We start from the raw sequence: 43,575 nt of genomic DNA on the forward strand, positions 1-43,575 counted from the left end.
TGATAAATGGCTTGAGTATTCAAATTACTCTCGTAGGCACTATTGTAAAGTTCCAGCACTTGACTGGGATAAGCCATATTTCCAATTTCTTGAATTTGCGCCCTGCGGAAATCTTCTTTAAAATAAGCGCCCTCAATTTTTTTCTCGCGGGGTTTAGAGATATTAATTCCCTTTTCGTCAAAAAATTCGATTAACATTGAATCTGCCCGCTCTGGATGCAAGCGCACATGAATTCCACCGGCCACTGATAAGGTAGGAATAATCGCTCTGGCAAGGGGAATGGCGGTAGCTTCTAAGTTTTGAATATGCACTCCCACCGACATCAAACCGGCTATCAAAGAACGCGACACCATCCGCGAAATGCTGCGCTGATCGCGGGACACCGTAACCGAGGAACCGGGCTTGAGCGTAGAACCATAGGCGGCGCCCAGTTTGACAGCAAATTCTGGGGTGATATCAATATTGGCAAGTCCCGATACTCCCCGTTGTCCGAAGAGGTTTCGCTGGGCCGACTGTCCCCAAATCAAGTTGATATTGAGGGTGGCACCGGCCTCGATTTTTTTGCTCGGCCAGACACGCACATTCGGGCTGACTTGAGCTTCTTCGCCTACACTTGATAGGGGCCCCACCACTGCGCCTTCCAAAACGTGCGCTCTGCGGTCTACTCGCACGCCTCTAGCAGCTACGCAGGCTCGTAAATGTGCTTCTTCGCCGATGATCGCACCATTCCATATCACCGGCCTTTTAATATCTGCATCGGCTGCAATGGTGACGTTATCTCCGATCACACTACCGCCGTCTATTTGAACTCTTGGCCCTATGCGGCAGTTATTGCCAATTAAAACCGGCGTTTCGATGTTTGCTGTCGGGTCTATATAAGTGTTTTGACCTATCCATAAACCGGGCGAACGTTCTTCATAGGCAAATTCTAGTTTGACTTTTTTGTGCAAACCGTCGTATTGAGCATCTCTATAGGCGTCTAAATGACCGACATCACACCAGTATCCCTCGGCGATAAAACCATACATCGGTTCGTCTTTTTCCAGCAGTAAAGGAAATAAGTCTTTAGAAAAATCGCTTTCTTCGTTTTCCCGCAGGTAGTCTAAAACTTCCGGTTCGAGGATGTAGGTGCCGGTGTTGACAGTATCAGAAAAAATTTCTCCGCTTGAGGGTTTTTCGAGAAACCGGCGAATACGGCCATCTTTATCAGTAATCACAACCCCAAATTCCATAGGATCGGGAACGTGGGTTAATATTAATGTGGCTTTTGATTGCTTTTGTTTGTGATATTTTATCGCTTCAGTGAGGTTAAAATCTGTGATGCTATCACCGCTGATTACAAGGAAAGTTGAGTCGAGCAGTTCGGCAATATTTTTAACACAGCCTGATGTGCCAAGGGGTTGATCTTCTTCGACTGCATAGGTCATTTGAACACCAAATTCGCTACCGTCTTGGAAGTAATCTCGCATCACGTCTGGTAAGTAGTGTAGGGTGGCGATTATTTCGGTGATGTTATGGCGTTTTAATAAGTTAATAATGTGTTCGGCGATGGGCCGATTTAATACCGGCACCATTGGTTTTGGCAAATCGCAGGTTAGCGGTCTCAGCCGCGTTCCTGAGCCTCCAGCCATCAACACTGCTCTCATAAGTCCTCCGTAAATGTATCCTTATTTATGATTTTTCTTAACAATTTGCTGGCTTTTCCGTCTTTACTGCTGCTTCTTATTATCCTAGATTTTATGGCCTGTGTTTTGGTCGGATTGTTGTTGGCCGCTTTTGAGGGTTTACTGTGGTGGCGGGACTGAGTTTATCTCGCCATTGCCGGTTAGGATGTCCCAAAAATAACCCAGTATTTTTTGTGGCTGAAACTCTGGGTCGAGCGTCAATTTTTTTGGTTAATTTTTGTTAAAGACTAACTCGGCTTTGACCAGGGAGATTGGGGACGAAAACCAAGGGCAAAAATTGGCAAGTGGAAGATACCGGCTTGCCTGGGGTAATCTTCCTATCTTAAAGGATAAACCCTATTGGCTAAAATTTACGGCATCCGTCTCTGAAGTTCTACCAACGGACAGGGAAACCAGATAAACTAGAGAATGATCGTACATAGTCTTAAGCTTTGGGATTGGTTATGCCTAAATTGATTGTGTTTGTTTTACTGGTTGGTTATGGTTATGGGGCGTGGAAGTTCTGGAAGGGCTATAACCAAACGAATTTTGAGAAGTCTTTTGCCAGCCGGCTTAAGTTGTCGTTGTTGTGGCCGGTGTTGGTGGTGGCAAACCAAAGTTATCGCAAGAATTTTACAAAGGCTCTGAAGGGTCGATAGGTAGGAATGTCAAAAAAACAAGAGTCTTCCTCGCCAAAAGGCAGCACACCGGCATCAACCGCACACTCTGCCTTTTCGGCTGATGCGGTTCAGCCTTTGTTAAATGCGGTGGCGTTGCGTTTTAACCGGCAATATTTGGGACAAGCCTTTGAGTTACCGCCCGAAGTAGAAGCAATGCAGGTTTTCCATGATTGGGCTGCCGGTTCTTTGGAGGCTAAAATTGCTTCTCGTTTTTGGGAAATTGCCCAACCACAAAAAAATCAGCGTTGTTTGGATCTCGGTTGTGGGGTGAGTTTTTTGGTCTATCCTTGGCGAGATTGGGGGGCTTTTTTTTACGGTCAAGATATTAGCACGGTGGCTGTTGAAGCTTTAAATACTCGTGGCCCACAAATGAATTCTAAGCTCTTTAAAAAAGTGAATTTAGGTGGTGCTCACGAGTTAAATTATGATAGCGGTCAGTTTGATTTGGTGTTTGCTACCGGCTGGAGTTGTTATTATCCCCTGGAATACTGGCAAGGTGTCATGGCACAAGTAAAGCGGGTGCTTAAACCAGGCGGTTCTTTTGTTTTTGATGTTTTAGATATCAATGCGCCTTTAGCGGAAAATTGGTCAATTTTAGAGACTTATTTAGGGGCGGAGGTGTTTTTAGAAGAGTTGGATGTTTGGGAAAAGTTGCTGAAAGATTCTCAGGTAAAAATTGAGAAAAAACAGGCCGGTGAATTGTTTCAGCTTTATAAAGTTAAATTTTAATCGGTCATTGTTCAGGGCAGGCACAGGGGCACTGCCCGTACATAAGACATCTTTTCAAAAAGCCTGAATCCACTCTTTTATTTCATACTTTGTCCAGATTCCATTTTGCCAATAAGGATCAGCCTCAATAGCTTTTCTTACTGTTTCCTCATCTTCGGCTTGATAAATTCCAAACACTTTTGTTAAATCTTTTGTGGGGCCAATTGTCATAACAACACCGGCCTCTTTTAATTTGGCAATTCCCTCTAAATGTGCCTCACGGTAAGGAACCCGTTTTTCCAAAACATCAGCACAATAACTTCCCCACATTATGTATTTGTTCATATTTTGTCAATGGTCAATGGTCATTAGTCATTAAGTAGAGGCACTTAATTAATTGTAGGATGGGTAGAGCGTAAGCAAAACCCATCAAAGTGTCACCCATCAAAGCGTCGAGAGTGTTGGGTTTCGTTCCTCTACCCATCCTACAATTAAGTTGACTTAGTTAGTCATTGGTCATTGGTCACTTGGAAAAATTTGTCATAAGGTGTTTTATCCTTTGAAAAAGGGTTTTAGGGCCAAGGAAAACACAAATGACAAATGACAAATGACAATTGATTAACTTCTCAAAGTCACGCTGAAATTTTTAATCAGTGCATCGCGGACTTTTTGCTGCACCGGCTCAACATCCGTATCCGTCAGCGTTCGGTCATTTACCCGATAGACTAAACGAAAAGCTAAACTCCGTTGACCTTCCGGCACATTCACACCACGATACTCATCAAACAATTCTACCGACTCCAATAAACCACCGGCAGCCTTGCAAATACTGCGTTCAATATCACCCACCGGCACACTCACCGGCGCGAAAAATGCAATATCTCGATCTGCTGCGGGATAAGTAGAATAGGCACTAAACCGGCGCACACCGGCCCCTTGAGATAACGCATTTACTATCAACCCTAAATCAAATTGAAACAAATAAATTGCTTCTGGCAAGCCTTTTTCCCGCCGTAATTGTGGATGAATTTGTCCAAAAATTCCTAACAGTTTTCCACGCAACCATACAGCAGCAGTGCGTCCTGGGTGTAAGCGATTTTCGCTTTTATCTGCCTTATATTCCACTGTCAAATTCAAGCGCTCAAATACACTTTCTAAGACGCCTTTTGCTTCAAACCAGCTTAAAGCTTGTTCCTTGCCACTGCGTACCCACCGGCCGGTTGATGGATCTCCACCAATAATACCGGCAATCATTTCTTTTTCCTTCAGACTTTCGCCTTCTTTCCAGAAAATTTTGCCAGTTTCAAAACCATTTACCGCCCCATTTCCTTGTTCCAAATTATACTGGAAGGCATCAAGAAGAGCGGTTAACATTTCTGTTCGTAGTGCCGAATATTCCACAAACAAAGGATTTGCTAAAACGACTTGATTTTCTCCAGAAGTCGGAACCAAGGAATAGTGCATTAATTCCGTTAAACCCGCACCCCGAAAAGCTGATCGCACTTCTCTTGTTGCTTTTTGCTCGGTGGGTAAATATCCCGCTTCAGTTTTTGAGGGCAACGTTTCGCAGAAGTTATCGTATCCGTAAAGACGAGCAATTTCTTCGATTAAATCAATTTCTCGCTCTAAATCTCGATAGCGATAAGCCGGCACTGTTACATCCCAAATTCCCTCTTTTTCACCTTTGTTAATTGTGCAACCTAATGCAACCAAAATCCTCTCCATATCGGCGGGTTGCAGTTGGCCGGTACCGTCTTTTATTTTGCCTAAAATTTGATCAACTCGTTCAAGGCGCAAGGTAACAGAACGGGTATAGGTTTCGGGGCCGGTGGTTGAGGTTTGCTGGCTGATGGCATTTCCCCCAGCCAATTCTGCAATTAACTGTACAGCACGCCGGCAGGCTATCGTTAATTCGGCTTGGTTAACTCCCCTTTCATAGCGCGTTGAGGCTTCGGTGCGGATACCTTGGGCTCTGGCTGACCGGCGGATGGGGGCTTGTTCAAAAATCGCAGCTTCTAAGACTAAATTTTGCGTCCCCTCGTAAACTTCGCTGTCTTCTCCACCCATCACCCCTGCTAAAGCTACCGGTTTGTCATTGGCGGTAATTAAAAGGTTTTGCGGTTGCAGGTTGCGTTCTTGACCGTCGAGGGTTTTCAGCGTTTCATTTTCCTTAGCATATCTCACGCCAATTGTCAAGCTTTGAGAACCGGCAATATTTTGTAAGCGTTCGCGGTCGAAGGCGTGGAGCGGTTGACCCCATTCCAGCAAAATATAATTGGTGACATCTACAACATTGCTGATCGGGCGGATACCGGCGGCTTGTAGGCGTTGTTGCAACCAAGCCGGAGAAGGGGCAATTTTGATGTTTTCAATTTCGGTGGCGATGTAGATAGGGCAAGCTTGCAGGGATTTTTCAACTTGCACGCCACTGCCAAGCGCTTGCTTTTGTTCGGCAACTTCTGGCAGACGGACGGTGGCGCCGGTGAGGGCGGCAATTTCGCGGGCAATGCCTACCATACTGAGGGCGTCGGCGCGGTTTGCGGTGGCGGTGACATCTAAAATTACGTCATCCAAACCTAAGAGGGGGCGAATGTCGCTGCCCAAAACAGGATTTTCTAATTCAAAAATATGAATGCCGGCGGATTCTTTGCTGAGGCCGAGTTCTGCGAGCGAGCAGATCATGCCGTTGGAGGGAACGCCGCGCAGTTTGGCCGGTTTGATTTTTAAGTCGATTTGGGGGAGATAGGTTCCGACAACGGCTACCGCTACATGAATATCAGCGCGAGCATTGGGCGCCCCGCAGACGATGTTTAAGGTTTCGCCGGCACCAACATCGACCGTGCAAACGCTGAGTTTATCGGCGTTGGGGTGGGGTTGCCGGTCGAGGATTTTACCCATAACGACCCCATCCGCCCAACTGCGGCGATTTTCGATATCTTCGACTTCAAAACCTGCCATTGTTAGCAGGTGGGCTAGTTCTTCTGGGCTCAGCGAGATGTCTACTAATTCTCGCAACCAGTTTAGGGAGATACGCATTGCTAATTTTCCGTTTCCGTTGTCAGGTGGGCTTAAAGGGTGCGATGGCGTTTTTTAATCTTTGAACCTTTCGCCTGTTTATTTTACTGCTGTGGGTTCTGGGGTGGTTAGTGGTTGCGAATGATGCCTGTTTTTATTGACAAAAAGGATAGTTTATGATACCCAAACTTTGTATCATTGATAACTTAGTTGGTTATGGTCGGTTGTAAGATGCTTGTGTGGTTTTTTTCAAGGAAGGGTTTAATTTAGGGTATGAGTTTTTCTGGGGGAAAGACAGGGGGATGCGAGCCAGCTTCACAAAAAGAACAAAATATGTAAAAATCAGGCAAAGAAGTATTTTTTGCTGTTCATACGCTAAGATTTTGAGGCAACTTAAAGTATAGGGGTAAAACGAGAGAAGCCATCTCTGGGCATCCCGCCCTTGTGGATCAGTCTCGAAACTATCGTTGAAAAAATATAGTTCTTTGAACAGTAATTTGCAGGCGCTTGCCTCACGCTCACCCCTGAAACCCCGAAGAATATAAGGAAGGGCTATAACTGAGCGGCGCTCATGTAAACTATCTGAGTCGAACTGAAACAATATAAGCATCTACTTGTCAAGCAAGCCAGATAGCTATCAAACAGCAACACACGCAGTCGGGTAAAGTAGAGAATGAAGCTCTGTGTAAATCCAGCCTGTCCCAATCCAGAGAACCCAGACCACGCTCACCGATGTCAAGCTTGTGGTAGTAAGCTTTTGCTGCGCGACCGCTATCAGGTAAATCAAGCGTTAGGTCAAGGAGGTTTCGGCGCAACGTTTGTGGCAAGTGATATCTCGTTACCAGGAACTCCAACTTGTGTGATTAAACAGTTGCGTCCGGTGGCGACTTCTGAGCGAGTGTTGGAGATGTCGAGGGAGTTGTTTAAGCGGGAAGCAAAAACGCTGGGAAAAATTGGTAATCACCCGCAAGTTCCTCGGCTGTTAGATTATTTTGAAATTGAAGATGATTTTTATTTGGTTCAGGAATATGTGAATGGATCAACCCTGAAGCAGGAAGTAAAGCGAACAGGGCCGTTTACTGAGTTGGGGGTGCGGCAGTTTTTAACGGAAATTTTGCCGGTGGTGCAATACCTTCACGATCACCGGGTGATTCACCGCGATATTAAACCGGCTAATATTATCCGTCGCACGATTGACCATAAGTTAGTGTTGATCGATTTTGGTGCGGTTAAGGATCATGTCAGTCAAACGATGGCTTTAAATTCTTCGGAACAAACAGCGTTAACGTCGTTTGCAATTGGGACACCGGGGTTTGCGCCTCCAGAACAAATGGCGCTGAGGCCGGTTTATGCTAGTGATATTTATGCGCTGGGAGTGACGAGTATTTACTTGTTAACCGGCAAATCTCCAAGTCATTTAGGCTATGATGCCACGACTGGCGAAATTTGCTGGCGCCAGAATATTCAGGTTAGTTCAAAATTGATGGGTGTTCTGGAAAGAATGCTTGAGGTGTCGGTACGCCGGCGTTATCAATCAGCAAATGATGTGCTGAGGGCGCTTAATGCTGAGTTTAACAGCGAGGGTTTTGCTCAGGGTATGGCGACGATGGCAAAATCTACTCTGCTTCAACCAGAGGAACCTACGGATATTGAAGCAGAAGGCGGGGGCAGAACGGAAATGTCGCGTTTGGCAGAGGCGATTCGAGCCCGAAAAAGCAAGTTAAGTTCTAGCCGTTTACCTAGCTCTGGTACGCGCAATCGAAGTATGATGACTAAAAGCCCGACGACGGCGATGGAGGGGAAAGGTGCTTCGGCTGCAAAGGTTAATTCGTCGGCAAAATGGGATGCGAATAGTGTTAAAACGGCTTATGTGAAAGGCCGGCGTGATTTTGCTGGTTTAGACCTCAGTCTTTTAGATTTGGCCGGTGCTGATTTGAGGGAAGCGATTTTACATCAAGCTAAATTGGTTAAAACTAATTTTACTAATGCTGATTTGTCGAATGCGAATTTAGGCCGAGCAAGTTTAAATCAAGCTTCTTTGCGGGATGCGGATTTAACGAAGGCTTATATGAGTTATGCTAATCTCGAAGGTGCGGATATGCGCGGGGCTAATTTAACTGAGGCTTATTTGTCTCATGCAAATCTCAGAGGGGCAAATCTTTGTGGGGCAAATCTTACGGGCGCCCGTGTCAGTGATGAGCAGTTGGCGCTGGCAAAAACTAATTGGTTAACGGTTAAGCCAAATGGCAAACGTGGATTATTTTAAGGTTTGAGTTTTTTGGCTAAATTGTTAATTAAATCTTTTCCTCTAGGCTGTAGTATCGGATCGGATGCCCGTAGTGGGGGGGTTTTTTGAACCGCTGCCTTTAGGCAGGCAGGATGCCTGCCCCACTACAGATAAATGCAGATGTTGGTAGAGACGTTCGCAGCAGTTCGTCTGTACGGGCAGAACGTCTGTACGGACTACATTTTTAAACCGAATTGGTGGTATAAAATGTTGATTTTTAAGGTTTTTAAAAACTTGATTTCTTAGAAAAACGGGCTTTTTGTTCACTATAATTTTACTTAATTACTAATTACCTACTTATCCATTTCCAATCTGCATAACTTGCACTTCTGCACCGGCAGGAATGAGTTTTTCTCCCACCGGCACCACTGCTAAACTGTTGGTAAGTGCTAAATTAATTAAATTGGCTGAGGCGTGAGTACCACCGGCCAGTTCAAATTCAAATCCTTGTTTGACTGGGATTAATTTTCCCCACAAATAGCTTTCTCTTTTGCCATCAGATCGCAAATCTTGGCGTGTTATGGCTGGCAAAAAAATCGGTTCAAAGTTATTCGATAATCCGGCTATTTTTTTGATGGCCGGTTGCACAAATCGCCAAAATGTGACTAAGGTAGAAACTGGATTTCCTGGTAAACCAAAATATAAAACTTGTTGAGCAGTTTCAGGTTTAGAAAATGTGGCAACGGTTAAAGGTTTGCCTGGTTTCACCGCTACTGAGCTAATATGAATTCTACCGCGAAGGCGGGATAAAATTTCTTCTACATAATCGTAATCTCCCACAGAAACGCCGCCGGTGGATAAGACTATATCGGCTGTTTCTAAGGCTTGAGAAATGGCTAGTTTTAAGGCTTCGGGATCATCTTTGACAATTCCTAACGGCACCGGCACTCCACCGGCATTTTTCACCGCTGCTACTAAAGCATATTGGTTTGAATCGAAAATTTGACCGCTACTCAATGTTTTCTCTGGGGTGACAAGTTCGTTGCCGGTGGATAATATAGCAACTTTTGGCTGCCGGTAAACTGGTATTTGATGACATCCAACTGCTGCTAAAACGGCGATTTCTGGGGCATTCAAAACCACTCCAGCGTCTAACAAAGGCTCGCCGGCTTTGTAATATTGTCCCCCATATCGCACAAATTCCCCTTGCGAAGTTGGGGCTTTTAAAATAACAACTTGATTATTTTCAATTTTAGTCACTTCTTGGATGATCACCGTATCTGCGCCTTCTGGCATCATGGCGCCGGTGAGAATGCGAGCGGCTTGACCTGCTTTAATAGAAACGTGGGGTTGAGTACCGGCGCCAATTTCTGCTACAAGTTGCAGTAGAGCCGGTTGGTGTTCCTCAGCACCGCTCACATCTTCATAACGCACCGCATAACCATCCATAGCCGAATTATCCCAATGAGGAAAATTGAGATCGCTTGTCACCGCCGTTGCTAAAATACGTCCAGCCGCTTCAGGCAAACTCACACTTTCCACATCAGACAACCCCGAAGCCTGATCTGCCAAATTTAAAATAATTAACTCAGCTTCTTTTACCGGCAGCATCGAGACTTGAGGATGAGGCAAAAAAGAATTCATAGAAACTTTAAATGTTAGATGCGTAAGTTTTGATTGTAACAGGCGAAGGCGGTACTGAGTGACCGCTTGCCTTTATTTGTTGCTTAATTTAAGTTAATTTAAAGGAGAACTTGGGATAAAAGTTTTATTCTTGCTGGCTTCCGCCAGGGGTATCCGGGGTAGACTCACCAATTCCCAGTTCTTTTTTAGAGCGTTTTAGCTGATGCCAAAGCTTTCTAATTTCATCGTAAGCTTGTTCTGGGGTGAGTTTACCGCCGGTTTCCAAAGCACAAATTAAGGTGACTCTTTGGGCAAATTCTTGTAAATTTGCATCAAAAGCCAAGTTTTCTGGTGTCCACTTACCGTAGTAGCGACTGCGAGGTGAGAAAAAATCGGAAGAATCAGGCATGGCTGGGTGTAAGGTTTGTAAACATCTTTATTAACTTAGCCTTAATCTCAGCTTAACCGGCAAAATACCGAATTTCAAATGAGGATAAAGGTTTATGGAAGAAAATAATGATTTGAGCTTAGATCAAGAATTAAAGGACACAAAAACAAAGAGCGAAGAAGCCTACCGGCAGAAGATGCAGCGGCGCAAGGAAGTACAAGAACAAAGACTGGCGGAGCGGAGAGCGGACAAAGGGTTAATTATTGTCCACACCGGCACCGGCAAAGGCAAAACAACGGCGGCGTTGGGGATGGTGTTGCGTTCTCTGGGACATGGCTTTCAAGTAGCTATAGTGCAGTTTATCAAAGGAGCATGGGAACCCGCAGAAAAGGAAATTTTGAGCCGGTTTGAACCGCAGCTAGAGTTTTATGCGATGGGGGAGGGGTTTACTTGGGATACGCAAGATCGGCAGAGAGATACAGAAAAAGCGCAGGAAGCATGGTTAAAAGGCTTAAGTTTAATTCGCAACCCAGCGATTAAAGTGGTGTTGCTGGATGAAATTAATGTGGCCTTAAAGTTAGGATATCTCAACGTAGAGGAAGTTGTGGCCGGTTTAGAAGAAAAGCCTGAAGATAATCATGTGATTTTAACCGGCAGGGGCGCACCGGCAGCGCTAATTGAGCGAGCGGATTTAGTTACAGAAATGACTTTGATTAAACATCCGTTCCGAGAACAAAATATTAAAGCTCAGCCGGGGATTGAGTTTTAAAAATCAGTCTGAGGGGAGAAGGAAAAAAAGCTAAGACAACTTACCCGCCTGTTTAAAACCCGCCAATACCTTTTTTTTCTAAGTCTTACTCCCTAGTAATTGGATAAGGAAAAACTTTTGCTATGCGCTCTAAACTCACTTGTTGTAAGTAAGTCAACTTAATTAAACTCTGGGGGTAATGTAGGTTGGGTAGAGGAACGAAACCCAACACTATCGAGGCTTTGATGGGTATCGCTTACGCTCTACCCATCCTACAAATAATTAAGTGCTTCTACTTAATTGCAGCAAATTAATTAAAATTTCTAGCATTACAAATGGAACACGGCGCTGGCGGATCTTCTCAGCTTCGTTAATTTTGGGCTAGTTAGGTTGGGGGGAGGTTTTGGATGATAAATTGCCAGGTTTGGCCTTGGGAACTGCCAAATTTAATTTGCATACCCGATTGCAAGAGGATTTCTTGGTGGTGGATTTTTTGCCAGCCTTGGGTGGAGGAAACAAGGGTACCGTAACGGGAAAAGTCGCGTAAAAAATAGGCCGGTTCGGTGGTGTTGGAGGTGTCGCGGTAGAAGATTTCGGCGTGTTTTTGGGATACCCAGCGCTCTTCTATTTTGAGGTCATTTTCTGGCACTCTACCCACGCGCATGAAGCCGCCGCGCACCGGCCAAATTTTGGCGGGTTCTATTTCTGAACGCAGATAGGCGGCGGTGATGCGTTTTCCTACCCAGGTAGGGGAGTTTTGGGGCAGTTCGGTGCTTACTTCTTCATTGGTTTGAATGAGTTCTCCGTTATACTCTGGGTGCATATATAAGACTGGGAGTGTCCAAGCGGGTTGGTTGAACTTATACAATGTAAGAAGCTGTTGGCGGGCGATGCAGGCGGCGCGATCCACCGGCACACGACTGGCGAGGGCGCGGGTGAAGGCTTGGACGAAGCTGAGGGCTTCTGTGTCGGCGATGCTGTCGCGCATGGCGAGGACGGCGGGGACTCCGTGATGAATCAGGACTTCGGCAAGGCTGCTGCGGGGAACGGGGAGGCTGTTGTAGCTATCACTTTGTGCGCCCCAGCAGGAATTAAAGAGAGCGAGGCTCACTTTGTTAGAAACAAGTGCGCCGGCGAGTTCGGTGCCGCTGAGGGAGGTGTTGGGGCGCAGAAGCAGTTGTCCGCCATTGGGGGCGCTGATGCCATGACCGGCATAAAAAAAGACGTTGTAGAGGCCGGTTTCTAGGCGGGCGATGAGTTCGGCGGGGCTTGGTTGAATGAGGGTGTGGACGGTGCAGGGGACGGTTTGGGGGGTGGGGGTGGTTTCGCTGATTTGGAGGATTTCGGCTATTTGTGCGGCTTCTTGTTGCAGTTGCAAGGTGTTGGCACTACCGCCAATGGGGCTGAGTTTGTCTTCTCCTAAGACGAGGAGGATATTTAATGCTTGGGCGGGGGAGGTTTGTCTGAGGGGATCGACGTCGCTGGTGGTGCGGCTAAATAAGATTTGGGGGTTGAGGGAGATGGCGGGTTGACCGGCGCCTTGCTGCATAATTTCCCAAGGTAAAACGATCAGGTTGGGGTCTCGAATTTCTAGGCGCAGGCGCAGGGGTTTGTCTTGCCCTAGGGCGATTCCGCGACTTTGGGCAAAGCTGTTTTGGACGGTGCCGTCACTGAGCCATTTCCAGAGGTTTAAGCCGAGTTGCTGCATCAGCCGGCTGCTGAGGGAGCCTTCGCCGGTGGGGGGTTCGGTGGTGGGGGGTTCGGTGGTGGGGAATAGTTGCAGGGGCCGGTGGTTGCAAAATAATTTTTGCCAAGCGTACCATGTCTGGCTTAAGTCCTGGGGCCAAATGCTATCGTGGTGGACGTATCCGCCCGGATAGGGGGCTTTCACCACCCAGATCGCAAAGTGTTGGGAAGCGGTGGTGGCTTTGAGGGGTTCTACGCAGATGCTCAGGCAAGGATTGTCTGACCGAGACATTTAAAATTTGGGGAATATGGGGTTTTTTTTCAGTCTAGCCCGTTGTTTGCGGGTTTTTGTGAGTTGAGGGCTGCCGAGGGCTTGGGAAATTCTTTAAATTAAGAAGTGTATTTTAGCGGCTTTTTTTGAAAGATGAATTTTGTTACTCAATTATTGCATCTGGTGGGTTCCGGTGCGGTGGCTTATATTTCGGCCCGCAATATTCGGGATTCGCGGACTCGTCCAAATACTTTGGCGGCTTTTCAGTTGGCTGAGTCTGGTTCGGTTCCTTTTTTAACTTCGTTGAGTGAGCGGGCGGCGGCTGAGGGTGATAGTTGGTTGGCCCAAATGTTGGCTTTGCACGCTGCGGATGAACGCCGGCATGGGAATATTTTTGCTCAGGCTTTGAAGCAATGGGATAAGGAGGTGATTGATTTTAAGAGTTTGCCAAAGCCGGCGGAAAATAAGGGGGAAAAGCCAAAACGTAGTCCGTTTTTTGCGGCTTATTTTGATGGGTATGATGCGGAGTTTTTCAAGCCGGATAAGATAGAGTGGCCGGTGTTTATGGCGAGTACCTATATTTTGGAGTTGGATGCGAGTACGGATTTTGCTCGGATGGCAAATGTGTTGCCTGATGATGATTTACGTTGTCGCAATCTTAAGAAGGGGATGTTGAGTATTGCAAGTGATGAAACTCGTCATGCGGCTTATCTTTATGAGGCTATGGAGCGCCGGTTTTCTGCTAGGGAGGTTGAGAATTTGGTGGATGAGTGGCGCACTCGTAAGGTGAATGCGCTTTTGGCAATGGTGGGTAATTTTGTTAAGGGGGGTGGTAATCCGAATTTGGTAAAAGATGGGGTGCCGGTTGATGTTTCTGGGGAAAATTCCTCTGAGTTAAAGGCGGCTTAATTTTTGTTTGTAGTAACTCGTTAAGGAGTTACTACAAACGAGGGGAGTTTTTTTTTAGGCTTGTTTTGTTTCGTTTTCTTCGGCTAACCGGCGGCGTAAAAATTCTTCTGCTTGCTCATATTTTTCTCCCCATTGATGGATAGATTCTAAAACCGGCTTCAGTGATTCTCCCAGCGGTGTTAAAGAGTATTCAACTTTGGGGGGAACTTGTAAATAAACGTGGCGAAAAACGATGCCGTCTTGTTCTAATTCTCGCAATTGTTGGGTAAGCATTTTTTGAGTGATGCCGGTGAGGGATTTTTGCAGTTGTCCAAATCTTTTAATACCTTCAAATAATTCTCGCAAAATTAATACTTTCCAACGTCCGCCAAGGACTTTGAGGGCGATTTCTACGGGACAGGTGGGTTTTGGGGTTTCCATAGTTTCTTTTTGGGTACTATCTTACTTTTTAGTACGTTCTTTACATTTAGACTGTACCTATTTTAAAGTCTATATAGAAGCGAGTGGAGGTAAATATGATTATTTTACGCAAGTCAGAAGAACGGGGTCATGCTAATCATGGTTGGCTGGATTCTTATCATACGTTTTCCTTTGCCAATTATTATGATCCTGATTATATGGGGTTTAAAAGTTTGCGGGTAATTAATGAGGATAGGGTGGAACCGGCACGAGGTTTTGGGACGCATCCCCACCGGGATATGGAGATTATTACTTATGTTTTGGAGGGGGCTTTGGAACATAAGGATAGTATTGGTAATGGCTCAATTATTCGTCCGGGGGATGTGCAGAAAATGAGTGCGGGGACGGGGATTTTGCACAGTGAATATAATCCTTCTGAAAGTGAGTCGGTGCATTTGTTGCAAATTTGGATTGTGCCAAATCAACGCAATTTGCCAGCTAGTTATGAACAAAAAAATTTCTCGGAGGCTGAGAAACGTAATCATTTGCGGTTAATTGCTTCAACCGATGGGAGAGAAAATTCTGTGACGGTTTATCAAGATGTCAATCTCTACGCTACGGTGTTGGATGCAGGTAAAAATGTTACCCACCAACTTAAAGAGGGGCGGGAAGTTTGGCTGCAAGTTGTGCGGGGCGATGTGCAACTAAATGATATAATGTTGAGGGCCGGAGATGGAGCAGCAATTGTGGACGAAACCTATCTAAAGATAGAAGCAAAAACAGCTTCAGAATTGTTACTTTTTGACCTTGGCTAAAGGATTTTTCCGATAAAAATGGCCCACAAGTTATCTTTTACCAATCACGAATAAGGAATCATCAATTACCATGACTTACACACCAAAAATTTTAGCCTTTGCTGGCAGCACTCGCACAAATTCTTTCCATAAAAAGCTGGTAAAAATTGCCGCCCAAGGAGCAAAAAATGCTGGGGCTGAGGTGACTTTTATCGATTTGCGCGATTATCCAATGCCGCTTTATGATGAAGATTTGGAAGCGACAGAAGGAATGCCGGCAAATGTCAGAAAATTAAAGGAGGTTTTTTGGCAACATCAGGGGCTTTTAATTGCTTCTCCTGAGTATAACAGTTCTTATTCTGGGGTGTTAAAAAATACAATTGATTGGCTGAGTCGCCCTGCGTCTTCTGATGAACCTGGTTTATCTTGTTTTGTGGGCAAGGTAGCGGCGATTATGAGTACATCTCCTGGTGCTTTGGGGGGGCTGCGGGGTTTAGCTACTTTGCGGCAATTGTTAGAGAATATTCAGGTGATTGTTTTGCCGTCGCAACAGGCAATTCCCAAAGCTTTTGAAGCGTTTAATGCTGAGGGTATGCTAGGTGATGCCAAGCAACAAGCCTCGATTGAAAAGTTGGGTGAAAATTTGGCGGGGATGCTGAGCAAGTTAAACGGATAATTGGTTTTTTTTAGGTACTCGCATTGGCTAGGGTGTGCTGTTGCAAGGCGCACCCTAATATTTTTTGGGGGATTTCCGCCTAAAGGAAGATGCAATTTTAAAGCAATGGCGGTATAATAATTTATATCAAACCCGGCTGTAAAAAATAACCTATCTGCGTTAATCAGCGTTCATCTGCGGTTAAAAATAACCCATCTCCAAAAACATACTATCCGGCATAGAATCGGGTATAAACTACCATTTCAAATTCTGCCTAGCTGTACCATTTCCGAAAACCTTTAAAAGTTTTTTGTTAGCAGGAGCAAAGCCAAAATGTCTGTTTTTAAAAGTTTAGAAAAAATCTCGGATACGATTTGGGAAATACCGGCAAGTTATAAGGAAGGGATGCGTGTACCGGCCCGCATTTATGGCACTGAAAAATTAATTCAAGAAATGGATGAGGGGGTGTACGAACAAATTACCAATGTTGCGACTTTACCAGGCATTACAAAGTATGCTCTGTGTATGCCAGATGGGCATTTTGGCTATGGTTTTCCTATTGGTGGAGTGGCGGCGATGGATATTGCCGAAGGTGGGGTAATTTCGCCGGGGGGAATTGGTTTTGATATTAATTGTGGGATGCGTTTGGTGGTAACAAATTTAACTTACCACGAGGTAAAACCTCATCTTAAAAAAATTGTAGACCGGCTTTATGAAAGAGTGCCGGCGGGGGTAGGAAGCACCGGCTTTGTGAAGCTTTCTCGCTCAGAATTTCGCAAAGTGGTAGAACAAGGTGCAAAATGGTGTGTGGAACATGATTATGGATGGGAACAAGATTTAGAATTGATCGAAGAAAACGGCTGCATTCAAGGTGCAGATGCTTCTAAAATTAGTGATAAAGCAATTGATCGGGGAGTCAATCAAATTGGCACTTTGGGTTCAGGAAATCATTATTTAGAAATTCAAGTTGCCCACAAACAACATATTTTAGATCCCGAAATTGCTAAAATTTATGGCATCACCCAACCCGATCAAGTTGTGATTATGTTTCACTGCGGAAGTCGGGGTTTTGGGCATCAAGTGGCAACTGATTATTTGCAAACTTTCCTAAAAGTAATGGAAAGCAAATATGGGATTAAAATTTTAGATCGGGAATTGGCTTGTGCGCCGTTTAATTCTCCCGAAGGACAGGCTTATTTTTCGGCGATGAAGTGCGGGTTAAATATGTCTTTTGTTAACCGGCAAGTAATTTTACACCGCATTCGAGAAGTTTTTTCGGAAATTTTTGGCCGGTCTGCCGAAGATTTAGGAATGGAAATGGTGTATGATGTGGCACACAATACGGCAAAATTAGAACAGCATATTATTGATGGGAAAAACCGCACTCTTTTGGTACATAGAAAAGGGTCTACCCGTGCTTTTGGCCCGAATATGCCTGATCTTCCAGAACGCTATAAAAATGTCGGACAGCCGGTAATTATTGGCGGAAGTATGGAAACCGGCTCTTATTTATTGGCGGGTGTTTCTAGTGGTGCCCAAAGCTTTTTTAGCACTGCACATGGTAGCGGTAGAACAATGAGTCGTACCAAAGCTCGCAAAATGTATCGCGGTGAAACATTGCAAAAAGATATGGAAAAGCGGGGAATTTATGTTCGTAGCACTTCTTGGGCGGGTTTAGCTGAGGAAGCTGGGGACGCTTATAAAAATATTGATGATGTGATTCAAGCAACAGAATTAGCCGGTCTTTGTAAGCCGGTTGTTCGCTTTACTCCCATTGGCAATATTAAAGGATAATTTGAGGATAATTTATGCTGCCAATAAGAACGCCGTTAACAGTAATCACCGGCCCTCTGGGAAGTGGAAAAACCACACTTTTACGCCATATTCTTGATAATTTTCCTAAAAAAATCGCAATTTTAATGAATGAATTTGGGGAAATTGCCATTGATAGTAAAATTATTGCGGGTAAAAATGTAGAAATGGCAGACCTTGGTGGGGGTTGTGTTTGCTGTTCACTTTTGGGGGAGTTTGAAGCGGCGGTTAATGAAATTATCGACACAATTTCTCCTGATAATATTGTTGTGGAAACCACTGGCGTTGCAGAACCGGATGCGCTGGTTTTTGATATTCAAGAAAGTTTGCCGGTGGTGCGTTTGGATGGTGTAATTACTGTTGTTGATGCGGATGGTTTTGTTAAATATCCCCACATTGGGCACACCACGCGAATACAAATTGACGCGGCGGATACTTTGCTTTTAAATAAAGTTGATTTAGTCTCGGAGGATGAGTTAAAAAGTTTGCAAGAAAAGCTGCACTCTTTAAATGAAATTGCTTCTATTGTGCCGGCGGTACGCTGTCAAGTGGATGTGGATTTATTATTTGGAATTGGGCGAGAGCGTGTACAACCGGCACCGCATCACGTTCATCAGTTAGAGTATGAATCTTTTAGCTATAAAACATCAGCTATTTTTAACCAAGAAGCATTTGAAGAATTCGCTGCTACTCTGGCTCCAGATGTTTACCGAGCTAAAGGTTTTATTAAGTTTGAATCGGGGATTTATTTGTTTAATTTTGTGGCGGGGCGCTGGGATTTAGAAGTTTTTGAACAAGAAGCAACCGAGCTAGTTTTTATTGGCAAACAAATCAGCCAGAAAAAACAAACAATTTTAAATCAACTGCAAAAATGCGAGTTATAAGATATGATCTTTTTGAACCGCAGATAAACGCAGATGGACGCAGATAAATGGCACGCAGGATGCCGGCCCCACAGATAGGTTAATTTTTCAACCGGATAGGGTATTATAGGTATTATAAAGTTATGGGATACCAATTTTTAGAAGATATTGCCATTGCCGATATTGCCTTTGAAGCTTGGGGAAAAGATTTAGAGGAGCTTTTCATTGCGGCGGGTGATGCAACGGTGAATACAATGGTGGATAATTTAGAGGCGATTGAAGCCACAGAAACCCGCAGTTTTGAGTTAGAAGATGATGCGCTGGATATGCTGCTGTTTAACTTTTTGCAAGAGTTTATTTATTATAAAGATAGTGAGTTGCTGCTTTTGCGAGCAAAGCAAGTTAAAATTTCTCAGGAAAATGGAATTTTTGAATTAAACGCGATAGCAAAAGGTGAAAAATTAGATATCAGCCGGCATCATCAGCGCGTTGATGTCAAAGCGGTTACTTTACATCGTTTTAAGTTAGAAAAAACTGATGCCGGTTGGCAAGCATTGGTGATTTTAGATATCTGATTTTTCCCAATCAAGCTATTACGCACCCATACCAGAATAATGTTTTAAACCTTTTTTCCATAACCAACGATTCAAGACAAAAAACACTGCACTCCAAGCCAACATTACCAATAAACCGCGCCCAACATTCACCGGCAATCCTACCAACAACGCGGCTGGAAAATAGACTAAATAAGGAAACGGAGTCCACTCTACCACCGTTCGCACTGCATCAGGAAACACATCTAAAGGTGCAATCATTCCAGAAAGAAAGAGGTAAATCAAAAACCAAAATTGCTCAATAGCGCTTGCTCTTTCTATCCAAAAGGCAAACATTGCAAACGTATATTGAATCAAAAACCGCAAGCAAAAAGCAACAATAACGATGAGCAAAAACAACAAAATATTGCCCACAGATGGCACCCAAAACGAAGCCGGATAAAGGGCAAAAAATAACAAAATCAGCCCCAAAATAAAAGGAAACCGAGCAAATCTTTCCGAAATATGAGAAATTAAATGATGCCAAACGGGATCAATAGGCTGCAATAAACGAGGTGAAAGCTTACCTTGAACAACTTCTTTTTCAAACTCCCAAATTACCCATACCACATTCATTTGCCGCACAATAAACGCGGCTAAAAAATAGCGAGCAAACTGCACCGGCTCTAAACCATATCCCGCCCCTTGACCGGCTGCTTTAATCCAAATTCCCATCAAAATAAAAGGCAAAGAACCTGAGATAGCCCACAAAAACAACTCAGCCCGATACTCCAACATATAAGCATAATAAGTAACCAATAAAGTCTTAACTATGTTAATTATCTTATTCATTAATCCATCCTTTTTATCTGCGTTAATCTGCGTTAATCTGCGGTTTCAAACAACTCCACTACGAAAAACTCGCCCTATCACCTCCTCAATGGGTGGATCGGTGATGGTTAAATCTAGCACCTCCAAATCAGCCAAAATCTTAGCAACAGTCCCCGTTAACTCATCTCGACGCACCAACAAACGCACTGATTGCCCTTCTATTTCTTCAACCTCTCCATAAATGTCTAAAGAAACGCCTTTTTTTGCTTCTAAATCTGAGAGAGGATGCGCTAACTCTAATTTAACTTCCCGATAGGGTGCAAATCTTTCCAACAAACCATCTAAACTGCCATCATAAATTAATTGCCCTTGGTGAATTAAAATCACACGCTTACATAAAGCCGTAATATCTGCCATGTAATGACTTGTTAATAAGACGGTTGCTTGATATTTTTGATTATATTCTCGCAAAAATTCTCGCACTCCGACTTGTGCATTTACATCAAGCCCCAAAGTAGGCTCATCTAAAAATAATACTTCAGGCCGGTGTAATAAGGCTGCCATTAATTCGGCTTTCATGCGTTCGCCTAAAGACAGTTTCCGCACGGGCTGATTTAATTTTCCTTGCAATGATAACATTTCTGTTAATTCTCCCACCCGCAAGCGATATTCACTATCAGAAATGCCATAAACAGCGCTGTTAATTTTCAGTGAATCAAGAGCCGGTAAATCCCAGATTAACTGTTGTTTTTGCCCCATAACAAGGGTGATTTTTTGCAGAAAAGATGCGTGGCGTTCAAAGGGAATTTGCCCCGCGACGCGCAGTTTTCCGGCTGAGGGATAAATTAGGCCGGTGAGCATTTTTAAAGTAGTGGTTTTCCCGGCACCATTTGCGCCTAAAAAACCCACAACTTCTCCTGGTTGAATTTCAAAGGAAACTTTTTTTACGGCTTCTACTTGCCGGTAGGTGCGGCGGAAAAAGTGTTTTACGGTGCCGGCGAATCCCGGTTCTTTGACCGCCACCGGATAGACTTTTGTTAAATCTTCAGCGATAATAATTGACATATATTAACCCTTTTCCCATTTGAGTAGGTTGGGTTAAACGAAGTGCAACCCAACCAAAATATTATATCCAAAAATAAGCTAAAACTCATGTTAGCACAGTTAGAGGCAATCCAAAACGCAAATGTTCTAAAAATAATAGGCGATAACCTTGTTGACTGACAAGCTCTGCTACAATTAAATTAGCAAACGAACCCAATACAGTTAAATTGCCGGTGGTGAGGCTGCTAGTAATAACCAAAAATAAGTGATTGCTTTTGTGATAAATATGCCCCCTTAATTCTACGTTATTTGGCGAATTTGTTTGCCGACATTGGCCGGCTTTTCCAGGCAGTGCTACAATTAAATTATCTTGCTAATATTGAAATGTAAAAATAACTTAGAAGCCATGACAGAAAATCAAGCCTTGATTTCACAACCACAGTCCGAGAATCAAGAAGATTTATCGATTAGTCTGAAAGAAAAAGTTTTTGCTCAAATTAAAGCTGGAGAATTCGTAGAGGCTTTAGAAACCGCCCAAAAAATTGAAATGGAATCTCACCGGGTAGAAGCGCTTAAAATTCTTTCTGATGCTGCTTATCCTGATGGGGGAGAACAAGTGGTTGCTCTCAAGGCTTTGTTGCTGTTGCCAATGGCAGAGCGCAATGCCATATTAGCAAAGCAAGTAGAATCAGTAAAAGACTGTTTTCTGCCTGGATCGGAGGAAATGGAATGGGTAGAGGAGTATGTAGAAAATGACAACTGGGACGAGCAGTTTTGAACCGAAAAGAGGAGAAATTTGGCGGGTAGAATTTGACCCCACAATAGGGGATGAAATTCAAAAAACCCGCCCTGCTATTGTCATTAGTGCTGATGGTTTGGAAGGATTAGAACTGCGTCTCGTGGTTCCGATTACTGGTTGGAAAGCTTCAATGGTTAGGTTTTCTTGGCTTGTAAAAGTACACCCTTCGCCGCAAAACGGTTTAACAAAACTTTCGGCGGCGAATCCTTTGCAAACTCGTTCGGTTTCTTTAGAACGCTTTTCAAGAAAATTGGGGGTAATTGAAGACACCCAGTTACAATTAGTTTTGTTAGGCTTGAGTGTTGTAATTAAATACCCTTAAATTTGTCGGGTGCCGGTGTGGTTTTTTATAACTCACCGGCAGATTGATTTTCTCCCAATTATCCAACAACCTGATATTCTTAGTTAAATGTTACCTTCTCTCTCACCGAAAATTTCCCCGCGTCCATTTTTGAAATGGGCTGGCGGGAAAACGCAATTGCTTGAACAATATCAACCCTATTTTCCGGCTTCTTTAGAAACTTACTATGAGCCGTTTTTAGGCGGCGGTGCTGTATTTTTTAATTGGCAACCAAAGCAGGCTTTTTTATCCGATATTAATGGGGAATTAATTAATACTTATTGTTGTGTTAGAGATGAAGTTGAAGCATTAATTATGCTTTTGCAAGAGCATCAATTGAAACACAATAAAGATTATTATTATGAAATGCGGGCCGGTGGCTGTGGCTCCAACTTGGAAAGAGCAGCACGTTTTATTTATTTGAATAAAACTTGTTTTAATGGTCTTTACCGCGAGAATTCTAAAGGACAATTTAATGTGCCGGTGGGTAGATATAAAAACCCCTCAATTTGCAACCCTGATTTATTGCGCTCAGCTTCAGCCGCCTTAAAATTTGCCCAAATAGAAGTCAAAAGCTTTGACGCAGTTTTAGAACTCGCAAGAGATAGCAGAGATTTTGTTTATTTTGACCCTCCCTATCATCCCATCAGCAACACCAGTAATTTTACAAGTTATAGTCGTTTTTCCTTTAGCGAAAATGACCAAATTCGCCTCAAAGATACATTTGCTATTTTGGCAAACCGGGGGGTAAAAGTGATGCTTTCTAATTCAGATTGTTTCTTGATCAGAGAACTGTACCAAGACTTTAAAATTCATGTCATTTCGGCTTCGAGATCCATTAACTCCAACACAAAAAAACGCGGAAAAATCACGGAATTATTAATCACTTCTTATTGAAGTAAAAACCGTATTTAAAAATGCTTAAACTTTCCCCATCAACACAACTCCCTGATCAAAAATTTGATTTTGGGTATCAATTGCACTTAGCACAATATGGCCGGCATAAACATCATAAGCAACAAAACTTAACTCACTCCTTGAATAAGCTGTTACCTCCGACCGGCCCACAGCGCGAGTATCAGCACCGGCCCCACAAGTTAAAAAAGTAGTACCATTAATAGAGCGAATCCGTTCATAATTATGGTCGTGACCATTAATATAAAGTTGCACCCCATATTTCAAAAACAACGGCGCTAACATTTCTCTAATTTCCACATTTGAACCATGTATTCCTGATGAATAACAAGGGTGATGACCAAATACAATTTTCCAAACAGCATCACTTTTGCTGAGTTCATTCTCTAACCAGGGAAGTTGTGTTTTCCAATCAGCATTTCTATTTGTATCTAAAGCAAAAAATTGCAAATTATCGCGGCGAAACGTATAAAAGCGCCGGCCATTCATATTAAACTTTGGATATTTTACCTGGGGATCGCCATTATCAGTCCTAACATCGTGATTTCCCAAACAAGCATAAAACTTGACCCCAGCTTCTAAAAGCTTCTCGTAAGGTTTTTCAAAAACCTGTTCAACTTTGCTGATTTCGCCATTATTATAAATATTATCGCCCGCCAAAATCACCATATCAAAAGCCGTTTGTTCGTGATAACGAAACATCGCATTTGCCACCGCATATTGACCCGTTCCGCCGGTGCCTGTGTCCGCTACCGAAACAAACCGAAATAGCGGTTTATTTAACTTTAAAGCCATCAGCGTCGCTTGTTCTTCTGCTGTAGGCGGAGGCGTAAAACCACTTCTGCTAAAGGCCGGTTTTCCCTGCCAAAACTTGCCAGTAAATATTAAACCTAAACCGGTGAGACTGCCTAAAAAAAGAAAATCGCGTCGTTTTAGCTTCATAAAACTTAAACCAAATGTAAGGCCAAAACAGGACAAAACCCTCTAGCTAATCCTAGCAAAATGATAAATTAACCAAAAGAGTATGCCTCTTTGAATTTACCCAATATCCAAACATTATTGCCACCCTCCGTTAAATCCCATGACCGAAAACCAGCCTCAACCACCCCAAAATCCCCAGAAACCCTCCTTGGTAAAAAGCCTCACCATCCAAGCGTTACGAGGCACCATTTCCCTGCTAGAAACAGCCGTCGAAAAACTAGAAGCGCCCCCACCGGCAGTCCCCCAACCCTCAATTTTTGCCGTTCTTTGGAATAGTTGGGTGGGAGTTTTAGCGTTGGTTCGCCCTATTTTACCCGCCTCTATCAGCCAAAAAATACCCGACTGGGGATTAACCGGCGCCTTTGCGGGAATTCTTGCTTTAGTATTGTGGACAAGCAGCACAATTATATCAAGCAAACCGCCAGAACTTGCCCAAGTTCCTATTAGCGGAGAACCGGTTTCGCCTAGCTTAACAGAACCGGCCCCAGAACTGCCAGTGCAAGTCGAACCCGAAGAACTGCCCGAACCCCAATTAACCCCCGAACAGCGTTTAATTGCCTCAATTCAAGAAGACATTTCTAGCGCCACCAGCGATTACGCAGAAGGCTTAATTCAATCAATCCAAGCCAATTTTAGAGGCAGTTTATTGATTGTAAAAATTACCGATGAATGGTATAATTTGCCCCCTTCCCGCCAAGATAAATTAGCCAAGAATATGCGGCAAAGTGCCAAGCAATTAGATTTTAGCCGGTTAGAAATTACTGATCCACGCGGCAATCTTTTAGCGCGCAGTGCAGTTGTAGGTGAAGATATGATTATTTTGAATCGCCGGTTGAATACAGAGGTTTAATATCTCCATCTTGCTCTGCCAAAAACCCGGTTTCTTTTAGAAACCGGGTTTTTATAACTTTTAACTAAGAGCCATACTTTCAACCATCCAAAAATTCCCCCTCCAAAAACACCGGATGAGTACCCAACTGGCTAACATCTTCCTTATCCCAAACACTAATCGTTGTATTGAAATATTTACTACGATTACTGTAATCAATTTGAGGAGCTTGTTTAGCCACCGGCTTACCTTCTGGAGTGCCTCTTTGCGCTTGATAAAACGTATAAGCCTCCGCATTAATACACATCACATGATAAAAATCCTTATTCGCACCAGGCTCATCTCCAGACTTTAACTTTGCCAAACCACGATTCATAAAAGCCTTAACAAAAGTCGGATCAATTTCCACCGCCTTACTATAATCTTGAATCGCACTGTGATAATCTTTTAAATGCGAATACACACAGCCCCGATTGTAATAAGCATAAACATTTCTCGGCTCCAACTTCAAAGCCAGATTATAATTTTGAATTGCTTGGTGATACTCAGCAATGTGATAATAAGAAAGCCCCCGATTAATATATGCCTTCGTGTACTTTATATTTAAACGCAACGTCGTATCAAAATCTCGAATAGCCGCCTGTTTATCTCCCGCCAAATAGTAAGCGCGTCCGCGATTATAGTAAAATTTATAATTCGTCGTATTAATTTTTAAAGCCCTGCCATAATCTTCGATAGCCGCTGCATAATCTTGTAAATTTGCATAAGCTAAACCCCGATTATTATAAGCAGCATCCAGCCGGTATTGACGAGCAATAACCAGAGTTAAATCTTCCACAGCTTTTTGATTTTCCCCTAACTTCCGCCAAGTATTCCCGCGATAAAAAAGCGCCTTCACTAAAAGCGGATCGAGTTGCAAAGCCCTCGTAAAATCCTCCACCGCTTTTTGATACTCTTTTTGGTAATAATAAGCCTGTCCCCGCTGATTATAAGCCTCAGCAAACAGCGGATTAAACGTCAAACTCTGCGTAAAATCAACAATTGCCCCCTTAAAGTCGCCCCGGCGATTTTTTGTGATGCCTTGCTCGTATGATTGTTGTGCAGTCATAGTGATTTTTTCCTTATTTTTCGCAGTTTTACAATCATTCATCAGCCTTCACCAGCGCAGCTTGATAAGCTTTGGCCAGTAAATCAATGCCAGTGATTGCACCCCCGACAACCACAGCATACGCACCCAAATCTAACGCTTGCTTGGCTTGCACCGGCCTAGAAATCCCACCCTCACAAATCACCGGCACATACAACTTTTCTACCATTTGAACCAACAAATCCAACCCTGGCGGAGGAAAATTTTTTGTGTCAGCGGTATATCCATAAAGCGTAGTACCCACCAAATCAGCACCCGCATCAACCGCTGCCATTGCTGCTTCTATGGTATCCACATCTGCCATCACCGGCAACCCTAATTCGTCGTGAATTCTCTTAATTAAAACTTCTAACTTTTCCGGACGATTCCGCAACGTTGCATCCACAGCAATAATATCAGCACCGGCCTCTGCGATAGCCTTGGCATCTTGAAATAACGGCGTAATATAAACGTCATATCCTGGTAACAATTGCTTCCATAAACCAATCACCGGCACCCCCGCACCCAGCCTTTCTTTCACCGCTTTAACATGAGCCGGTGTATCAATTCTCACCCCCGCCGCGCCTTGATTAATAGCCGCCTTTGCCATAGCCGAAATAACGTAGGGATCATGTAAAGGTGAGTCTGCCGGTGCTTGACAAGAAACGATTAACTTTTTTTCGATTTGTTGAATAGCATTCATCGGCTTGGATAACTAAAAAATGGTTTACAGACGATAATTTTATCACTGAGGTTATTTTTTTAACCGCAGATAAACGCAGATAAACGCAGATAGGCTATCGGCGTCCATCTGCGTTTATTTGTGTCCATCTGCGGTTTTTTTTTAAACCCCAGCCGCCACCTTTTCAGGCGAACGTACTTGAGCTAAGAGATTTTGCAATTGATCTCCCTCAATCACCTCCACCTCCAAAATTCGCTGAGCAATTTCTTCCAATAAATCGCGGTTTTGGTTTAAAATATCCAGCGCTTGTTGGTGAGCATTTTCGACAATTTCTTTCACTTCTCCATCAATAGCTTTGGCAGTTTCGGGACTAACAGCGCGGCGAGGATTCATACCACCTTCACCCAGAAAACTGTTTTGTTGACCTTTTTCATAAGCCAGAGGGCCAAGCACTTTACTCATCCCATAAGTTGTCACCATTCTTTCTGCTAAATCCGTAGCGCGTTGCAAGTCATTGGAAGCGCCGGTGGTGATGCTGCCAAATACAACTTCCTCGGCTGACCGGCCTCCTAAAAGAGTGGCAATTTGACCGCGTAATTCTGCTTCATCCATCAAGAAACGGTCTTCGGTGGGTAGTTGTAAAGTGTAGCCTAAAGCAGCCATTCCTCGCGGCACAATTGAGATTTTTGCAACTTTCCCGCCACCCGGCATTAAGGAACCTACTAAAGCATGACCAACTTCGTGATAAGCGACAATTTTCTTTTCTTTTTCATTGAGGACGCGGCTTTTCTTTTCAAGACCGGCCACTACGCGCTCAATGGCTTCGGAAAAGTCAGCTTGAGCAACAGTTTCTCGGCGCGATCTTGCCGCTAAAAGTGCCGCTTCATTAACCAGGTTTGCTAAGTCTGCACCCGCAAAACCAGGAGTACGGGTAGCAATCATTTTAAGATCAATATCCGGCCCTAATTTGACTTTGCGAGCATAGATTTCTAAGATAGCTTGCCGGCCTGATAAATCGGGACGATCAACTAACACTTGCCGGTCAAAACGTCCCGGTCGCAATAAGGCCGGATCAAGCGTTTCTGGTCGGTTAGTTGCTGCTAAAACAATCACGGTTGCTTCCGTAGCAGCAAAACCATCCATTTCTGTCAGCAATTGGTTTAAAGTTTGCTCGCGTTCATCATTTCCACCCATGAAATTACCGCTGGCGCGAGATTTGCCAATCGCATCTAATTCATCGATAAAAACAATACAAGGAGCTTTCTTTTTCGCTTGTTCAAATAAATCTCTAACTCGCGCTGCACCGGCCCCTACAAATAACTCAACAAATTCGGAACCAGATATGCTGAAAAATGGCACACCGGCCTCCCCTGCAACCGCTTTCGCCATCAGGGTTTTTCCTGTCCCTGGAGGGCCCACTAATAACACCCCTTTAGGAATACGAGCCCCAATAGCCGTAAACCGTTGCGGTGCTTTTAAAAACTCCACAATTTCTGCTAACTCAACTTTCGCTTCTTCAACTCCAGCCACATCAGCAAATGTAGTTTTAGCCGATTCGCCTTCGACATAAACTTTAGCTTTACTTTTAGTAATTGAAAGCGCACCTTGCGGCCCGCCGCCACCCCTACCTAAGAAAAATTGCCAAATTCCTACAAAAATTAATGGCGGAATAATCCAACTTAATAAACTACTAAACCAACCATTATTAGACGGCGGCGCTGCGGCAAATTCCACGCCTTTTTCTTCTAAACGTTTTGGCAATTCTAAATCAAAAATTGGCGTCGTTGCTAAAATTTGACCCGGCTGGCCGTTTTCATCTTTGAGTTGATAGCGAATGTTATCTTGACCCACCGAAACCCGCGTCACATTTCCATCTTGCACTTGCTCGATAAATATGCTATAAGGAACTCGTGGAATTTGTGGGCCAAATAATTGCGGCAAAAATAAATTTACCAGCAAAAAACCCCCCGATACCAATAACAGAATATTACCGATTAAACGTGAGCGAGGCTGTTGAGGCTTGTCTTTTATACTCATAGGTAGTTGCTTTGATTCGATAGCGATTCCTTTACATTTTAATTTAAAAGATTAAAGGCATGAATGCAGGTGTGGGGAACCCCCCTTTTTTGACGGTAATTTCACCGAGGAAGCGAAAATAAAAGCCATCAAAAATCCCCAATTCTCAATCTAAAAATTTGGCCAAGCTAAAATTAAAAATTAAGAAATGCTCAAAGCCGCCATTTTGTACAAAACTTCTTGGGGTTGAAAAGGTTTTGTTAGGTAATCATCGGCGTTCGCCACAAAATCTTCGGCGGAATTTTGCAAGTTTTCTAAATCTGTTAAAAGCAAAATTTTTATTTTTTCGGTGGCCGGATTTTGTCGCAGATTTTGGATAATTTCATAACTATCCAGTCCGGGTAATGCCGTATCTATAATAATTGTAGTCGGCTGCAAAAACTCAATTTGCTCAAGGGCTGTGGAACCTTCTATCATCCAAACAACTTGATAATCTGCGGTGGTTAAAATATCGCAGAGCATTGTTGCGGTCTCTTCATCTCCTTGTATTAAAATAATCAGGCCGTGCGGAAAGTGTTCCACCGGCACATCCAAAGGAATTGTATTAGTATTAATTGTTTGAGATGGCAAACAAACCGTAAAAGTTGAACCGATATCAACAATTGATTCTACCTCAATCCAACCGCCGTGTAGTTCTATAAGTTGTTTCGTAAGAGCTAAACCTAAGCCGGTGCCCCCATATTTGCGATGATAAGAGGTATCTAATTGTTGGAATTTTTGAAACAATAAAGGACGCTGGCTTTCAGGAATTCCAATGCCGGTGTCTTCCACCTGAAAAATTGCCGCATTATTTTCTAACCAAACCCGTAAAATCACTTTGCCACCAGCCGGCGTAAATTTAACCGCATTACTCAGCAAATTATAAACAATTTGTTTAACCCGTCGTTGGTCGGCTTTAAACAAATCTTGTTCTCGTTCAATTCGTAATTCAACTTCTAATTCAACCTCAAAACTTTGCGCTTTTTCCTTAAAAGGTTGAGCCACCGAAACAGCCAATTGCGAAAGCGAAAACTCCGTAATATTTAAAACCGTTTTGCCGGCCTCCACTTGCGATAAATCCAAAATATCATTAATTAAATTCAGCAAATGTTCGCCACTGTCGTGAATCGTTTGTAAATAACTGCGTTGCTTTTGATTTAACTGTCCAAAAGACCAACGCAATAGCGTTGAAGACATCCCAATCACACAAGTTAAAGGAGTTCGCAATTCGTGGCTCATTGTCGAAAGAAATTCGCTTTTTGTCCGGCTGGCAGCTTGAGCCGCAATCAAAGCATCATAGAGTTCTTGCGTGCGCTCAATCACCCGTTCTTCTAAGGTTTGTTTTTGTTGCTGCAACTCGGCATAAAGTTGGGCTTGATTAATCGCCACCGCTAAATGTTCGGCAATTTGTTTGAGAAATACTTGCTCTTTTTCTTGCCACCGGCGCGGTTCAAAACACTGATGGGCAATCAATAATCCCCACAGTTCATCTGCTACAATAATCGGTGCAATTAATTTTGCCCTCGCTTGCACCCGATCCATAAAGTCTAAAAAACAAGGTGAAAAACTATACGCTATTTTGGTATCTTCTATCGCTTGTGTAAAACCTTTACAGTATTTTTTTCGGAAGTTGGGAATCCGAATAAAACAGACATCCTCCTCGCTTAAATTCAGCACAGAAGGTATATTTTCTGCTAGTCTCGATTCGTAGGTAATGCGTCCCCAACCATTCTCTTTATCATCCCATTTTCGGCCATTTCTATTGCTATTCTGTACCGCTTTTGTCCCTAATCCTTGGCTAAAATCAAACTGATAAATCAGCAGCCGATCTACTTGCAAAAATCTCCGCACTTGCTCCACTGCTGTTGATAAAATTTCCGGCAATTCTAAACTTTGCCGGATCTGGCTTGTGACTTGATTTAAAAGTCTTTCTTGTTCAAGTTGTTGGCCTAAAGCTTCCTCTACCGGCTGGCATACCGACACGCAGGGAAATCCTGTCTCTGTCGTGCTAGAGGGTTCTGATGGCACTAAAATTTCCATTAATTCTAAATAAATTTCGCCAGGAATTTTGCTATCACTTGGTTGCAGCATTTTTCTGGCTTCTTCTATCTGCGCGAGCGCCAGCGGGTTTGCTTTTACCTCTTCTTTCAACTGCCCTATAAACCCGCTAATACTGTCAATATCAAACGTAATTTCAACCTTCAAAACTTCGTTTAGAGGATCTTGCCAGCCGGTTCTTTCTTCCCCCTCTATCCCCAACACCAACCCGCTAAACTCCGGGGATATTACTAGCATAAAGCGTTTGCTGGTTTGCGGGGCAACGGCAACAGTTGCCAAAATATCTTGGGATAATATCTGCACTCGCCCCAAGCGTTCCGCATAAGAGCGTAACACCAGGCGCAGACGTTCAAAGGTGGCTAAAGGTAAATTTCGGCGTAAAGTCAAAGAGGTCGGCATTTTTGCGGTTGGTTTGCATAAGTCGTGGTAGTTGAAACGATCAAGTTCAACAGCAGCTAGAGTAAGCGTCTGCAACGTCACTTAATTTGATATAGTAGTCTGCGGTAATGGTGTTTCCAACACCAAACACCTAAAAATATTCTTTATATTTTTTACTGCTTGAAAGTTTTGGCCTAAAATAAACTTCCATCTCTCCCTCCTTGTCTCTTTGTTTAAAAATTTTTGCCTTACAGTCCCCATAAAACAATTGTTTTTCCCTTAGTTTTTCTCTTGAGTCTCTCATTATGCACCGTCTCCCTACATCTTCCGGTGGGTGGAACCCCCAAGCAGAAGGTCTGATCTTTGTTTCCCAAACCCCCGCCCCGGTTGTGTTTTTAACCGCCGCTGACACCGATATTCAAACTCTCGCCGCTGCTGTCTCTCAGTTACCGGATGCTTTCCCAGCTTTGCGGGTGGCTTCTTTACTTCAGTTGCAACAACAGCTTACTATTGATACCTATGCTGAGGAGGTTTTACAACCAGCAAAGTTGATTGTCGTTCGTTTATTAGGCGGACGTTCCTACTGGTCTTATGGTTTGGAAGTCTTGCGCGAAACCGTACTCTCCACCGGCGCTTCTTTAATTGTTTTACCCGGTGACGAACGGCCCGATCCCGATTTAATTAGTCACTCTACCGTTTCTCTGCAAACAGTTAATCAACTCTGGCGTTATTTAACTGAAGGTGGCGTCGAAAATATGGTCAACGCTCTCTTATTTTTGGCAGATGTTTGTTTAGGAGAAAATTTCAATCCTCCCCCGCCGGTTCCTGTTCCTCGTGTTGGTTTTTATCCTTATCGTTTAGATTTTACTCCCTGCGAATCGAGGGTCGGTTTATTATTTTACCGCGCTCATTATTTAGCAGGAAATTTAGCACCAATTGATGCGCTTTGTCAAGCGTTGGTTGCTCGCAATTTAGAACCGGTGCCGGTGTTTGTTTCTTCCCTGCGTGACCCCGATGTTCAAGCCGAAATTTTTGATTATTTTTTCCCCAAAGATTTACCCCCAATTCAAGTTTTACTTAATACCACAAGTTTTGCCTTTAGTCAAGTTTCTGAAGTTATTAATCCCCTAGAAAATCCTAGCTCTATAATCCCCAATCTCGATGTGCCGGTGTTGCAAGTAATTTTAAGTAATGGTACCGGTTTTGAGCAATGGCAAGGAGGTTTTCAAGGTCTTTCGCCGCGAGATATGGCAATGAATGTGGTTTTGCCAGAGGTTGATGGACGCATTATTTCCCGTGCAGTTTCCTTTAAACAAGTTCAAAGCCGGCATCCACTTTTAGAAACAGAAGTTGTCGTTTATAAGCCGGTGCCAGATCGCATTGAATTTGTTGCCGATTTAACCGCAAATTGGGTTAAATTACGAACAGTCCAAACCAGTGAGCGACGGGTAGCCTTAATATTAGCAAATTATCCCGCCAAAGATGGCAGATTGGCAAATGGAGTCGGCTTAGATACCCCCGCAAGTTGTGTCGAGATTTTGCAAGCTTTACAGTTAGCAGGATATACCGTTGATAAAATACCGGCCACAGGAGAGGAGTTAATTGAATGGTTAACTGCCGGTGTCACAAATGATCCAGAAGGTCTGAATTTTCGCCCCATTTATCAGAGTTTGAATTTTGATGAATATCAGCGAATATTTGATGAATTACCCGAAAATGTAAAAAATGGAATTGTAGAACGCTGGGGCGAACCGGCAGAAGTTTTGAGCCGATCAGGCAAAAAAGAAATCGTCATTTCTGGCCTTCAATTCGGCAATGTTTTTGTCGGAGTTCAACCGGCACGCGGCTATGAAATAGACCCATCTTTAAATTATCATGCCCCCGATTTAGCCCCAACTCACGAGTATTTAGGATTTTATTTTTGGCTAAGATTCGTTTTCCAAACCCACGCCATTGTTCATGTCGGAAAGCATGGAAATTTAGAATGGTTACCCGGTAAAAGTGTAGCTCTTTCTGAAAATTGTTATCCAGAAATTGCCCTTGGTGCCATGCCTCATTTTTACCCCTTTATTGTCAACGATCCAGGCGAAGGTTCCCAGGCAAAACGACGAGCGCAAGCAGTAATTATTGACCATTTAACACCGCCAATGACGCGGGCAGAATTGTATGGATCTTTGGTGCAACTAGAAAATTTAATTGATGAGTTTTATGAGGCGGAATGTTTAGATCCTTCCCGGTTGCCGGTGATTCAAGAACGCATTAATAGTTTAATTGTTCAGGAAAATCTCTATGAAGATTTAGGCTTAGAAAAAGAGCAGTTTAAAGACCCACGCTTTCAGCTACAAGCAAAAATTGATAGTTATCTCTGTGAGTTAAAAGAAGCACAAATCCGCGATGGTTTACATATTTTTGGCCGCTGTCCAGAAAACCGGCAACTGCGTGATTTAATTATCGCCATTGCTCGCTATCCGGCCTCTGGGCGTATTGGTTTAACGCGCGCTTTAGCCGCAGATTTACAGTGGGATTTTGACCCGTTGACGGCTGAATTAAGCCAGCCTCTCCCCCCGCTACCCGCCGCCAATCAAGGGGAGGAAAGCGCCGTTAGGTTTGCCTTCAGAACAGCGGGAGATTTAATTGAATATTTAGAAGAAATTGCCGCGAAAATTATTGATGAAATCTTGCAAGGAAACTCGCCAAGCTTATCCAAATACTTGCCCCACTGCCAACTAGAAACCACAAAAGAACTGCAATGGATTGAAGATTATTTACTCCCAGCCTTACAACAAACGCCCCAAGAAATAGCCAATTTATTACGCGGTTTAGAAGGCCGGTTTGTCCCTAGTGGCCCCTCTGGCGCCCCCACCAGAGGCCGGCCCGAAGTTTTACCAACTGGCCGCAATTTCTACTCTGTAGACATCCGTTCCTTACCCACCGAAACCGCCTGGGATATTGGCAGAAAAGCAGCCGAAGTTTTAATAGAAAACTATACCCAAGAACACGGCGAATATCCCAAAACATTAGGGCTATCAGTTTGGGGAACTTCTACGATGCGAACCGGCGCCGATGATATTGCCGAAGCTTTAGCATTAATTGGTGTCCGTCCTGTTTGGGATGGGCCGTCTCGTCGAGTGGTAGATTTTGAAATATTGCCCCTCTCGGTATTAGACCGGCCTCGCATTGATGTAACTTTAAGAATTTCTGGTTTTTTCCGCGATGCCTTTAGCAATTTAATTGATTTATTTGATAAAGCTGTGACGGCGGTGGCAAGTTTAAATGAGCCGGTAGAGCAAAATCCTATCGCCGCCAAAGTCCGACAAGAAACAACTTCTTGGCAAGCAGCAGGATTAGGTTTTGAACAAGCTCAAGCGCGTTCTCTTTATCGGGTTTTTGGCTCAAAACCAGGGGCTTATGGGGCGGGATTACAAGGTTTAATAGAGTCGCAAAATTGGACGGATGATGAAGATTTAGCCCGTGCTTATATTAACTGGAGTAGCTACGCTTATTCTTCGCAGAATGGCAGCAAAATGCTGGCGGGAATTTCGGCACCAGAAGCTTTTAAACAGCGCTTACAAGAAATGGAAATTGTGCTGCACAATCAAGATAATCGGGAACATGATTTGTTAGATTCGGATGATTATTATCAGTTTCAAGGCGGTTTAACGGCGGCGGTACGGGTGATGCGGGGCGAAAATCCTGAAACTTATTTTGGCGATAATTCTCTGGCAGAAAATCCGAAAGTGCGCCGGTTAAAAGATGAAATTGCACGGGTTTATCGGTCGCGGGTTGTTAATCCAAAATGGATTGCCGGTGCGATGCGTCATGGTTATAAAGGTGCGTTTGAAATGGCCGCAACGGTGGATTTCTTATTTGCTTATGATGCGACGGCTCGTTGTGTGTCTGATTTTATGTATGAAGGGGTGGCGAAGGCATATTTATTTGATGGGCCGGTGCGTGAGTTTATTGAGCAAAAAAATCCTTGGGCATTGCGGGATATGGCAGAGCGTTTATTGGAAGCCAATCAGCGCGGTTTATGGGAATCTGCTAATAGTCAAATGTTGGAAGATTTACGCGCTTTGGTGAATGAAGCAGAACTGACTATTGAAATGAAAGGGGTTGCACAATTGTAGGATATTAATCTATCTTTTTATCCCTAGTTATTGGCCGGCAAAAAGCCTATGGATTCAGAGTAAATACATCAATCTTATATGCCGTAAATAGCGATAAATTAGCCGGGAAAATTTGAATATTAAAGCCATGATATCTAATAGGAAGTTAGCCGCTGCTATTAGTGATTTAGGGTTCTATGAGTTTCGCAGACAGCTAGAGTACAAAGCTTATAGGTAAAGATGCCGAGTGGAGATTGTGGATCGTTGCTATCTATCATCACAGCAGTGCCGAGTATCCAAGCACATTAATAGCGTATTGCAGTTAAGTGATCGGCTGTTCCACTGTCCCAAATGTTGGCAAATACAAGACCGTGATCTCCTTTTGGCGATAAACTGAACAGCAGCCTCCTGATACCCTATGCACTAGAATAGTCTCTATCGGAAGTTAAGCCTGTGGACAAGAAGTAGCCGGCTACCTTGGAAGAGGTAGGAAATAAACAGCGATTGTTTGGCTTTGTCCAGCATTGTTTAAGTTTTATAGAGCAGTAAAATAAAAAATACATTCGGCAAAAGTGTTGCAGGCGGTAAGTTGCTGTTTGCGAATCTTTTATAAAATATTGGGCCGGATTTATGTTGAAATTGAGCCATGAATGCCTCAGACCCTCCAGATGTTTTCCAGATGTTTTTTGATCAAGCCCCTGTGGCAATTGCTATGCTCGACCGGCAGATGCGATACTTGTTTGTGTCGCGCCAGTGGCTGGCAGATTGGGGCATGGACAGCCAAAATATTATCGGTCGTTATCATTCTGATTTTTTTCCCAATTTTGCAAGCAAAGTCGATTTGAGTTTGGTTGGCAATTTTGAAGAGTCTGTGACAAAACTCAATGGCGATCAAATATGGGTGAAATGGAAAATTCAGCCCTGGAAAACTTCTCATGGTGAAGTCGGAGGCATGATGGTAAGTATGGAAGATATTACAGAGTATAAGCAAACAGAAGCGAGACTTAAACAAAGTAATGAAGAGTTAGCGAGACGGGTGGAAGCTTGTGCGGCTGAGTTGAGAAATACGGCTTTAAATTTACACAATGAAAGTCTCGAACGCCAGCAAATTGAAGAAGTGCATAAAGTCTTGCAGTTTGCCATAGATCGGGCCGGTGATGCTGTTTTTTGGGTGACTCCAAGGGCGCAGTTTTTTTATGTTAACGATGCCGCCTGTTTGTCGTTAGGTTATTCGCGTTCAGAATTGCTATCGCGTTCGCTGCAAAATATTAACCCGGATTTTCCCCCCGATGTTTGGGCAGATTATTGGGAAGAAATTAAGCAACTTGGGGCGATACGTCTGGAATCTCGCCACTGCACAAAAGAAGGTACGATATTTCCGGTGGAACTGACAATTAATTATTTTCAAGTCAATGGACATGAATATAATTGTATTTTTGCGCGGGATATCAGCGAACGCAAACGCTTTGAGGCAGAACTCTACGAAGCAAAAGCAGCAGCGGAAGCTGCAAACCTCGCACGAAGCAGTTTTCTGGCGAATATGAGTCACGAACTCCGCACTCCTTTAACGGCAATTATTGGCTATAGCGAATTGTTGCAAGAAGATGCTATTGAAGAAGGCTTAGCTAATTCGGATTTTATGAATGACTTGAAAACTATTAATACTTCAGGGAAACAATTGTTGGCGGTTTTAAGCGAAATTCTTGATTTTGCTAAGATTGAATCGGGGCAAATGGAACTGAATTTGAATTCTTTTGATGTGGCGGATTTGGTCAAGGAAGTAGAAACGCGAATTCAGCCTTTATTGCCGGCTAATAATAATACTTTACGGGTGATTTGTCCTGAAGATATTGGCACAATGTATGCCGATTGGATTAAGGTACGACAAATTTTGTTTAATTTATTGGGTAATGCCACTAAGTTTACAGAAAATGGGGTTGTTACTTTAGAAATTTTTGCTGAAGAAATGCCTGATTTTCAGCTTTTGAGTGCGGGGGCACCACCGCCAGAAGTTAGTTCTGGTGCCCGTCAGTCTTGGATTGTGTTTCGTGTTGCTGATACGGGTATTGGGATGACAAAAGAACAATTGCCGAGTATTTTTCAGGCTTTTACTCAGGCGGATAATTCATCAACTCGCCGTTATGGTGGTACGGGTATGGGTTTGGCCCTCAGTCGCAGTTTTTGTCAAATGATGGGAGGTGAAATTTTAGTTGAAAGTGAGTTAGGTGTTGGTTCTGTTTTTACGGTTTATTTGCCTACTAATGTTACTGAAACGGAGGTTGTTTGAGGTTTAAGGGGTTTTTTTTAACCGCATCCTATAGCGGATAAACGCAAATAAAGATTGAAAATTGATGTAATGAGTAAATGGAAAGGATAAAGGATAAATGACTAATTTTGAGTTTGGGCCGGTTTCTGATTCTTTAGAGGCTGAAGGTTTAGGGGAAATTCTTTGTCAGTGTTTCCTTTTTCCGGGGAAACTTTGGCCTTTGTACCGCGACCGGCTTGGTGTGGAAAATTTCCGCTTTTTAAAGCAAGATGATAAGGTTGTTGCGGGTTTGACGCTTTATCAAATGGGGCAATGGTTTGGGGGTGAGTCTATACAAATGGCGGGTGTGGCGGCGGTTGGTGTGTCTCCAGAAGTTCGCGGGAGTGGGGCCGGTTTTGAGTTGATTTCTCAAACTTTAAAGGAGTTGTATTCTCAAAAAATCCCGCTTTCTACGCTTTATCCGGCTACGCAAAGGTTATATCGAAAGGCTGGTTATGAACAGGCGGGAAGTCGTTGTCTTTGGGAAGTTCCTATTGATTCTATTCGCTTGCATGACCGCAGTTTGGAGGTGGTAGCGGTTAAAAAACTCGAAGCGCAAGTTTTTCAAGATATTTACAACCAAGCAGCTAATCAAACTAATGGTAATTTAGACAGAAATCAAGCTATTTGGGAGAATGTTTTTGATCATAATGAGGATGAGGTTTATGGTTATTTGGTTGGCGGTGAAAACCCACAAGGTTATATTATTTTCAGCCAAAAAACGGTAAATCATCAAAATTTGATGGAAATTTGGGATTGGGCGGCGACAACTCCGGCAGCTAGACACCGGCTTCTAACATTTATATCTGATCATCGGTCACAAATTCAAAAGGTTATCTGGCGGGGTTCTGTTATTGATTCGTTTTTGTTACTTTTGCCCGAACAAACAGCAAAAGTGGCGCAATTAGAGTTATGGTTTTTGCGAATTGTTGATGTGGTTTCGGCTTTAGAAAAACGCGGTTATCCCGAAGGTTTAGAAGCTGAATTACATTTAGCTATTAGCGATGATATTTTGCCGGAAAATAACGGTAATTTTATCTTATCTGTTTCTGGGAAAAAAGGTCAGGTTAGTAAGGGCGGGAAAGGTGATTTAAAGCTACAAATAAACGCCCTAGCACCCCTTTACACCGGCTTCTATACCCCCTATCAATTGCAACAAGCCGGCCACATAGAAGCGTCAAATCAAAGCTTATCTATTGCTTCTCAAATCTTTGCCGGTTCTCCCTCTTGGATGCCAGATTTCTTTTAAAATTGTTGGTTTTTCTAAAAACCCGGTTACTTTTAAAAACCGGGTTTTTTAGTACCGTTTGCTAATCACCAATCCCCAGTCCGCCACTCCGCAAACCAACGGCAATTTTACTGTGTTTTTCAATTTGACTCATTACCTCTTTTGCCCGTTGAATAACAGATGCCGGCAACCCAGCCAACCGGCCCGCCTCAATGCCATAGGAACGATCAGCCCCACCCGGTTTAACTTGATGTAAAAAGATAATTTGATCCGGCATTTCTTTAACCGTAACTTGATAATTTGCCACATTCGATAAAATCGAAGCCAACTCATTTAACTCGTGGTAATGTGTAGCAAAAATCGTTCTGGCTTTAATTTCTGTTGCCAAATATTCCGCCACCGACCAAGCAATAGAAAGACCGTCAAAAGTTGCTGTTCCCCGGCCAATTTCATCTAATAAAACCAGCGATTTTGGCGTTGCATGATTTAAAATATTCGCCGTTTCATTCATCTCCACCATAAAGGTAGACTGTCCCGTTGCCAAATCATCCACAGCCCCCACCCGTGTAAAAATGCGGTCACAAATGCCCAAAGTTGCCGAAGATGCCGGCACAAAACTGCCAATTTGCGCCATTAATTGAATTAAACCAACTTGCCGTAAATAACAACTTTTGCCGCTGGCATTCGGGCCGGTTAAAATAATCAAATCGGGTTTTTCTTCTTCTTTTTTTTCTTCTGTTTCTTCACGCCCCAAAAAAGCAGAATTCGGCACAAAAAAGCCTGCCGGCAAAGACTGTTCTACCACCGGATGTCTGCCATTAATAATTGTAATTTCCCGGCTTTCTACCATCACCGGCCTGCAATATCCCTGATAAACCGCTATCTCAGCCAAACCACACAAAGCATCAACTGCTGCTACCGCTTTTGCAACTTTTCTGATCACCTCTGCTTGTTCGCCAACTTCTGCCCGCAAACCGGCAAAAATTTCATATTCCAAGTTATTCAAATCATCTCTTGCTGTCAGAATTCTCGCCTCTCTTTCCTTCAAATCAGGGGTAATATATCTCTCTTCACTCGTTAACGTTTGTTTGCGGATATAATCGCTGGGGGCTTGTTCGGTTTTTGATTTAGAAATGCTGATATAATAGCCGAATGTTTTATTAAATCCTACCTTCAAAGTTGAAATGCCGGTGCGTTCTCTTTCGGTCATTTCTAATTGGGCTATCCATTGTTGATCGTCTTCAACGCAACGCCGTAAATTATCCAATTCTGTGTTAATTCCACCCTGAATTAAGTTACCTTCCTTGAGATGAAGTGGCGGCGGATCAACTAAATGGGCTTGTAATTTTTTGGCAAGTTCTTCTAAACCGGCAGGCACAATTTGCAAAGCCCGTAAATACGGAGATTTTCCCACAGCCACAACTTCTGCTAAGTCTGGAAGTTTCAATAAAGAATCTGCTAAAGTCGCTAAATCTTTAGCATTTGCTGTGCCCGAACCGGCCCGACCAGCCAACCTTTCAATATCATAAATTTGTCTTAATAATTGCTGTAATTCTTGACGCAAAGACGTATTCTCGACTAACTCTTCAATCGTATCTTGTCGCGCCCGAATACCTTTAATATCTAGCAAGGGTTGTAATAACCACCGGCGCAAAGCACGCCCTCCCATTGCAGTCATTGTTTTATCCAGTGCCCACAACAAAGAACCATAAAAAGTTCCATCGCGGACAGTTTGAGTAATTTCTAAATTGCGCCGCGAATGATGGTCAAGAATTAGATAATCAGCAAGGGTATAAGTTCTAACCGGCAATAAGGGAATTTTTGAATTTCCACCGCGTTCGCCGGTTCTGTGTTCAAAGGTATTTTCTAAGTATTCTAATAAGCCACCGGCAGCCCGAATAGCTAAGGGCAAATGTTCGCAGCCCATGCCTTCGAGAGAGCGAACTTTAAAGCGTTGTAAAAGTCTATTTTTTGCCTCAATTTGTGTGAAAAATTTGGGAGAACGTAGGGCATAACAAAAAGAGTTTGGCAGGCAAGAAGGAAGGCTGGGGGAAGTTTCACCAGGGCGTAGTAAGCTACCAATATCAGGCGCATCTGTGGGCACTAAAACTTCCGAAGGTTGGACGCGCATCAGTTCTTGGCTGAGGTTTTCGAGGTTGTCGCCGGTGGTGGTAAAAAATTCGCCGGTGGAAATGTCTGCGTAGGCTAAACCCCAATGATTTGAAGCGATAATAACCGCAGCTAAAAAGTTATTGCGGCGTGCTTTAAGCATTCCTTCTTCGAGAACAGTTCCGGGGGTGATGACGCGGGTAATACTGCGTTCTACAATGCGACGTTCGGCGGCGGCGTCTGCGGCGTCTTCTATTTGATCACAAACAGCGATGGCGTAGCCTTTTTCTACCAGTTGAATTGCGTAGCGATCTAGGGCATGATGGGGTACGCCGGTCATGGGAACACGGCCTATTTTACCGGCTTGTTTGCTTGTTAAAACCAGTTCAAGTTCTTGGGAAACGGTGATAGCATCTTGGAAAAATGTTTCGTAAAAATCGCCAACTCGATAAAGCAAAATTGAGTGGGGATGTTTGTCTTTTGTGTCGGCGTAATGCCGGTACATTTCACTGAGGTTTTCTCGATCAATCAATCGATAGTCTGAGTTTTTAATATTCGATTGATTTTTGTTGGGTTCGCTGGGGGTAGATGCAGAATAGCGGGTCATAATCGGGGTTGCTGCGCGTTTTGAGTTTTCAGGATACCGCAATCTTGGGAGGGTTTTTGCAGAGTTGGGGAAAAATTCAAGATTCTTTAAGATTTTTGGGCCGGTGTCAGGTGTTCTCACTTTTGAAATTCTGCCAGTAACCATGTTCCGATTTCGGTATGGTCTTGTTCTTGGCTGCGTTGCAAGGCTTCTTCTAAAATGGTTATAGAAAGTGCGGGCAAGACTTGTGAGGTGGTAATGCGTTTACTACCTCCTTCTGCAATGGCAAAGGCTATAATTTGGGTTTTTTCAACATCTACCACCCAGTATTCTTTAATTTCCATTTCTTCATAAAGCAGACGTTTATAGCCTAAATCATCTGCTAAACTTGTGCTGGCAATTTCTATAGCTAAATCAGGGGGTGAGGTAATCTCAAGGTTAGCAATTGATGTGCCGGTGGGGGCAAGGCTGGCGCGTTCTCCAATATAATAAGAAATATCGGGTTGTGCTTCTCGCAGGCCGGTTTTTCTAAAACTACAGTTGATTAGTCCTGTTTGCCGAATACCTTTGAGAACACAAAATAAACTGATGGCAAAAAAGATAATGCCGTTCTCGTTTGCGTGGTTTGGTCCTACTGGTGCCATTTCTATCTTCAATTTTTTATCAACATAATAGGTTTTTGCTTTTTCGTACTCCGGCGCATGAATTGCTTGGATATATTCATCCCAAGTAGCCGGTATCCAGGTATTAGTTGAGAGTTTAGTTTGAAGTTGGTTCATAACAAAAATTATTAAATGAAGTTTACCAAATCCAAAGCCCAAAAGGAAACCTATCTGCGTCCATCTGTAGTGGGGCAGGCATCCTGCCTGTCTAAAGGCTGCGGTTAAAAAATAACCAAAGAACTCCCAAAAAAGACCCTTTCGTGCTGTGGAGCAGGCAAGATGCCTGCTAGACATCTCTAAGATAATTCTATTTTAAGCTATTTTTTGCAAAATTCGGGCCTAACCCTTAAAGAATACTAACTCAAAACCTCCAAAACCGGCCTCATAATCCTGTTATTTTAATACATAAAAAACGCATTTCTACCCGCTTTTTCTAATTCTGACTTTGCTGTTGCCGAAAAAACTTTATAAATCCCACTCACTAAATTTTGCCACTGTTGCAAACTCCCAGCACACGAGCAATTTTGAAACTGAAACTTATAAAATTTTGTCCACAAAGCCGGCGCATAATGGCTTTTTTCACTTTTATACCAGCGTTTTTTCCACAGCGCCAAATCTTTGATATCCGGCACATCTACGCCTACAATTGCCGGAAAATCTGCATAACTCACAAACCGGCTCACTCCTTTCGCGTGGACGTGAACCACATACCGCATCAACCGAATGCGGATAATATTCTCTACGGCAATATTAAACATCAGCGCCACCGCCTCTTCCGTAACAAATCGAGCGAGCCGGTGCACAACTGGCGAATCATGCCAAATTTTAGATTCTGTAATTGTTTCTAAATTTTCCCCTGATGTTGTTAACATATTTGTTATCTCCCTTATGGGATTTTTAACTTTGTTTTTTAAGTGATCGCCCGACAGTTTGCGAGACTAGGGGGGCGATCTCTTTTGTTTTGTTGGTATTATAATCATAAATTGCAATTACATTTTTTGTCAAGTATGGGACTAATCCGAGTCAGAGTCAGGGAACTAGCAGCAGAAAAAGGCTGGACGCTCAAAGAAGTAGCTGAGCGTTCAGGAGTCATTTACAGCACCATCACCACCTACGCAAGACGTACAGAAATGGCAATGGTTGATTACACGGCGCTGCTCAAGTTAGCCCGCACATTTGACGTAATGATTGAGGATGTAGTAGAGATTATTGAAGAATAAAGAATTAGGCCGGTGTTTTTTTACTAAATAAACTTATCGTATTTTTCTTATAACTTGGCAAACCAAAAATAACACTAGATTAGCCTCAACCATCAAAACCCCCTACCTAGCTACATTCCCCCAACATAAAATAAACACATTTTATCTAAACAATTAATCATCATCCTTCATCTGCCCTCCAAATAAAGATAAAAAACACCATTTCCCCATCAAAAAAAATCCCCCACATAAAAAGCAGGGGATTAAAAATTATTTAACTACTATTGGCTTAAAAATTAGCCGAACTTACCAGCAGTAGAAGCAATCACAAAAGCCGCATAAGTCAGAACATAACCCACAGTAAAGT

At 43.3% G+C, this 43,575-nt stretch carries 37 protein-coding genes (1 of these 37 running past the window's edge); 19 read left to right on the plus strand and 18 right to left on the minus strand.

From position 1 onward, the window contains the following. Nucleotides 1-1,646, minus strand: the 5' portion of a protein-coding gene (locus tag NG798_RS18405) for a mannose-1-phosphate guanyltransferase (RefSeq protein ID WP_261225156.1). It extends 862 nt beyond the left edge of the window; 1,646 of the gene's 2,508 nt are visible here — the first part of the coding sequence; it begins with the start codon at nt 1,644-1,646; the stop codon falls past the left edge of the window. 482 nt (nt 1,647-2,128) lie between these two features. Between NG798_RS18405 and NG798_RS18410 the strand changes: the two genes are divergently transcribed. After that, nucleotides 2,129-2,323, plus strand: a complete 195-nt coding sequence (locus NG798_RS18410; RefSeq protein WP_261225157.1) for a hypothetical protein — start codon at nt 2,129-2,131, stop codon at nt 2,321-2,323. 6 nt (nt 2,324-2,329) lie between these two features. After that, on the plus strand, nt 2,330-3,073 hold the full coding sequence (locus tag NG798_RS18415) for a class I SAM-dependent methyltransferase (RefSeq protein WP_261225158.1): 744 nt from the start codon (nt 2,330-2,332) through the stop codon (nt 3,071-3,073). A 54-nt stretch (nt 3,074-3,127) separates the two neighbouring features. On the opposite strand, the gene NG798_RS18420 is transcribed toward NG798_RS18415, so the two are convergent. Together NG798_RS18420 and pheT are read right to left on the minus strand one after the other, a co-directional pair. After that, nucleotides 3,128-3,397, minus strand: coding sequence for a YciI family protein (locus NG798_RS18420; protein ID WP_261225159.1), 270 nt, complete (start codon nt 3,395-3,397; stop codon nt 3,128-3,130). A gap of 273 nt (nt 3,398-3,670) precedes the next feature. Continuing rightward, nucleotides 3,671-6,088, minus strand: coding sequence for a phenylalanine--tRNA ligase subunit beta (pheT, locus tag NG798_RS18425; RefSeq protein WP_261225160.1), 2,418 nt, complete (start codon nt 6,086-6,088; stop codon nt 3,671-3,673). Nucleotides 6,089-6,740: 652 nt separating this feature from the next. Between pheT and NG798_RS18430 the strand changes: the two genes are divergently transcribed. Continuing rightward, nucleotides 6,741-8,333 (plus strand): serine/threonine-protein kinase, encoded by a 1,593-nt coding sequence (locus tag NG798_RS18430; RefSeq protein ID WP_261225161.1) that lies wholly within the window; start codon nt 6,741-6,743, stop codon nt 8,331-8,333. A 318-nt stretch (nt 8,334-8,651) separates the two neighbouring features. On the opposite strand, the gene glp is transcribed toward NG798_RS18430, so the two are convergent. Further along, the gene (gene glp, locus NG798_RS18435; protein ID WP_261225197.1) at nt 8,652-9,905 is read right to left on the minus strand and encodes a gephyrin-like molybdotransferase Glp; all 1,254 of its coding nucleotides are present in this window, start codon (nt 9,903-9,905) and stop codon (nt 8,652-8,654) included. 157 nt (nt 9,906-10,062) lie between these two features. Continuing rightward, nucleotides 10,063-10,326 carry a hypothetical protein gene (locus tag NG798_RS18440; RefSeq protein WP_261225162.1) on the minus strand — a complete coding sequence of 88 codons (264 nt, stop codon included), beginning with the start codon at nt 10,324-10,326 and terminating at the stop codon, nt 10,063-10,065. 94 nt (nt 10,327-10,420) lie between these two features. Here NG798_RS18440 and cobO point away from each other — a divergent pair, with 94 nt between their 5' ends. Continuing rightward, nucleotides 10,421-11,074 (plus strand): cob(I)yrinic acid a,c-diamide adenosyltransferase, encoded by a 654-nt coding sequence (gene cobO, locus NG798_RS18445; protein WP_261225163.1) that lies wholly within the window; start codon nt 10,421-10,423, stop codon nt 11,072-11,074. A 364-nt stretch (nt 11,075-11,438) separates the two neighbouring features. Here cobO and NG798_RS18450 read toward each other — a convergent pair whose 3' ends face one another. Then, nucleotides 11,439-13,031: a CHAT domain-containing protein gene (locus NG798_RS18450; protein WP_261225164.1), complete on the minus strand. Its 1,593-nt coding sequence runs from the start codon at nt 13,029-13,031 to the stop codon at nt 11,439-11,441. Nucleotides 13,032-13,163: 132 nt separating this feature from the next. On the opposite strand from NG798_RS18450, the gene NG798_RS18455 reads away from it, so the two are divergent. Continuing rightward, nucleotides 13,164-13,919 (plus strand): ferritin-like domain-containing protein, encoded by a 756-nt coding sequence (locus NG798_RS18455; RefSeq protein ID WP_261225166.1) that lies wholly within the window; start codon nt 13,164-13,166, stop codon nt 13,917-13,919. Between the two features lie 54 nt (nt 13,920-13,973). On the opposite strand, the gene NG798_RS18460 is transcribed toward NG798_RS18455, so the two are convergent. Further along, a complete protein-coding gene (locus NG798_RS18460) occupies nt 13,974-14,339 on the minus strand; it encodes a helix-turn-helix domain-containing protein (RefSeq protein ID WP_261225167.1) in 366 nt (121 codons plus the stop codon). Between the two features lie 95 nt (nt 14,340-14,434). Here NG798_RS18460 and NG798_RS18465 point away from each other — a divergent pair, with 95 nt between their 5' ends. The 5 genes from NG798_RS18465 to NG798_RS18485 all read left to right on the plus strand — a co-directional run bounded on the left by NG798_RS18465 (nt 14,435) and on the right by NG798_RS18485 (nt 19,017). Continuing rightward, a complete protein-coding gene (locus NG798_RS18465) occupies nt 14,435-15,133 on the plus strand; it encodes a pirin family protein (protein WP_261225168.1) in 699 nt (232 codons plus the stop codon). A gap of 70 nt (nt 15,134-15,203) precedes the next feature. Continuing rightward, complete coding sequence (locus tag NG798_RS18470) at nt 15,204-15,788, plus strand: NADPH-dependent FMN reductase (RefSeq protein ID WP_261225169.1); 585 nt, start codon at nt 15,204-15,206, stop codon at nt 15,786-15,788. A 312-nt stretch (nt 15,789-16,100) separates the two neighbouring features. After that, on the plus strand, nt 16,101-17,561 hold the full coding sequence (locus NG798_RS18475; protein WP_261225170.1) for an RtcB family protein: 1,461 nt from the start codon (nt 16,101-16,103) through the stop codon (nt 17,559-17,561). Nucleotides 17,562-17,575: 14 nt separating this feature from the next. Then, nucleotides 17,576-18,463 (plus strand): GTP-binding protein, encoded by an 888-nt coding sequence (locus NG798_RS18480; RefSeq protein ID WP_261225171.1) that lies wholly within the window; start codon nt 17,576-17,578, stop codon nt 18,461-18,463. A 122-nt stretch (nt 18,464-18,585) separates the two neighbouring features. Beyond that, nucleotides 18,586-19,017 (plus strand): archease, encoded by a 432-nt coding sequence (locus NG798_RS18485; protein ID WP_261225172.1) that lies wholly within the window; start codon nt 18,586-18,588, stop codon nt 19,015-19,017. An 18-nt stretch (nt 19,018-19,035) separates the two neighbouring features. Here NG798_RS18485 and NG798_RS18490 read toward each other — a convergent pair whose 3' ends face one another. From NG798_RS18490 to NG798_RS18500, 3 genes are all read right to left on the minus strand, one after another. Beyond that, complete coding sequence (locus tag NG798_RS18490) at nt 19,036-19,827, minus strand: ABC-2 family transporter protein (protein WP_261225173.1); 792 nt, start codon at nt 19,825-19,827, stop codon at nt 19,036-19,038. Between the two features lie 45 nt (nt 19,828-19,872). Further along, on the minus strand, nt 19,873-20,871 hold the full coding sequence (locus tag NG798_RS18495; protein WP_261225174.1) for an ATP-binding cassette domain-containing protein: 999 nt from the start codon (nt 20,869-20,871) through the stop codon (nt 19,873-19,875). A gap of 85 nt (nt 20,872-20,956) precedes the next feature. Next, nucleotides 20,957-21,109, minus strand: a complete 153-nt coding sequence (locus NG798_RS18500) for a hypothetical protein (protein ID WP_261225175.1) — start codon at nt 21,107-21,109, stop codon at nt 20,957-20,959. A gap of 147 nt (nt 21,110-21,256) precedes the next feature. On the opposite strand from NG798_RS18500, the gene NG798_RS18505 reads away from it, so the two are divergent. From NG798_RS18505 to NG798_RS18515, 3 genes are all read left to right on the plus strand, one after another. Next, complete coding sequence (locus tag NG798_RS18505; protein ID WP_261225176.1) at nt 21,257-21,628, plus strand: hypothetical protein; 372 nt, start codon at nt 21,257-21,259, stop codon at nt 21,626-21,628. Then, nucleotides 21,603-21,971, plus strand: coding sequence for a type II toxin-antitoxin system PemK/MazF family toxin (locus tag NG798_RS18510; RefSeq protein ID WP_261225177.1), 369 nt, complete (start codon nt 21,603-21,605; stop codon nt 21,969-21,971). The genes NG798_RS18505 and NG798_RS18510 overlap by 26 nt, the downstream gene beginning before the upstream one ends. Before the next feature lie 87 nt (nt 21,972-22,058). Further along, on the plus strand, nt 22,059-22,886 hold the full coding sequence (locus tag NG798_RS18515) for a DNA adenine methylase (protein WP_261225178.1): 828 nt from the start codon (nt 22,059-22,061) through the stop codon (nt 22,884-22,886). A 24-nt stretch (nt 22,887-22,910) separates the two neighbouring features. Here the strand turns inward: NG798_RS18515 and NG798_RS18520 are convergent, their stop codons facing one another. Then, nucleotides 22,911-23,846: a metallophosphoesterase gene (locus tag NG798_RS18520; protein ID WP_261225179.1), complete on the minus strand. Its 936-nt coding sequence runs from the start codon at nt 23,844-23,846 to the stop codon at nt 22,911-22,913. A 139-nt stretch (nt 23,847-23,985) separates the two neighbouring features. Between NG798_RS18520 and NG798_RS18525 the strand changes: the two genes are divergently transcribed. Continuing rightward, nucleotides 23,986-24,735 (plus strand): hypothetical protein, encoded by a 750-nt coding sequence (locus NG798_RS18525; protein ID WP_261225180.1) that lies wholly within the window; start codon nt 23,986-23,988, stop codon nt 24,733-24,735. A gap of 79 nt (nt 24,736-24,814) precedes the next feature. On the opposite strand, the gene NG798_RS18530 is transcribed toward NG798_RS18525, so the two are convergent. From NG798_RS18530 to NG798_RS18545, 4 genes are all read right to left on the minus strand, one after another. Beyond that, nucleotides 24,815-25,822 carry a tetratricopeptide repeat protein gene (locus tag NG798_RS18530; RefSeq protein ID WP_261225181.1) on the minus strand — a complete coding sequence of 336 codons (1,008 nt, stop codon included), beginning with the start codon at nt 25,820-25,822 and terminating at the stop codon, nt 24,815-24,817. Between the two features lie 34 nt (nt 25,823-25,856). Then, complete coding sequence (locus tag NG798_RS18535) at nt 25,857-26,543, minus strand: N-acetylmannosamine-6-phosphate 2-epimerase (RefSeq protein WP_261225182.1); 687 nt, start codon at nt 26,541-26,543, stop codon at nt 25,857-25,859. 141 nt (nt 26,544-26,684) lie between these two features. Beyond that, the gene (gene ftsH4 / locus NG798_RS18540; protein ID WP_261225183.1) at nt 26,685-28,559 is read right to left on the minus strand and encodes an ATP-dependent zinc metalloprotease FtsH4; all 1,875 of its coding nucleotides are present in this window, start codon (nt 28,557-28,559) and stop codon (nt 26,685-26,687) included. 180 nt (nt 28,560-28,739) lie between these two features. Beyond that, nucleotides 28,740-31,034, minus strand: coding sequence for a GAF domain-containing hybrid sensor histidine kinase/response regulator (locus tag NG798_RS18545; RefSeq protein ID WP_261225184.1), 2,295 nt, complete (start codon nt 31,032-31,034; stop codon nt 28,740-28,742). Nucleotides 31,035-31,318: 284 nt separating this feature from the next. Between NG798_RS18545 and cobN the strand changes: the two genes are divergently transcribed. The 4 genes from cobN to eis all read left to right on the plus strand — a co-directional run bounded on the left by cobN (nt 31,319) and on the right by eis (nt 38,673). Further along, complete coding sequence (gene cobN / locus NG798_RS18550; protein WP_261225185.1) at nt 31,319-35,140, plus strand: cobaltochelatase subunit CobN; 3,822 nt, start codon at nt 31,319-31,321, stop codon at nt 35,138-35,140. Nucleotides 35,141-35,375: 235 nt separating this feature from the next. Beyond that, the gene (locus tag NG798_RS28190) at nt 35,376-35,516 is read left to right on the plus strand and encodes a zinc ribbon domain-containing protein (protein ID WP_375338979.1); all 141 of its coding nucleotides are present in this window, start codon (nt 35,376-35,378) and stop codon (nt 35,514-35,516) included. Between the two features lie 249 nt (nt 35,517-35,765). Next, the gene (locus tag NG798_RS18555; RefSeq protein WP_261225186.1) at nt 35,766-37,406 is read left to right on the plus strand and encodes a PAS domain S-box protein; all 1,641 of its coding nucleotides are present in this window, start codon (nt 35,766-35,768) and stop codon (nt 37,404-37,406) included. A 97-nt stretch (nt 37,407-37,503) separates the two neighbouring features. Continuing rightward, nucleotides 37,504-38,673 carry an enhanced intracellular survival protein Eis gene (gene eis / locus NG798_RS18560; RefSeq protein WP_261225187.1) on the plus strand — a complete coding sequence of 390 codons (1,170 nt, stop codon included), beginning with the start codon at nt 37,504-37,506 and terminating at the stop codon, nt 38,671-38,673. Nucleotides 38,674-38,734: 61 nt separating this feature from the next. On the opposite strand, the gene mutS is transcribed toward eis, so the two are convergent. The 3 genes from mutS to NG798_RS18575 form a co-directional block, all read right to left on the minus strand. Beyond that, the gene (mutS, locus tag NG798_RS18565) at nt 38,735-41,368 is read right to left on the minus strand and encodes a DNA mismatch repair protein MutS (RefSeq protein ID WP_261225188.1); all 2,634 of its coding nucleotides are present in this window, start codon (nt 41,366-41,368) and stop codon (nt 38,735-38,737) included. 116 nt (nt 41,369-41,484) lie between these two features. Then, nucleotides 41,485-42,126: a Uma2 family endonuclease gene (locus NG798_RS18570; RefSeq protein ID WP_261225189.1), complete on the minus strand. Its 642-nt coding sequence runs from the start codon at nt 42,124-42,126 to the stop codon at nt 41,485-41,487. Between the two features lie 281 nt (nt 42,127-42,407). Further along, on the minus strand, nt 42,408-42,881 hold the full coding sequence (locus NG798_RS18575; protein ID WP_261225190.1) for a hypothetical protein: 474 nt from the start codon (nt 42,879-42,881) through the stop codon (nt 42,408-42,410). A 135-nt stretch (nt 42,882-43,016) separates the two neighbouring features. Here NG798_RS18575 and NG798_RS18580 point away from each other — a divergent pair, with 135 nt between their 5' ends. Then, nucleotides 43,017-43,229, plus strand: a complete 213-nt coding sequence (locus NG798_RS18580) for a helix-turn-helix transcriptional regulator (protein WP_261225191.1) — start codon at nt 43,017-43,019, stop codon at nt 43,227-43,229. The last annotated feature ends 346 nt before the right edge of the window (nt 43,230-43,575 follow it).

It is taken from the genome of Ancylothrix sp. D3o (assembly GCF_025370775.1).
Lineage (GTDB): Bacteria > Cyanobacteriota > Cyanobacteriia > Cyanobacteriales > Oscillatoriaceae > Ancylothrix.

Bases quoted from the DNA above. Each gene is read 5' to 3' on its own strand.
- NG798_RS18410 (WP_261225157.1), top strand. From the start codon at position 2,129: ATGCCTAAATTGATTGTGTTTGTTTTACTGGTTGGTTATGGTTATGGG.
- NG798_RS18415 (WP_261225158.1), top strand. From the start codon at position 2,330: ATGTCAAAAAAACAAGAGTCTTCCTCGCCAAAAGGCAGCACACCGGCA.
- NG798_RS18420 (WP_261225159.1), bottom strand. From the start codon at position 3,397: ATGAACAAATACATAATGTGGGGAAGTTATTGTGCTGATGTTTTGGAA.
- pheT (WP_261225160.1), bottom strand. From the start codon at position 6,088: ATGCGTATCTCCCTAAACTGGTTGCGAGAATTAGTAGACATCTCGCTG.
- NG798_RS18430 (WP_261225161.1), top strand. From the start codon at position 6,741: ATGAAGCTCTGTGTAAATCCAGCCTGTCCCAATCCAGAGAACCCAGAC.
- glp (WP_261225197.1), bottom strand. From the start codon at position 9,905: ATGCTGCCGGTAAAAGAAGCTGAGTTAATTATTTTAAATTTGGCAGAT.
- NG798_RS18440 (WP_261225162.1), bottom strand. From the start codon at position 10,326: ATGCCTGATTCTTCCGATTTTTTCTCACCTCGCAGTCGCTACTACGGT.
- cobO (WP_261225163.1), top strand. From the start codon at position 10,421: ATGGAAGAAAATAATGATTTGAGCTTAGATCAAGAATTAAAGGACACA.
- NG798_RS18450 (WP_261225164.1), bottom strand. From the start codon at position 13,031: ATGTCTCGGTCAGACAATCCTTGCCTGAGCATCTGCGTAGAACCCCTC.
- NG798_RS18455 (WP_261225166.1), top strand. From the start codon at position 13,164: ATGAATTTTGTTACTCAATTATTGCATCTGGTGGGTTCCGGTGCGGTG.
- NG798_RS18460 (WP_261225167.1), bottom strand. From the start codon at position 14,339: ATGGAAACCCCAAAACCCACCTGTCCCGTAGAAATCGCCCTCAAAGTC.
- NG798_RS18465 (WP_261225168.1), top strand. From the start codon at position 14,435: ATGATTATTTTACGCAAGTCAGAAGAACGGGGTCATGCTAATCATGGT.
- NG798_RS18470 (WP_261225169.1), top strand. From the start codon at position 15,204: ATGACTTACACACCAAAAATTTTAGCCTTTGCTGGCAGCACTCGCACA.
- NG798_RS18475 (WP_261225170.1), top strand. From the start codon at position 16,101: ATGTCTGTTTTTAAAAGTTTAGAAAAAATCTCGGATACGATTTGGGAA.
- NG798_RS18480 (WP_261225171.1), top strand. From the start codon at position 17,576: ATGCTGCCAATAAGAACGCCGTTAACAGTAATCACCGGCCCTCTGGGA.
- NG798_RS18485 (WP_261225172.1), top strand. From the start codon at position 18,586: ATGGGATACCAATTTTTAGAAGATATTGCCATTGCCGATATTGCCTTT.
- NG798_RS18490 (WP_261225173.1), bottom strand. From the start codon at position 19,827: ATGAATAAGATAATTAACATAGTTAAGACTTTATTGGTTACTTATTAT.
- NG798_RS18495 (WP_261225174.1), bottom strand. From the start codon at position 20,871: ATGTCAATTATTATCGCTGAAGATTTAACAAAAGTCTATCCGGTGGCG.
- NG798_RS18505 (WP_261225176.1), top strand. From the start codon at position 21,257: ATGACAGAAAATCAAGCCTTGATTTCACAACCACAGTCCGAGAATCAA.
- NG798_RS18510 (WP_261225177.1), top strand. From the start codon at position 21,603: ATGACAACTGGGACGAGCAGTTTTGAACCGAAAAGAGGAGAAATTTGG.
- NG798_RS18515 (WP_261225178.1), top strand. From the start codon at position 22,059: ATGTTACCTTCTCTCTCACCGAAAATTTCCCCGCGTCCATTTTTGAAA.
- NG798_RS18520 (WP_261225179.1), bottom strand. From the start codon at position 23,846: ATGAAGCTAAAACGACGCGATTTTCTTTTTTTAGGCAGTCTCACCGGT.
- NG798_RS18525 (WP_261225180.1), top strand. From the start codon at position 23,986: ATGACCGAAAACCAGCCTCAACCACCCCAAAATCCCCAGAAACCCTCC.
- NG798_RS18530 (WP_261225181.1), bottom strand. From the start codon at position 25,822: ATGACTGCACAACAATCATACGAGCAAGGCATCACAAAAAATCGCCGG.
- NG798_RS18535 (WP_261225182.1), bottom strand. From the start codon at position 26,543: ATGAATGCTATTCAACAAATCGAAAAAAAGTTAATCGTTTCTTGTCAA.
- ftsH4 (WP_261225183.1), bottom strand. From the start codon at position 28,559: ATGAGTATAAAAGACAAGCCTCAACAGCCTCGCTCACGTTTAATCGGT.
- NG798_RS18545 (WP_261225184.1), bottom strand. From the start codon at position 31,034: ATGCCGACCTCTTTGACTTTACGCCGAAATTTACCTTTAGCCACCTTT.
- cobN (WP_261225185.1), top strand. From the start codon at position 31,319: ATGCACCGTCTCCCTACATCTTCCGGTGGGTGGAACCCCCAAGCAGAA.
- NG798_RS18555 (WP_261225186.1), top strand. From the start codon at position 35,766: ATGAATGCCTCAGACCCTCCAGATGTTTTCCAGATGTTTTTTGATCAA.
- eis (WP_261225187.1), top strand. From the start codon at position 37,504: ATGACTAATTTTGAGTTTGGGCCGGTTTCTGATTCTTTAGAGGCTGAA.
- mutS (WP_261225188.1), bottom strand. From the start codon at position 41,368: ATGACCCGCTATTCTGCATCTACCCCCAGCGAACCCAACAAAAATCAA.
- NG798_RS18570 (WP_261225189.1), bottom strand. From the start codon at position 42,126: ATGAACCAACTTCAAACTAAACTCTCAACTAATACCTGGATACCGGCT.
- NG798_RS18575 (WP_261225190.1), bottom strand. From the start codon at position 42,881: ATGTTAACAACATCAGGGGAAAATTTAGAAACAATTACAGAATCTAAA.
- NG798_RS18580 (WP_261225191.1), top strand. From the start codon at position 43,017: ATGGGACTAATCCGAGTCAGAGTCAGGGAACTAGCAGCAGAAAAAGGC.